Source organism: Geodermatophilus sp. SYSU D00766 (assembly GCF_054049915.1).
On record NZ_JBJGYI010000036.1, the window covers coordinates 1 to 49080 of the forward strand.

At 75.5% G+C, this 49080-nt stretch carries 43 protein-coding genes and 1 tRNA gene; 8 read left to right on the forward strand and 36 right to left on the reverse strand.

What is annotated here, in order from left to right; genetic code table 11:
- Positions 1-284 precede the first annotated feature (284 nt).
- The gene (locus ACI8AD_RS20250; protein ID WP_456872326.1) at positions 285-1628 is read right to left on the reverse strand and encodes an ABC transporter substrate-binding protein; all 1344 of its coding nucleotides are present in this window, start codon (positions 1626-1628) and stop codon (positions 285-287) included.
- A gap of 165 nt (positions 1629-1793) precedes the next feature.
- Positions 1794-2396, reverse strand: coding sequence for an ANTAR domain-containing response regulator (locus ACI8AD_RS20255; RefSeq protein ID WP_456872327.1), 603 nt, complete (start codon positions 2394-2396; stop codon positions 1794-1796).
- An 80-nt stretch (positions 2397-2476) separates the two neighbouring features.
- Between ACI8AD_RS20255 and ACI8AD_RS20260 the strand changes: the two genes are divergently transcribed.
- Together ACI8AD_RS20260 and ACI8AD_RS20265 are read left to right on the forward strand one after the other, a co-directional pair.
- Positions 2477-2550, forward strand: a tRNA-Leu gene (locus ACI8AD_RS20260).
- Positions 2551-2765: 215 nt separating this feature from the next.
- Positions 2766-4409 (forward strand): aminotransferase class V-fold PLP-dependent enzyme, encoded by a 1644-nt coding sequence (locus ACI8AD_RS20265; protein WP_456872328.1) that lies wholly within the window; start codon positions 2766-2768, stop codon positions 4407-4409.
- Here ACI8AD_RS20265 and ACI8AD_RS20270 read toward each other — a convergent pair.
- The 17 genes from ACI8AD_RS20270 to ACI8AD_RS20350 all read right to left on the reverse strand — a co-directional run bounded on the left by ACI8AD_RS20270 (position 4387) and on the right by ACI8AD_RS20350 (position 26777).
- Positions 4387-5262 (reverse strand): acyl-CoA thioesterase, encoded by an 876-nt coding sequence (locus tag ACI8AD_RS20270; RefSeq protein ID WP_456872329.1) that lies wholly within the window; start codon positions 5260-5262, stop codon positions 4387-4389. The two genes, ACI8AD_RS20265 and ACI8AD_RS20270, sit on opposite strands and share 23 nt — an antisense overlap.
- On the reverse strand, positions 5259-6674 hold the full coding sequence (pyk, locus tag ACI8AD_RS20275) for a pyruvate kinase (protein ID WP_456872330.1): 1416 nt from the start codon (positions 6672-6674) through the stop codon (positions 5259-5261). Before pyk ends, ACI8AD_RS20270 begins: the two co-directional genes overlap by 4 nt.
- An 86-nt stretch (positions 6675-6760) precedes the next feature.
- Complete coding sequence (locus ACI8AD_RS20280; RefSeq protein ID WP_456872331.1) at positions 6761-8248, reverse strand: glutamate synthase subunit beta; 1488 nt, start codon at positions 8246-8248, stop codon at positions 6761-6763.
- On the reverse strand, positions 8241-12905 hold the full coding sequence (gltB, locus tag ACI8AD_RS20285) for a glutamate synthase large subunit (RefSeq protein WP_456872332.1): 4665 nt from the start codon (positions 12903-12905) through the stop codon (positions 8241-8243). The genes ACI8AD_RS20280 and gltB overlap by 8 nt, the downstream gene beginning before the upstream one ends.
- Before the next feature lie 319 nt (positions 12906-13224).
- Positions 13225-14166, reverse strand: a complete 942-nt coding sequence (gene lgt / locus ACI8AD_RS20290; protein WP_456872333.1) for a prolipoprotein diacylglyceryl transferase — start codon at positions 14164-14166, stop codon at positions 13225-13227.
- Positions 14163-14966 (reverse strand): tryptophan synthase subunit alpha, encoded by an 804-nt coding sequence (gene trpA / locus ACI8AD_RS20295; protein WP_456872334.1) that lies wholly within the window; start codon positions 14964-14966, stop codon positions 14163-14165. Before trpA ends, lgt begins: the two co-directional genes overlap by 4 nt.
- Positions 14963-16339, reverse strand: a complete 1377-nt coding sequence (gene trpB / locus ACI8AD_RS20300; protein WP_456872335.1) for a tryptophan synthase subunit beta — start codon at positions 16337-16339, stop codon at positions 14963-14965. The genes trpA and trpB overlap by 4 nt, the downstream gene beginning before the upstream one ends.
- Before the next feature lie 55 nt (positions 16340-16394).
- Positions 16395-17204 carry an indole-3-glycerol phosphate synthase TrpC gene (trpC, locus tag ACI8AD_RS20305; protein WP_456872336.1) on the reverse strand — a complete coding sequence of 270 codons (810 nt, stop codon included), beginning with the start codon at positions 17202-17204 and terminating at the stop codon, positions 16395-16397.
- Positions 17205-17260: 56 nt separating this feature from the next.
- Entirely contained in the window at positions 17261-17899 is a 639-nt protein-coding gene (locus ACI8AD_RS20310) for a Trp biosynthesis-associated membrane protein (protein WP_456872337.1), read from the reverse strand.
- The gene (locus ACI8AD_RS20315; RefSeq protein WP_456872338.1) at positions 17896-19407 is read right to left on the reverse strand and encodes an anthranilate synthase component I; all 1512 of its coding nucleotides are present in this window, start codon (positions 19405-19407) and stop codon (positions 17896-17898) included. Before ACI8AD_RS20315 ends, ACI8AD_RS20310 begins: the two co-directional genes overlap by 4 nt.
- Positions 19394-19759 carry a phosphoribosyl-AMP cyclohydrolase gene (hisI, locus tag ACI8AD_RS20320; protein ID WP_456872339.1) on the reverse strand — a complete coding sequence of 122 codons (366 nt, stop codon included), beginning with the start codon at positions 19757-19759 and terminating at the stop codon, positions 19394-19396. Before hisI ends, ACI8AD_RS20315 begins: the two co-directional genes overlap by 14 nt.
- 36 nt (positions 19760-19795) lie before the next feature.
- Complete coding sequence (locus ACI8AD_RS20325; RefSeq protein WP_456872340.1) at positions 19796-20224, reverse strand: hypothetical protein; 429 nt, start codon at positions 20222-20224, stop codon at positions 19796-19798.
- Positions 20225-20307: 83 nt separating this feature from the next.
- Complete coding sequence (locus tag ACI8AD_RS20330; protein ID WP_456872341.1) at positions 20308-20979, reverse strand: DUF6264 family protein; 672 nt, start codon at positions 20977-20979, stop codon at positions 20308-20310.
- Complete coding sequence (locus tag ACI8AD_RS20335; protein ID WP_456872342.1) at positions 20976-22628, reverse strand: FAD-binding dehydrogenase; 1653 nt, start codon at positions 22626-22628, stop codon at positions 20976-20978. The genes ACI8AD_RS20330 and ACI8AD_RS20335 overlap by 4 nt, the downstream gene beginning before the upstream one ends.
- A gap of 76 nt (positions 22629-22704) precedes the next feature.
- Positions 22705-23124, reverse strand: a complete 420-nt coding sequence (locus ACI8AD_RS20340; RefSeq protein WP_456872343.1) for a hypothetical protein — start codon at positions 23122-23124, stop codon at positions 22705-22707.
- Positions 23125-23193: 69 nt separating this feature from the next.
- Positions 23194-25005 carry an ABC transporter ATP-binding protein gene (locus tag ACI8AD_RS20345; protein ID WP_456872344.1) on the reverse strand — a complete coding sequence of 604 codons (1812 nt, stop codon included), beginning with the start codon at positions 25003-25005 and terminating at the stop codon, positions 23194-23196.
- Positions 25002-26777, reverse strand: a complete 1776-nt coding sequence (locus tag ACI8AD_RS20350; protein ID WP_456872345.1) for an ABC transporter ATP-binding protein — start codon at positions 26775-26777, stop codon at positions 25002-25004. Before ACI8AD_RS20350 ends, ACI8AD_RS20345 begins: the two co-directional genes overlap by 4 nt.
- A 116-nt stretch (positions 26778-26893) precedes the next feature.
- Here ACI8AD_RS20350 and ACI8AD_RS20355 point away from each other — a divergent pair, with 116 nt between their 5' ends.
- A complete protein-coding gene (locus tag ACI8AD_RS20355) occupies positions 26894-27535 on the forward strand; it encodes a TIGR03085 family metal-binding protein (RefSeq protein WP_456872346.1) in 642 nt (213 codons plus the stop codon).
- Between the two features lie 75 nt (positions 27536-27610).
- On the opposite strand, the gene hisF is transcribed toward ACI8AD_RS20355, so the two are convergent.
- The 3 genes from hisF to priA are packed head-to-tail and all read right to left on the reverse strand — an operon-like array spanning position 27611 to position 29525.
- On the reverse strand, positions 27611-28405 hold the full coding sequence (gene hisF / locus ACI8AD_RS20360; protein ID WP_456872347.1) for an imidazole glycerol phosphate synthase subunit HisF: 795 nt from the start codon (positions 28403-28405) through the stop codon (positions 27611-27613).
- Positions 28402-28794: a RidA family protein gene (locus ACI8AD_RS20365; RefSeq protein ID WP_456872348.1), complete on the reverse strand. Its 393-nt coding sequence runs from the start codon at positions 28792-28794 to the stop codon at positions 28402-28404. Before ACI8AD_RS20365 ends, hisF begins: the two co-directional genes overlap by 4 nt.
- Positions 28791-29525: a bifunctional 1-(5-phosphoribosyl)-5-((5-phosphoribosylamino)methylideneamino)imidazole-4-carboxamide isomerase/phosphoribosylanthranilate isomerase PriA gene (gene priA / locus ACI8AD_RS20370; RefSeq protein ID WP_456872349.1), complete on the reverse strand. Its 735-nt coding sequence runs from the start codon at positions 29523-29525 to the stop codon at positions 28791-28793. The genes ACI8AD_RS20365 and priA overlap by 4 nt, the downstream gene beginning before the upstream one ends.
- A 60-nt stretch (positions 29526-29585) precedes the next feature.
- Here priA and ACI8AD_RS20375 point away from each other — a divergent pair, with 60 nt between their 5' ends.
- Complete coding sequence (locus ACI8AD_RS20375; RefSeq protein ID WP_456872350.1) at positions 29586-30200, forward strand: nitroreductase family protein; 615 nt, start codon at positions 29586-29588, stop codon at positions 30198-30200.
- Positions 30197-30952, forward strand: coding sequence for an SDR family NAD(P)-dependent oxidoreductase (locus ACI8AD_RS20380; protein WP_456872351.1), 756 nt, complete (start codon positions 30197-30199; stop codon positions 30950-30952). The genes ACI8AD_RS20375 and ACI8AD_RS20380 overlap by 4 nt, the downstream gene beginning before the upstream one ends.
- 82 nt (positions 30953-31034) lie before the next feature.
- Here the strand turns inward: ACI8AD_RS20380 and ACI8AD_RS20385 are convergent, their stop codons facing one another.
- Positions 31035-32534: a DUF222 domain-containing protein gene (locus ACI8AD_RS20385; RefSeq protein WP_456872366.1), complete on the reverse strand. Its 1500-nt coding sequence runs from the start codon at positions 32532-32534 to the stop codon at positions 31035-31037.
- 173 nt (positions 32535-32707) lie between these two features.
- Between ACI8AD_RS20385 and ACI8AD_RS20390 the strand changes: the two genes are divergently transcribed.
- Complete coding sequence (locus tag ACI8AD_RS20390; protein WP_456872352.1) at positions 32708-33742, forward strand: molybdopterin-dependent oxidoreductase; 1035 nt, start codon at positions 32708-32710, stop codon at positions 33740-33742.
- A gap of 1 nt (position 33743) precedes the next feature.
- On the opposite strand, the gene hisH is transcribed toward ACI8AD_RS20390, so the two are convergent.
- The 6 genes from hisH to hisD all read right to left on the reverse strand — a co-directional run bounded on the left by hisH (position 33744) and on the right by hisD (position 37938).
- The gene (hisH, locus tag ACI8AD_RS20395; RefSeq protein ID WP_456872353.1) at positions 33744-34379 is read right to left on the reverse strand and encodes an imidazole glycerol phosphate synthase subunit HisH; all 636 of its coding nucleotides are present in this window, start codon (positions 34377-34379) and stop codon (positions 33744-33746) included.
- Positions 34376-34654 carry a nucleotidyltransferase family protein gene (locus ACI8AD_RS20400; protein WP_456872367.1) on the reverse strand — a complete coding sequence of 93 codons (279 nt, stop codon included), beginning with the start codon at positions 34652-34654 and terminating at the stop codon, positions 34376-34378. Before ACI8AD_RS20400 ends, hisH begins: the two co-directional genes overlap by 4 nt.
- 85 nt (positions 34655-34739) lie before the next feature.
- Positions 34740-34916, reverse strand: a complete 177-nt coding sequence (locus ACI8AD_RS20405; protein ID WP_176450038.1) for a hypothetical protein — start codon at positions 34914-34916, stop codon at positions 34740-34742.
- A complete protein-coding gene (gene hisB / locus ACI8AD_RS20410) occupies positions 34917-35513 on the reverse strand; it encodes an imidazoleglycerol-phosphate dehydratase HisB (RefSeq protein WP_456872354.1) in 597 nt (198 codons plus the stop codon).
- A 5-nt stretch (positions 35514-35518) separates the two neighbouring features.
- The gene (locus ACI8AD_RS20415) at positions 35519-36637 is read right to left on the reverse strand and encodes a histidinol-phosphate transaminase (RefSeq protein WP_456872355.1); all 1119 of its coding nucleotides are present in this window, start codon (positions 36635-36637) and stop codon (positions 35519-35521) included.
- The gene (gene hisD / locus ACI8AD_RS20420; RefSeq protein WP_456872356.1) at positions 36634-37938 is read right to left on the reverse strand and encodes a histidinol dehydrogenase; all 1305 of its coding nucleotides are present in this window, start codon (positions 37936-37938) and stop codon (positions 36634-36636) included. Before hisD ends, ACI8AD_RS20415 begins: the two co-directional genes overlap by 4 nt.
- 108 nt (positions 37939-38046) lie before the next feature.
- On the opposite strand from hisD, the gene ACI8AD_RS20425 reads away from it, so the two are divergent.
- A complete protein-coding gene (locus ACI8AD_RS20425) occupies positions 38047-38913 on the forward strand; it encodes an LON peptidase substrate-binding domain-containing protein (protein WP_456872357.1) in 867 nt (288 codons plus the stop codon).
- Here ACI8AD_RS20425 and ACI8AD_RS20430 read toward each other — a convergent pair.
- The 6 genes from ACI8AD_RS20430 to lspA form a co-directional block, all read right to left on the reverse strand.
- Complete coding sequence (locus tag ACI8AD_RS20430) at positions 38906-39538, reverse strand: hypothetical protein (RefSeq protein ID WP_456872358.1); 633 nt, start codon at positions 39536-39538, stop codon at positions 38906-38908. The genes ACI8AD_RS20425 and ACI8AD_RS20430 overlap by 8 nt on opposite strands.
- Before the next feature lie 59 nt (positions 39539-39597).
- Positions 39598-43173: a DNA polymerase III subunit alpha gene (gene dnaE, locus ACI8AD_RS20435; RefSeq protein WP_456872359.1), complete on the reverse strand. Its 3576-nt coding sequence runs from the start codon at positions 43171-43173 to the stop codon at positions 39598-39600.
- Positions 43174-43385: 212 nt separating this feature from the next.
- On the reverse strand, positions 43386-43847 hold the full coding sequence (locus tag ACI8AD_RS20440; RefSeq protein WP_456872360.1) for a GNAT family N-acetyltransferase: 462 nt from the start codon (positions 43845-43847) through the stop codon (positions 43386-43388).
- Positions 43844-44671 carry a CPBP family intramembrane glutamic endopeptidase gene (locus ACI8AD_RS20445; RefSeq protein ID WP_456872361.1) on the reverse strand — a complete coding sequence of 276 codons (828 nt, stop codon included), beginning with the start codon at positions 44669-44671 and terminating at the stop codon, positions 43844-43846. Before ACI8AD_RS20445 ends, ACI8AD_RS20440 begins: the two co-directional genes overlap by 4 nt.
- Positions 44672-44690: 19 nt before the next feature.
- On the reverse strand, positions 44691-45626 hold the full coding sequence (locus tag ACI8AD_RS20450; protein WP_456872362.1) for an RluA family pseudouridine synthase: 936 nt from the start codon (positions 45624-45626) through the stop codon (positions 44691-44693).
- A 26-nt stretch (positions 45627-45652) separates the two neighbouring features.
- On the reverse strand, positions 45653-46363 hold the full coding sequence (gene lspA / locus ACI8AD_RS20455; RefSeq protein ID WP_456872363.1) for a signal peptidase II: 711 nt from the start codon (positions 46361-46363) through the stop codon (positions 45653-45655).
- A 77-nt stretch (positions 46364-46440) separates the two neighbouring features.
- Between lspA and mqo the strand changes: the two genes are divergently transcribed.
- Positions 46441-47934 (forward strand): malate dehydrogenase (quinone), encoded by a 1494-nt coding sequence (mqo, locus tag ACI8AD_RS20460; protein ID WP_456872364.1) that lies wholly within the window; start codon positions 46441-46443, stop codon positions 47932-47934.
- 97 nt (positions 47935-48031) lie between these two features.
- Here the strand turns inward: mqo and ACI8AD_RS20465 are convergent, their stop codons facing one another.
- Positions 48032-48916, reverse strand: a complete 885-nt coding sequence (locus ACI8AD_RS20465; RefSeq protein ID WP_456872365.1) for a DUF559 domain-containing protein — start codon at positions 48914-48916, stop codon at positions 48032-48034.
- Positions 48917-49080 lie beyond the last annotated feature (164 nt).

Below are 49080 nucleotides of genomic sequence, written 5' to 3' on the forward strand. Positions count from 1 at the left end.
CCCCCCCCCCCCCCCCCCCCCCCCCCCCCCCCCCCCCCCCCCCCCCCCACCCCCCCCCCCCCCCCCCCCCCCCCCCCCCCCCCCCCCCCCCCCCCCCCCCCCCCCCCCCCCCCCCCCCCCGCCGCACGATCAGCTGACCTGATCGTGCGGCGGACGACGCGGGCTGCCCGACCGACCGTGGCGCACTCCGACAGCACAGCGGCCCGGCACCCCCTGAGGGGTACCGGGCCGCTGCCGGGTGGTGCGAGGTCAGCGCTGCGCGTTCACAGCGCTCCCGGGGTCGCTCAGCGCTGCGGGCCGATGCCCTGGTCGTTGAGGCCCTGCAGGATCCGGGAGGACTCCTCGAAGCCGATCACGATGATGGCGTCGGGGTTGAAGTCGACCATCTGCTGGACCTCGGCGTCGAAGTTCGCCGCCTGCGGGTCGTAGGTGATGGAGACGATGTCGTCCTCGGACAGACCGGCGCTGACCAGGTTGTTCTTGGTGTTGTCCGCGAGCCCGGTGCCGTAGGGGTCGTTGAGGGCCAGGATCCCCACGGTGTTGTTGCCGTCGGCGATGATCAGGTCGGCGAGGGCGCGGGCCTGCAGCGTGTCCGGCGGGGCGGTGCGGAAGTACAGCCCGTTGTCGTTGTACGTCGTGAACTGGTCGGACGTGTTCGCCGGCGAGAACTGCAGGACACCGGCGCCGGTGATGGCGTCGATGACCGTGAGGCTCACGCCGGAGGACGCCGCACCGATGATCGCGTTCACGCCCGACTGCAGCAGCCGGTCGACGGTCTGGGTGGCGGTGTCGGTCGAGGCGTCACCGGAGTCACCCTCGACGAGCTGAGCCGGCTGGCCCAGGACGCCGCCGGCGGCGTTGATGTCGTTGAGCGCGAGCTTGGCGCCGGCGACCTCCGGCGGGCCGAGGAAGGCCAGGTTGCCGGTGAGCGGCAGCAGCGTGCCGATGACCAGCGGGCCGCCGGTCGTGCCGGCCGGGGCGTAGGCCGGGCCCTCGTTGGTGCTGGCGTTGGCCTCGTCGCCGGCGATGACGAACTCGGTGGCGTCGTTGTCGAGCTGGTTGTCCTCGCCGAACTGCAGCAGGCCGAAGCTCGCCGCGGCGGGCTCACCGGCGTCGGTGAAGGCCAGCGGGCCGGAGATGCCGTCGTAGTCGACGTTGCCACCGGCGTTGATGATGTCCAGGCAGGCCTGGTAGTCCTCGCACTTGTCGCCGCCGGCGGTGATGCCGTTGACGTACTCCTTGAAGACGTTGGCGTCGTTGGTGCCCGCCGCCTGCGCGGCCAGCGCGGTGACGATCACCGCGTCGTAGGTCTCACCCGCGTAGTTGTAGTCCTGCAGGTTCGGGTCGACCTCGAGCAGCCGGTCGGTGAAGTCCGAGCCCAGCTCGGTGAGGGGCGTGGTGCCCTTCATGCCGGCGAGCGCGCCGTCCTCGGTGAAGTCCTCACCGAGGGCGTTGCCCATGTTGCCGTCGGTGCCGTAGATGTTGACCTGCTTCTCGCCGCTCGCGGCGTCGCCGCCACCGCCGGAGCCGCCGCCGGAGTCCCCGTCGTCCCCGCCACCGCAGGCGGTGAGGGCGATCAGGGCGGCGGACGTGACGGCGATGCTGCGGGCGTAGGTACGCGTGCGCATCCAGCAACTCCCAGTTGTCGTTCGTCGGGTGCGATGGGCCGGGCGCGGACGCGCCGGCCCCGTCAGTCCGCAGAACGTAACCGCTGCCACAGGGAGCGGAAGTGGGTGGGCGGAGACCGTGACGAGGTCGTGACCTGCACCTATCACCCGGGCCACCGCTGTCACTCAGGAGGGTGCACCCTCCGCCGGGGTCGCGTCGCCGGCCAGGATGCGCTCGGCCAGCGCCTTCATCGACGTGCGCTCGTTCATGGCCGTGCGCTGGATGAACCGGAACGCCTCGGCCTCGGTGATCCCCTGCTCGGCCATCAGCCGGCCCTTGGCCTTCTCGACGACCTTGCGGGCCTCCAGCCGCTCCTCGAGCGTGCGCACCTCGCCGTCGAGGGCGGCGATCTCGGTGAACCGGGCGCGCGCCACCTCGATCGCCGGCACCAGGTCGTTCTTCGAGAACGGCTTGACCAGGTAGGCCATGGCGCCGGCGTCGCGGGCCCGCTCGACCAGCTCGCGCTGGCTGAAGGCGGTCAGCACGATGACCGGCGCGATCCGGTCCGAGGCGATCTGCTCGGCGGCGGCGAGGCCGTCGAGCACGGGCATCTGGATGTCGAGGATGACCAGGTCGGGGGCCAGCTCGCGGGCCCGGTCGACGGCGGTCTGCCCGTCGCCGGCCTCGGCGACGACGACGTAGCCCTCCTCCTCGAGCATCTCCTTGAGGTCGAGGCGGATGAGGGCCTCGTCCTCGGCGATGAGGACCCGGGTCGGCTCGCTGCTCACGGGCGCAGAGCCTAGCGACGGCGGCTGGCAGTGGCCGCCCGGCTACGCTGGCCGCGCCGTGACCCCGGTCGCGGCGGCGAGCCCCCGTACCCCAATCGGCAGAGGGAGCGGATTCAAAACCCGCGCAGTGTGCGTTCGAGTCGCACCGGGGGCACCGTGTCGGGACTGTCGTCCTCCGGACGACGACCGCGGCCACGTGCCGTCCCCGGCCCCTGCGCAGCCCTCTCCGGCACTCGTCGGGCACCCTCCGGGCCCCGCTCCTCGCACCGCCTCGCAGGGCGGCTCGCGTCCCGGAGTCCTCGTCCTGCGCCGCCTCGCTCCTCGTGGACCCCTCCGGGGCCCACTCGCCGCGGGCAATACTGTGGCCGGGTGAGCGAGCCCGTCCCCCACATGACCCCCGAGCAGTTCCGGCAGCACGGTCACGAGGTGGTCGACTGGATCGCCGACTACTGGACGCGGGTGCAGTCCTTCCCCGTCCGCTCGCGGGTGGCGCCGGGCGACGTCCGCGCCGCGCTGCCGCCGTCGGCCCCCGAGCAGGGCGAGCCGTTCTCCGCGCTGCTGGCCGACCTCGACTCCGTCGTCCTCCCCGGGGTCACCCACTGGCAGCACCCAGGCTTCTTCGCCTACTTCCCGGCCAACACCTCCGGCCCCTCGGTGCTCGGCGACCTGCTGTCGGCCGGCCTCGGGGTGCAGGGCATGTCGTGGGTGACCAGCCCGGCGGCCACCGAGCTCGAGCAGCACGTCCTGGACTGGCTGGTCGACCTCCTCGGCCTGCCCGCGTCCTTCCGCTCGACCGGCAGCGGCGGCGGCGTGGTCCAGGACTCCAGCTCCGGGGCCAACCTGGTCGCGCTGCTGGCCGCGCTGCACCGCGCGAGCGGCGGGGGCACGGTCCGCCACGGCGTCGACCCCGACCGGGCGACGGTGTACGTGAGCGCCGAGACGCACTCCTCGATGGAGAAGGCGGTGCGCATCGCCGGGCTGGGCACCGACGCGATCCGCGTCGTGGAGGTCGACGGCGACCTCGCCATGCGCCCCGCGGCGCTCAGGGCCCGGCTGGTGCGGGACGCCGCCCGCGGCCACACGCCGGTGCTGGTCTGCGCGACGGTCGGGACGACGTCGACCACCGCGGTCGACCCGCTGGCCGAGCTCGGGCCGATCTGCCGCGACGCCGGCGTCTGGCTGCACGTGGACGCCGCCTACGCCGGGGTCAGCGCCGTGGCACCCGAGCTGCGGCCGCTGCAGGCCGGGGTGGAGTGGGCCGACAGCTACACCACCGACGCGCACAAGTGGCTGCTCACCGGCTTCGACGCCACCCTCTTCTGGGTCGCCGACCGCGTCGCGCTCACCGGCGCGCTGGCGATCCTCCCCGAGTACCTGCGCAACGCCGCCACCGAGGCCGGCGCGGTGGTCGACTACCGCGACTGGCAGATCGAGCTCGGCCGCCGGTTCCGGGCGCTGAAGCTGTGGGCGGTGCTGCGCTGGTACGGCGCGGAGGGGTTGCGCGCGCACGTGCGCTCCGGCGTCGCCCTGGCCCGGGAGCTGGCCGGCTGGGCGGAGGCCGACGACCGCTTCGACGTCGTCGTCCCGCACCCGCTGTCGCTGGTGTGCCTGCGGCCGCGCTGGCCCGACGATGTCGACGCCGACGTCGCCACCATGACCCTGCTCGAGCGGCTCAACGACGGCGGCGAGGTGTTCCTGACCCACACCACCGTGCGCGGGCAGGTGGTGCTGCGGGTGGCGATCGGCGCGCCGGCGACGACGCGGGCGCACGTCGAGCGGGCGTGGGCGCTGCTGTGCGAGGGCCACGACTGGCTGGCCGCCGACTTCGCCGAGGCCGCCGCCGAGCGCGCCCGCGCCGAGGCCGAGCGCAGGGCGGAGGCCGAGCGCGCCGCCGAGGCCGAGCGCGCCGCCGAGGCCGAGCGCGCCGCCGAGGCGCCTCAGCCCGAGACGGAGGACGCCGGGGAGGACGCGCAGCCGGTCGAGGCCGCCGTCACTCCCCCAGTGACCGGATGAGCCCCTCCTGGGCGACGGTGGCCACGTGCGTGCCGTCGGCGGCCCAGATGCTGCCGAAGCACAGCGCGCGGCCGGCCGTGGCCGCGGGGCTGTCGGTCTCGTAGAGGAACCAGTCGTCGGCCTGCACCGGCGCGTGGAACCAGACGGCGTGGTCGAGGCTGGCCCCGACGTAGCGGCCGCCCCACCCGCCGCCCACCCGCGCCAGCCCGGCCGACAGCAGCGTCAGGTCGGTGACGAAGGTGAGGGCCGCCGCGTGCACCCCGGCGTCGTCGGGCAGGCGGCCGGCCACCCGGAACCAGGCGTGCGACTGCGTGTGCGGCGGCGTCTTCGGGTCGGGGGCGAAGGGGTCGGCCAGCGGCCGCTGCTCCACGGCCCGGCTGATCTCCAGCGCCGGTGCGGCCAGCGCGCCGTGGCCGGCGGCGTGCTCGGCCAGGGAGCGCAGCTCCTCGGGGCCGGGCACCTCGGGCATCGGCCGGGCGTGGGTGACGACGGCGGGCTCGCCGGCGTGGAAGTCGGCGGTCAGCGCGAAGACGGCGACGTCCTCCCCGCGGCGCCGCTGGCAGGCGATCACGCGGCGGGTGGCGAACGACCGGCCGTCGCGGATGCGCTCGACGGAGTAGCGCAGCTCCTCGTGGGGGTCCCCGGGCCGCAGGAAGTAGGAGTGCAGCGAGTGCACCCCGCGCTCTGCCGGCACGGTGCGCACCGCGGCCATGAGCGCCTGCGCGGCGACCTGGCCGCCGAAGATCCGCTGCAGCCGGGTCGTGGGCGTCTGCCCGACGAAGACGTCGGGCGACCGCTCCTCGAGGTCGAGGACGCTCATGAGGGCGGCGGCCTGGGACCCGCCGCCGGTCACGAGTCGGTGCCGACTTCGTGGACGCGGATGAGGTTGGTCGAGCCGACGGTGTTCGGCGGGCTGCCCGCGACGACGACCACCCGGTCGCGCTCGCGCAGCCGCCCGATCGACAGCAGCGAGAAGTCGACCTGGCGGACCATGTCGTCGGTGTGCTGCACCGACTGCACGATGAAGGTCTCCACCCCCCAGGACAGCGCCAGCTGGCTGCGCACGCGGGCGTCGACGGTGAAGGCCAGCAGCGGCTGGCGGGGGTGCAGCGCGGCCAGCCGGCGGGCGGTCTCCCCGGTCTGGGTGAAGGTGGCCAGCGCCTTGACGTCGAGCGCCTCGCCGATGTCGCGGGCGGCCCGGACGATCGCCCCGGACCGCGACCGGGAGCGCCGGGTCAGCTCGGGCACCCACCGGTCGTCGCTCTCGACGGCGGCGATGATCCGCTCCATCGTGCGGACCGCGCCGACCGGGTAGCGCCCCACCGAGGTCTCCCCCGACAGCATCACCGCGTCGGCGCCGTCGAGGACGGCGTTGGCGACGTCGGAGGCCTCCGCGCGGGTGGGCCGGGAGTTGCCGATCATCGACTCGAGCATCTGGGTGGCCACGATGACCGGCTTGTTGCGCTCGCGGGCGGCCTGCACGGCGCGCTTCTGCACCAGCGGGACCTGCTCGAGCGCCAGCTCCACGCCGAGGTCGCCGCGGGCCACCATGACCCCGTCGAACGCCTCGACGATCGCGTCGAGGTTCTCCACCGCCTCCGGCTTCTCCAGCTTGGCGATGACGGGGAGGGTGATGTCCTCCTGGCGCATGATGTCGCGGACCAGCTCGACGTCGTCGGGCGAGCGGACGAACGACAGCGCCACGAAGTCCACCGACAGGTGCAGGGCGAAGCGGAGGTCCTCCTCGTCCTTCTCCGACAGCGCCGGGACGCTCACCGCGACGCCGGGCAGCGACAGGCCCTTGTTGTTGGAGACCTCGCCGCCCTCGACGACCAGGCACCACACGTCCGGGCCGTCGACGGAGACCACCGACAGGGCGAGCTTGCCGTCGTCCACGAGCAGCCGGTCACCGACGCGGGCGTCGTTGGCCAGGCCCTTGTAGGTGGTCGACACCCGCTCGGCGGTGCCCTCGACGTCCTCGACGGTGATGCACACCCGGCTGCCGGTGGCCCAGTGCACCGGGCCGTCGGCGAACGTGCCGAGCCGGATCTTGGGGCCCTGCAGGTCGGCGAGGACGGCGACGGCGTGGCCGGTGGAGTCCGAGGCCTTCCGCACGTTGAGGTAGGCCTGCTCGTGGTCGGCGTGCGACCCGTGGCTGAAGTTGAGCCGGGCCACGTCCATCCCCGCCTCGACGAGGGCGGTGATCTGCTCGAGGGAGCTGGTGGCCGGGCCCAGGGTGCAGACGATCTTCGCGCGGCGGGACATGCCCGAGACGCTAGTCGGCGGTTCCCAAGCGCCGCCGGACGGGCGGGGACCGGGCCCCGCGGTGTCGCCGGACCCGGCCCCCTCGCTCACCGGAGCGCGACCGCGGTGGGGGTGACCGGCCGGGGCAGCATGCTGCTGCCGGTCAGCCACTGGTCGACGGCGCCCGCGGCGGCGCGGCCCTCGGCGATGGCCCACACGATCAGCGACTGGCCGCGGCCGGCGTCCCCGGCGACGAACACGCCGGGCACGGAGGAGGCGAACTCGTCGTCGCGGACGACGTTGCCGCGCCCGTCGACGTCGAGGCCCAGCGCCTCCACCAGGCCCTCGCGCTGCACGCCGGTGAAGCCCATGGCCAGCAGCACCAGCTGGGCGGGCAGCTCGCGCTCGGTGCCCTCGACCTTGCGGAACCGGCCGTCGACCTGCTCGACCTCGTGCAGCACCAGCGCGCGCACGCGGCCCTCGTCGTCGCCCAGGAAGCGCTCGGTGCTCACCGAGTACAGCCGCTCGCCGCCCTCCTCGTGCGCGGAGGACACCCGCATGACCATCGGGTAGGTCGGCCACGGGTTGCCCGGCGCCCGCGACTCCGGCGGCGCCGGCATGATCTCCAGCTGGGTCACCGAGCGGGCGCCCTGCCGGTGGGAGGTGCCCAGGCAGTCCGCGCCGGTGTCACCGCCACCGATGATGACGACGTCCTTGCCCTCCGCGGTGATCGGCGGGTCGTCGAGCTCGCCGAGCGCCTGGCGGTTGCCGAAGGGCAGGAACTCCATCGCCAGGTGGATGCCCTCGAGCTCGCGGCCCGGCACGGGCAGGTCGCGGCCGACGGTGGCCCCGGCGGCGAGGACGACCGCGTCGTGCTCCCCGCGCAGCTGCTCGGCGGAGAGGTCACCCTCCCCCGACCCACCGACCTCCACGCCGGTGACGAAGCGGGTGCCCTCGGCGCGCATCTGGTCCAGCCGCCGGTCCAGGACGGACTTCTCCATCTTGAACTCGGGGATGCCGTAGCGGAGCAGCCCGCCGACCCGGTCGGCCCGCTCGTAGACGGTGACGTCGTGGCCGGCGCGGGTGAGCTGCTGGGCGGCGGCCAGGCCCGCCGGCCCGGACCCGACGACGGCGACCCGCTTGCCGGTGCGCTCGGCCGGGGCCTGCGGCTCGACGTACCCCCGCTCGAAGGCCTGGTCGATGATCTCCCACTCGATCTGCTTGATCGTGACCGGGGACTCCTGCAGGTTCAGCACGCAGGCGCCCTCGCAGGGCGCCGGGCACAGCTTCCCGGTGAACTCCGGGAAGTTGTTGGTCGCGTGCAGTCGCTCGATCGCGTCGCGCCAGTCGTCGCGGCGGGCGAGGTCGTTCCACTCCGGGATGAGGTTGCCCAGCGGGCAGCCGTGGTGGCAGAACGGGATGCCGCAGTCCATGCACCGGGCGGCCTGCTGGCGCAGCGCCGCGACCGGGTAGACGCCGTCCTCGCCGTTCTGGCGGGAGAGGTAGACGTCCTTCCAGTCCAGGATGCGGACGTCGACCGGCCGCCGGGGCGGCAGCGCCCGCTCGTACTTCAGGAAACCCGTCGAGTCAGCCACGTGCGGCCTCCATCACTGCTCGGTCCACGTCGGTGCCGGCGGCCTCGGCGGCCCGCCGGGCCTCGAGTGCGCGCCGGTAGTCGCGCGGCATGATCACGCTGAACTGCCCCGACCAGCGGCCCCAGTCGGCCAGCAGCGCGGCGGCCACCGGCGACTCGGTCTCGGCCTGGTAGCGCACCAGGACCTCGCGCAGCCACTGGGCGGACTCGACGTCGAGCGGCTCGACGTCGACCATCTCGGTGTTGACCCGGTGCCGGGCCAGGTCCAGCACGTACCCGACGCCGCCGGACATGCCGGCGGCGACGTTGCGGCCGGTGGGCCCCAGGACCACCGCGCGGCCGCCGGTCATGTACTCCAGCGCGTGGTCGCCGACGCCCTCGACGACGGCCAGCGCCCCGGAGTTGCGCACGCAGAACCGCTCGCCGACCCGGCCGCGCAGGAACACCTCCCCGCCGGTGGCGCCGTAGCCGATGACGTTGCCGGCGATGACGTTGTCCTCGGCGGCGAAGGTCGCCTCGCGGGCCGGCCGGACGACGACCCGGCCGCCCGAGAGCCCCTTGCCGACGTAGTCGTTGGCGTCGCCGAACAGCCGCATGGTGATCCCGCGGGGCAGGAACGCGCCGAAGGACTGGCCGGCCGACCCGGTGAAGGTCAGGTCGATGGTGTCGTCGGGCAGCCCCTGCCCGCCGAAGCGGCGGGTGACCATCGAGCCGAGCATCGTGCCCACGGTGCGGTTGACGTTGCGCACCGGCAGCTCCAGGCGCACCGGCCGGGCGTCGAGCAGCGCGCCCTCGCACAGCTGGATCAGCGTCTGGTCCAGCGCCAGGTCGAGGCCGTGGTCCTGGGTGCGGACCGCGCGCCGCGGCGCGCCGTCGGGCAGCTCGGGCAGCGCCAGCGCCGGCGAGAGGTCCAGGCCGCGGGCCTTCCAGTGGTCGACCGCCTGGCGGGTGTCGAGCAGCTCGACGTGGCCGACGGCCTCGTCGACCGAGCGGAAGCCCAGCGCGGCCAGGTACTGCCGCACCTGCTCGGCGAGGAACTCGAAGAAGGTGACCACGAACTCCGGCCGCCCGGTGAACCGCTTGCGCAGCTCGGGGTTCTGGGTGGCGACGCCGACCGGGCAGGTGTCGAGGTGGCAGACCCGCATCATGATGCAGCCGGAGACCACCAGCGGCGCGGTGGCGAAGCCGTACTCCTCGGCGCCGAGCAGCATCGCGACGACGACGTCGCGGCCGGTCTTCATCTGCCCGTCGACCTGCACCACGATGCGGTCGCGCAGGCCGTTGGCCAGCAGCGTCTGCTGCGTCTCGGCCAGGCCCAGCTCCCACGGCGAGCCGGCGTGCTTGAGGCTGGTCAGCGGCGCCGCGCCGGTGCCGCCGTCGTGGCCGGAGATCAGGACGACGTCGGCGTGGGCCTTGCTGACCCCGGCCGCGACCGTCCCGACGCCGACCTCGGCGACCAGCTTGACGTTGACCCGCGCCTGGTCGTTGGCGTTCTTCAGGTCGTGGATGAGCTGCTTGAGGTCCTCGATCGAGTAGATGTCGTGGTGCGGCGGCGGGCTGATCAGGCCGACACCCGGGGTGGAGTGCCGGGTGCGGGCCACCCACGGGTAGACCTTGCCGCCGGGCAGCTGGCCGCCCTCGCCGGGCTTGGCGCCCTGCGCCATCTTGATCTGCACGTCGTCGGCGTTGACCAGGTACTCGCTGGTGACGCCGAAGCGCCCGCTGGCCACCTGCTTGATCGCCGAGCGGCGCAGGTCGCCGTTGGGGTCGGGCACGTACCGGTCGGGGTCCTCGCCGCCCTCCCCGGTGTTGGACCGCCCGCCGAGCCGGTTCATGGCGATGGCGAGGGTCTCGTGCGCCTCCTGCGAGATGGAGCCGTAGCTCATCGCGCCGGTCTGGAACCGCTTGACGATCTCGCTCGCCGGCTCGACCTCCTCGATCGGCACCGGCGGCCGCGCGCCCTCCTTGATCGCGAACAGCCCGCGCAGGGTGGCGGCCTCCTCCGACAGCCGGTCGACGGTGTCGGTGTAGCGCTGGAAGACCTCGTACTGCCGCGAGCGGGTGGCGTGCTGGAGCAGGAACACCGTCTCGGGGTTGAACAGGTGCACCTCGCCCTCGCGGCGCCACTGGTACTCGCCCCCGGTCTCCAGCCGGCGGTGCGCCCGCTCGGTCGGGTTCTCCGGGTAGGCGCGCCGGTGCCGCATGGCGACCTCCTCGGCGAGCACGTCCATGCCGACGCCGCCGAGGGGACAGGAGGTGCCGGTGAAGTACTCGTCGACGACGTCCTGCGACAGGCCGACCGCCTCGAAGATCTGCGCCATCGTGTACGAGCCGACGGTGCTGATGCCCATCTTGCTCATGACCTTCAGGACGCCCTTGCCCAGCGCCTTGACGACGTTGCGCACCGCCTGGGCCGGCTGCACGCCGGTGAGGACGCCGTCGCGGATGAGGTCCTCGATGGACTCGAACGCGAGGTAGGGGTTGACCGCGGCCGCGCCGTAGCCGAGCAGCAGCGCGACGTGGTGCACCTCGCGGCAGTCGCCGGACTCGACGACCAGGCCGACCTGCATGCGGGTGCGCTCGCGCACCAGGTGGTGGTGGACGGCGGCGGTCATGAGCAGCGACGGGATCGGGGCGCGCTTCTCGTCGCAGTCGCGGTCGGACAGCACGATGATCCGCGCGCCGGCCGAGATCGCCCGGCTGACCTTGGCCCGCAGCTGCTCGACGGCCTCGACCAGCGCCGGGCCGCCGCCGGTGACGTCGAAGTGGCCGGTGATCCGGACGGCGGCGAAGCCGGGCAGGTCGCCGTCGTCGTCGATGTGCAGGATCTTGGCCAGCTCGTCGTTGTCGATGACCGGGAAGGGCAGGTACACCTGCCGGCAGGAGGCCGCGCCGGCCGAGAGCAGGTTCTGCTCGGGGCCGAAGGTGCGGCCCAGGCTGGTCACCAGCTCCTCGCGGATGGCGTCCAGCGGCGGGTTGGTCACCTGGGCGAACAGCTGCCCGAAGTAGTCGTAGAGCTGCCGGGAGCGGTCCGACAGCGCCGCGATCGGGGTGTCGGTGCCCATCGAGCCGATCGGCTCGGCCCCGGTGGAGGCCATCGGGGTGAGCAGGACCCGCAGCTCCTCCTCGGTGTAGCCGAACAGCTGCTGGCGGCGCACGACCGACTCGTGGCTGGGCCGCGCGCGCCGCCGCTCGGGCAGCGAGGGCAGGTGCACCAGGCCGGCGTGCAGCCAGTCCTCGTAGGGGTGCTCGGCGGCCAGCGCACCCTTGACCTCCTCGTCGGAGACGATCCGCCCCGAGGAGGTGTCGACCAGGAACATCCGGCCCGGCTGCAGCCGGCCCTTGGCGACGACGTCGCCGGCGGGGATGTCGAGCACGCCGGTCTCGCTCGCCAGGACGACGAGGTCGTCCTTCGTGCGCAGCCAGCGGCCCGGGCGCAGGCCGTTGCGGTCGAGGACGGCGCCGATGAGCGTGCCGTCGGTGAAGGCCACGCAGGCCGGCCCGTCCCAGGGCTCCATGATCGAGGAGTGGAACCGGTAGAAGGCCCGCCGGGCCGGGTCCATCTCGTCGTGGTTCTCCCACGCCTCCGGGATCATCATCAGCACCGCGTGCGGCAGCGAGCGGCCCGACAGGTGCAGCAGCTCGAGCACCTCGTCGAAGGTGGCCGAGTCGCTGAAGTCGCTGGCGGTGACCGGGAAGACCCGCTCCAGGCCGAGCTCGCTCGCGGGGCCGGCCGGGCCGTCGAACAGGTCGGTCTCGAGCTGCGCCTCGCGGGCGCGCATCCGGTTGCGGTTGCCCTTGATGGTGTTGATCTCGCCGTTGTGGGCGATGAACCGGAACGGGTGGGCCAGCGGCCAGCTCGGGAAGGTGTTGGTGGAGAACCGGCTGTGCACCAGCGCGATCGCCGACTCGTAGCGCTCGTCGCGCAGGTCGGGGAAGAACGCGGGCAGCTGGTCGGTGGTGAGCATGCCCTTGTAGGTCAGCGTCCGCGACGACAGCGAGACCACGTACAGCGAGCTGCCGGCCTCGCGGGCCTCCCGCTCGGCGCGCTTGCGCAGCACGAAGGAGCGCCGCTCGAGCCGGGTGACGCCGTTGACCGCGCGGGGTCCGCCGAACGCGGCGGCGTCGGCGCGGGCGCCCATGGTCTCGGCGACGAACAGCTGGGCGAAGTGCGGCATGACCGCGCGGGCGGTGGGCCCGAGGTCGGCGCCGTCGGGGTCGACCGGGACGTCGCGCCAGCCGAGGACGGTCAGCCCCTCCTCGGCGGCGATCCGCGCGACGTCGGCCTGGCGGGCGGCGCGCTCCTCGTCGTCGAGGGGCAGGAAGGCGATGCCGACGGAGTACTCGCCCAGCGGCGGCAGGTCGAAGTCGACGACGGCACGCAGCAGCGCGTCGGGCACCTGGGTCAGGATGCCGGCGCCGTCACCGGAGTTGGGCTCGGCGCCGGCCGCGCCGCGGTGGTCGAGGTTGTGCAGCGCGGTGAGGCCGGCGGCCACGATCGCACGCGAGCGGCGGCCCCGGGCGTCGGCCACGAAGGCGACCCCGCAGGCGTCGGAGTCGTTCGCCGGGTCGTAGAGGCCGGCGGCCGGCGGCGTGGCCGAGAAGGGCACGGCCGGGCCGGTGGTGGTGCGGGTGGCGGGGGTGCGGGACCCGGACATGGTCACTCCCGTCGTCGGCTGCCGCGCCGTCCTCGGGGAGGGCGGCGCGGGAGCACGGCCGGTGGTCAGGGGGGCGGTGCGACGGAGCCGCGGGGAGCGGCTCGGGTCTGCGGTGAGCCGGCGTCCGGCGGACACGGTGTGCCCGGACCGGCTGAGCTCGCGGCCCCGCGGGTGGTGCCACGGGGTCGTCGTCCGCGGGGCAGCACTGGCCCGGTTCCGACACGTGCGACGACCCAGGATCGCTGGGGAGTCTGCCCAGGAGGGTACACAGCCGCAACGCGCCGTTCACGCGTCCCGACGGTGTCCGCGGCGCGTCCGCTCAGGGCGTCCCGGGCGTGTCGGAGGAGCGGTCCGCCGACCGCCGGGCGTCCGGCGCGGCGGGGTCGCCGGCCGGGTCGTCGGCCGTCTCACCGTCGGGGTCCCCGGCGGTGTCGCCGGTGGCGTGCCCCCGGTCGATGACCTCCCGCGGGCGGCCGCGCTGCCACACCAGGTAGGCGACGGCGAGCAGGCCGACGACGACGCAGGTGAACACGTTGAGCCGGACGCCGAGGATGCGGTTGGCGTCGTCGATGCGCAGCAGCTCGATCCACAGCCGGCCGGCGCAGTACAGCGCGACGTAGAGGGCGAACGCCCGGCCGTGGGAGAGGCGGAACCGGCGGTCGGCCCACACGACGACGGCGGCCGCGGCGAGGTTCCACAGCAGCTCGTAGAGGAACGTCGGGTGGAACGTGGCGAACGCCTCGTAGCCGGCGGGGCGGTGGGCGGCGTCGATCTCCAGCGCCCACGGCAGCGTCGTCGGCCCGCCGAAGAGCTCCTGGTTGAACCAGTTGCCGAGGCGGCCGACGGCCTGGGCGACCAGCAGGGCGGGGGCGACGGCGTCGGCGAAGGCCGGCAGCGGGATGCCGCGGCGGCGGCAGGCGATCCAGGCGCCGACGCCGCCGAGGGCGATGGCACCCCAGATGCCGAGGCCGCCCTCCCAGATCGCGAACGCCCGCAGCGGGTCGCCGCCCTCGCCGAAGTAGGGCTGCGGCGTGGTGACCACGTGGTAGAGCCGGCCGCCGAGGATGCCGAAGGGCACCGCCCAGACGGCGATGTCGAGGACGTCGCCGGGCCGCCCGCCGCGGGCCACCCAGCGCCGCTCGGCGATCCAGCAGGCCGCCACGATGCCGGCGATGATGCACAGCGCGTAGGCCCGCAGCGGGAACGGCCCGAGGTACCAGGTGCCCTGCGCGGGGCTGGGGATCGCCGCGAGCGCGCTCACGAGGGCACGCCCGCGCCCCGGCGCACGCCTTCGGCCAGCTCGGCCGACAGCGCGCGCACGCCCTCGGGGCCGCGGCCGTCGAGCACCCGCCGCACGTAGGCCGACCCGACGATGACGCCGTCGGCGAAGCCGGCCACCTCGGCGGCCTGGTCGCCGTTCGACACGCCCAGGCCCACGCAGACGGGCAGCTCGCCGGCCACGGCGCGGGTGCGGGTGACCAGCCGCTCGGCCGTGTCGCTCACCGTGGCCCGGGTGCCGGTGACGCCCATCGTGGAGGCGGCGTAGACGAAGCCGCGGCAGGCGGCGACGGTGGCGGCCAGCCGGGCGTCGGTGGACGACGGCGCGACGAGGAAGACCCGGTCGAGGCCGGTGCGCTCGGTGGCGGCCAGCCACGGCGCGGCCTCGTCGGGGATCAGGTCGGGGGTGATCGCGCCCGCGCCGCCGGCGGCGGCCAGGTCGTCGGCGAAGCGGTCGACGCCGTAGTGCTCGATCGGGTTCCAGTAGCTCATGACCACCGGGACCGCCCCGGCGTCGGCGACCGCGCGGACCGCGCCGAAGACGTCGCGCAGGCCCACGCCGGCCCGGACGGCGACGTCCATCGCCTCCTGGATGACCGGGCCCTCCATGCCGGGGTCGGAGTACGGGACGCCGATCTCCACCGCGTCGGCCCCGCCCTCGACCAGCGCGACCATGGCCTCGATCGAGCGGGGCACGTCGGGGTAGCCGACGGGCAGGTAGCCGAGCAGCGCGGCCCGCCCCTCGGCCCGCGCCTGCCCGATCCGGTCCTGCAGCGCGCTCACGCCGACTCCCCCGCGTCCCGGCCGGCGACGGCCGCGTCGTTGACGACCGCGCCCTCGGTGGGCCGCTGGTCGGTGTCCATGCCGGCGCCGGGCTCGACGTGCTCGCGGTCGCCGAGGCCGAACCAGCGCGACGCGGTCTCCACGTCCTTGTCGCCGCGGCCGGAGAGGTTCACCAGCAGCAGCGGCGGTTCCCCTCCCCGCCCACCGTCCCCCCGGGTCACCAGCTCCCGGCCGAGGACGAGCGCCCCGGCGAGGGCGTGCGCGGACTCGATCGCCGGGATGATGCCCTCGGTGCGGCACAGCAGCGCGAAGGCCTCCATGGCCTCGGCGTCGGTGACCGGCCGGTACTCGGCGCGGCCGACGTCGTGCAGGAAGCTGTGCTCCGGGCCGACGCCCGGGTAGTCCAGGCCGGCGCTGATCGAGTAGGACTCGATCGTCTGCCCGTTGTCGTCCTGCAGCAGGTAGGAGCGGGCGCCGTGCAGCACACCCGGCGCTCCCCCGGTGATGGTCGCGGCGTGCCGGCCGGTGTCGACGCCGTCGCCGCCGGCCTCCAGGCCGACCAGCCGCACGCCCTCGTCGGGCACGAACGCGGTGAAGATCCCGATCGCGTTGGAGCCGCCGCCGACGCAGGCCAGCACCGCGTCGGGGAGCCGGCCCTCCCGCTCGAGCACCTGGGCGCGGGCCTCGTCGCCGATCACCCGCTGGAAGTCGCGGACCATCGCCGGGAACGGGTGCGGGCCGGCGACGGTGCCGAAGACGTAGTTGGTGGTCTCGACGTTGGTGACCCAGTCGCGGAAGGCCTCGTTGATGGCGTCCTTGAGGGTGCGCGAGCCGGTGGCGACCGGGATCACCTCGGCGCCGAGCAGCCGCATGCGGGCGACGTTGAGCGCCTGCCGGCGGGTGTCCTCCTCGCCCATGTAGATCGTGCAGGACAGCCCCATGAGCGCCGCGGCGGTGGCGGTGGCGACGCCGTGCTGGCCGGCGCCGGTCTCGGCGATGACCCGCTGCTTGCCGATCCGCCGGGTCAGCAGGGCCTGGCCCAGCACGTTGTTGATCTTGTGGGAGCCGGTGTGGTTGAGGTCCTCGCGCTTGAGCAGCACCCGCGCGCCGCCGGCGTGCTCGGCGAACCGGGGCACCTCGGTGACCGGGCTCGGCCGGCCGGTGTAGTCGCGCTGCAGGGCGGCGAACTCCGCCAGGAAGGCGGGGTCGACGCGCATCGCCTCGTAGGCCTCGGTGAGCTCGTCGAGCGCGGCGATCAGCGCCTCGGGCACGAAGCGGCCGCCGAAGACGCCGAAGTGGCCCGTGGCGTCCGGCCAGGACGGACGCGCCGGAGCGGGTCGGTCCTGGGGCGGGTGCACGGCGCTGCTGGTCATGCAGCCAGTGTCCCGCGCCGCGGCGCCCGTGCGGGGGAGGGGGTCCGCGGGGTCGTCAGCGGGTCGTGCGGGGCACCGCGGGGTGCGACCCGGCGGTGACCAGGTCGGCGACCGCCTGGCGGGCGTCGCCGGCGGTGACCAGGCCCTCGCCGACCAGGACCGCGTCGGCGCCGGCGGCGGCGTAGGCGATGAGCTCGCGTGGGCCGCGGACGCCGGACTCGGCGACCTTGACCACCCCCGAGGGGAGGCCCGGCGCGATCCGCTCGAAGGTGCCGAGGTCGATCTCGAGGGTGGTGAGGTCGCGGGCGTTGACGCCGATCACCGAGGCACCCGCGTCCAGCGCGCGGTCGGCCTCGGCCTCGGTGTGCACCTCCACCAGCGCCGTCATGCCCAGCGACTCGACCCGCTCGAGCAGGCCCAGCAGGGCGTTCTGCTCGAGCGCCGCGACGATGAGCAGGACGACGTCGGCGCCGTGCGCGCGGGCCTCGTGCACCTGGTAGCTGCTGACGACGAAGTCCTTGCACAGCACCGGCACGTCGACGGCGGCGCGGACGGCGGCGAGGTCGGCCTGCGAGCCGCCGAAGCGCCGCCGCTCGGTGAGCACGCTGATGACGCGGGCGCCCCCGGCGGCGTACTGCCGGGCGAGGACGGTGGGGTCGGGGATGTCGGCGAGGGCGCCCTTGCTGGGGCTGCGGCGCTTGACCTCGGCGATGACGCCGACGCCGGGCTCGCGCAGGGCGGCGAGCGCGTCCCGCGCGGGGCGGGCGTCGCGGGCGGCGGCCTTCACCTCGGCCAGCGGGGTGGCCGCCTCGCGCGCCGCGACGTCCTCACGGACGCCGGCGACGATGTCGTCGAGGACGGTCACACCGCCTCCTCGCTGCTGGGGTCGGCTTCCGGGGTCGGCCGGACGGTCTCCCCACCCTAACGGCGGCGGTCCGGGGGGCCGGGCGCCGGGTCGCCGGCGGGCTCCCCGTCGTCGGTGGGCTCGTCGGTGGGGTCGTCGCCGCGGTCGAGCGCGCGCCAGGCGTCGAGCGCCCGCTCCTCGTCGGTGCGCGCCCGCGCCGGGGCGGGCGTGGCGGCCGGGGTGCGCTCGTAGCGGCCGCCCATGCCGGGCCAGCGCCGTCCCCGGGCGAGGACCAGCCCGCCCGCGGCGAGCGCGACGACGGCCGCGACCAGGCAGAGCACCGGCCACGCGGCGGCGAGGTCGGCGGTGCGCCGCTCCCCCGGCGCCGCCGTCCCGGGATCGGCGGCGCCGGTGAGCACCCGCAGCCCCGACCAGGCCAGCGCCGCGCCGGCGAGCACCACCAGCGCGCCGACGGCGGCGCGCCCGGCGCCGCGGACGGCCAGCACCGCCACCGCGGCGGCGAGCAGCAGCAGGCCGGCGGCGGGGACCAGCGGGGCGAGCGCCGACCCGGTCAGCGCCTCGGTGACCGGGGGCAGCGGCGGGCGGCGGGCGACGGTGACCGTGGACCAGGTCTGCCCGGCGGCCGTCAGCGCGAGCGCACCGGCCAGCGCGCAGCCGGCCAGCGCCGCCCCGAGCTCGCGCCGCCGGCGGCTCACCGCACCTCCCGCATGCCCTCCGCCGTCGCGATCGCCGAGAGCACCGCCCGCGCCTTGTGCCGGGTCTCGGCCTCCTCGGTGGCCGGGTCGCTGTCGGCGACGATGCCGGCGCCGGCCTGCACGTAGGCGCGGCCCTGGTGCAGCACGGCGGTGCGGATGGCGATGGCCATGTCCATGTCGCCGCCGGCGTCGACGTACCCGACGGTGCCGGCGTAGAGCGCCCGCCGGGTGGGCTCGAGCGACTCGATGATCTCCATGGCCCGCGGCTTGGGGGCGCCGGAGACGGTGCCGGCCGGGAAGGTGGCGTCGAACACGTCGAGGGCGTCGCGGTCGGGGCTGACCTCGCCGGAGACGGTCGAGACCAGGTGCATGACGTGGCTGTAGTACTCGACGCGCATAAAGTCGGGCACCTCGACCGTGCCCGGCAGGCAGACCCGGCCGAGGTCGTTGCGGGCGAGGTCGACGAGCATCACGTGCTCGGCGCGCTCCTTGGGGTCGGCCAGCAGGCCCTCGGCCAGCCGCAGGTCCTCCTCCTCGGTGGCCCCGCGCGGGCGGGTGCCGGCCGGCGGGTGGACGACGGCCTGGCTGCCGGTGACGGTGACCAGTGCCTCCGGGGAGGAGCCGACGACGTCGAAGGGCGTCTCCCGCCCGGCGAAGCGCAGCAGGTACATGTACGGCGAGGGGTTGGTCGCCCGCAGCACCCGGTAGAGGTCGAGCGCGTCGACGTCGGTGTCGGTCTGGAACCGCTGCGCGAGCACCACCTGGAAGGCGTCCCCGGCGCGGATGTGCTCGCGGACGGTCTCCACCCCGGCCTCGTACTCCCCCGGCGCCATCGTGCTGCGCACCGGCGGCGGCTCGGCCGGGGTGAAGGTGGCCACGCCCGGCGGCACGGCCTTGGTGAGGTCGGCGGCCATGGCGTCGAGGCGGGCGACGGCGTCGTCCCAGGCAGCGCCGGGGTCCTCGGCGGTCCGCCGGAACGCGTTGGCGATGAGCAGCACGGTGCCGTCGGTGTGGTCGAGGACGGCGAGGTCGGTGACCAGCGCCAGCGACAGCTCGGGCATGCCGAGGTCGTCGGCGGCGGTGGTGGGCAGCCGCTCCAGGCGGCGGACGACGTCGTAGCCGAGGTAGCCGACCAGCCCGCCGGTGAGCCGCGGCAGGCCGGGGGTGCGCGGCGAGCGCAGCCGCCGGGACAGCGTGCGGACGGCGGCCAGCGGGTCGTCGGGCAGGTCGTCGGTGACGCCGGGCAGCCGGTCGCCGAGCCAGAGGGTGCGCCCGTCGCGCTCGGTGAGGACGCCGGCGCTGCGCACGCCGACGAAGCTGTAGCGCGACCACCGCTTGCCCTGCTCGGCCGACTCCAGCAGCACGGTGCCCGGCCGGTTGCCGGCGAGCTTGCGGTAGACGCCGACCGCGGTCTCGCCGTCGGCCAGCAGCCGCCGGGTGACCGGCACGACCGGCTGGTCGGCGGCGAGGAAGTCCTCGCGGGTCGGGGTGGTCTCACCGAGCCGCACGGGTGACCTCCAGCTCGCGGGAGAAGCAGGAGCGCGCGCCGGTGTGGCAGGCCGGGCCCTCCTGGTCGACCAGCACCAGCAGCGCGTCGCCGTCGCAGTCCAGGCGCACGTCGCGGACCCACTGCCGGTGCCCGGAGGTCTCGCCCTTGACCCAGTACTCCCGCCGGCTGCGCGACCAGTAGGTGGCGCAGCCGGTGGTCAGCGTGCGGCGCAGGGCCTCGTCGTCCATCCAGGCGAGCATGAGCACCTCACCGGTGTCGTGCTGCTGGACGACGGCGGCGACCAGCCCGGCGGGGTCGCGGCGCAGCAGCGCGGCGACGGCGGGGTCGAGAGCGGTGTCGACGGCGGGCATGCCGGCGATTCTCCCCCGCCGGCGGGCCGGCCCGGCTCAGCGGCCCCGCAGGGCCCGGCGGGCGGCGAGCCAGCGCCCGGTCGGCGGCGACAGGGTCAGCGCGGCGGTGGCCCCGGCGACCGCGCCGAAGACCAGCGCGGTGCCGCCGAAGACCAGCCGGTCGGTGTCGTACAGGCCGAACGGCCCGGCTCCGACCTGGTACAGCCACCAGCCGACCGCGCCGAGCTCCACGGCGCAGGTGGCCAGCAGCGTCCAGCGGTCGACGCCGGTGGCCAGCAGCACGACGCCGGTGACCAGGGCCGCGGCGGCGGCGAGCTCCAGGAGCGCCAGCACCAGGCCCTGGCGCGGCACGGTGGAGCCCAGCTCGCCGTAGAGGTCGCTGGCGCCGGCGAACCACCAGGTGGCCACCGCCCCGGGCACCGACGCGGCGGCGAGCAGGCAGGCGAGCACGCACGCGGTGACCACGGTGCCCGGCCGGCGCGGCGCGGCGGGCGGCGGCAGCGGGACCGCCGCGGGCGGGAACGGGCCGGCGTGCCCGGGCAGGCCGGTCAGCGCGCGGTCCCGGCGGCCTGCTCGGGCTCGGCGGCCCAGCGGCGCACGCTGCCGGACAGCAGCAGGCCCAGCCCCACGCCCGGCGCGGCGGCGAAGAACAGGACCAGGCCGATGAGCACCGCGCCGGGCCCGACCTCGTCGGTGAAGCCGTCGAGGGTGCTCAGCCGGACGACCCAGTACAGGGCGAGGGCGAGCTGGACGGCACAGCCGACCAGGAGCGTCAGCCAGGTCGCGCGGCTGCGCCGGTTGAGCACCAGGACGCCGCCGACGACGAGTGCCACCGCGGACAGCAGCTGCACGACGGTGACGACGACGGCCTCGGTGACCAGCGGGTCGGCCTCCGCGTCGCCGCCGAACTCCGTCGACAGCAGGCCGAAGGTGCTGGCCAGCAGGAGCAGGTAGGCCGAGGACAGGGCGACGACCCCGGCCTGCACGAAGGCGAGGACCGCGGCGGCCACGACCTGCCCGGGGCGGCGCGGGCGCGGCGGTGCGGGCGGGCCGTAGGCGGCCCAGTGGGGCACCGGCGGGGGCGCCCAGCCGTGGCCGGCCGGCGGGGAGGGCGGCGCCGGTGGGGTCGCGTACGACGGCGGCCCGGCGTAGACGACCTCCTCGGTCTGGGTGTCCGGGTCGGCCCAGGGGCTGCCGGAGGTGGTCCCGGGGGTGGTCACAGCGCCGCCGCCAGCGCCCGGCCGGCCACCCGGCCGGAGAACAGGCAGCCGCCGAGGAAGGTGCCCTCCAGCGACCGGTACCCGTGCACACCCCCACCGCCGAAGCCGGCGACCTCCCCGGCGGCGTACAGGCCGGGGAAGACCTCGCCGCCGGGCCGCAGCACCCGGGCGGAGAGGTCGGTCTCCAGCCCGCCGAGGGTCTTGCGGGTCAGCAGGTTGAGCCGGACGGCGATCAGCGGGCCGGCCTCGGGGTCGAGCAGCCGGTGCGGCGGGGCGACCCGGATGAGCTTGTCGCCGAGGTAGCTGCGGGCGCCGCGGACGGCGGTCAGCTGCAGGTCCTTGGTGAAGGCGTTGTCGACCGCGCGGTCGCGGGCGAGCACCTCGCGCTCGACGGTGGCGAGGTCGAGCTCGGGGGTGCCGCCGGTGACGCGGTTCATGCCGGCGACCAGCTCGGGCAGCGTGGTGGCGGTGACGAAGTCCTCGCCGCGGTCGAGGAAGGCCTGCACCGGGGCGGAGACGCCGGCCCGGACCCGGTTGAGCAGCAGCCGGAGGTCCTTGCCGGTCAGGTCGGGGTTCTGCTCGGAGCCGGAGAGGGCGAACTCCTTCTCGACGATCTTCTTGGTGGCGACGAACCAGGTGTGCTCGTACCCGGTCGCGCCGATGTGGGCGAGGGTGCCGAGGGTGTCGAAGCCGGGGAACAGCGGGACCGGCAGCCGGGTGCCGGTGGCGTCGAGCCACAGCGACGAGGGCCCGGGGAGGATGCGGATGCCGTGCCGGTCCCAGACCGGCGAGTGGTTGGCGATGCCCTCGGTGTAGTGCCACATGCGGTCGCCGTTGATGACGTGGGCGCCGGCGGCCTCGGTGGCCTGCAGCATCAGCCCGTCGACGTGGGCGGGCACCCCCGACAGCAGCCGCTGCGGCGCGGGGCCCAGCCGGGCCGGCCAGTTCCTGCGCACCAGCTCGTGGTTGCCGCCGATGCCGCCGGAGGTGACGACGACGGCCTGCGCGGCGATCTCGAACTCCCCGACCGGCGTGCGCGAGCTGGCCTCGCCGCGGGCGGCGCCGCTGGGCTCGAGGACCTCGCCGCGGACCCCGGTGACCGCGCCGCCGGTGACGACCAGCCCGGTGACCCGGTGGCGGAAGCGCAGCTCGACCAGCCCGCGGTCGACCGCGGCGCGCACCCGGCGGGCGAACGGCTCGACGATGCCCGGGCCGGTGCCCCAGACGATGTGGAACCGCGGCACCGAGTTGCCGTGGCCGGTGGCGGTGTAGCCGCCGCGCTCGGCCCAGCCGACGACCGGGAAGAAGCCGACGCCCTGCTCGCGCAGCCAGGCCCGCTTCTCCCCCGCGGCGAACTGCAGGTAGGCCTCGGCCCACTGCCGCGGCCAGTGGTCCTCCTCGCGGTCGAAGCCGGCGGTGCCGAACCAGTCCTGGCGGGCCAGCTCGAGGGAGTCGCGGACCCGGAGGCGGCGCTGCTCGGGGGAGTCGACGAGGAACAGGCCGCCGAAGGACCACCAGGCCTGGCCGCCGAAGGAGGCCTCCGGCTCCTGCTCGACGAGCACCACCCGCTTGCCGGCGTCGGCCAGCTCGGCGGTCGCCACCAGCCCGGCCAGCCCGGACCCCACCACGACGACGTCTGTGTCCACCACGGCGGGCACGCTAGCGGCCGCGCGGCCGCCCGCGGTCCGGACGGGCCGTCGCCGCCGGCGGGATCCCCCGGCGGGGTCAGGTCTCCCGGGCGCGTCGCTGGGCGCGCGCGTCGGCCAGCCACCGGCCCACCGGCGGGGACAGCGCCAGCCCCGCGGCGAGCACCGGGCACAGCGCCAGGACGAACGGCCCCGGGCCCACCGGGTCCCCGACCGACCGGGCCGTGGCGACCACCAGTCCGGCGACGGCGCAGGCGACCAGCGCGGAGACGACCAGCGGCACCCGGCCGCGCCGGAGCAGGAACCAGGTGAGGGCGAACAGCTGCAGGAAGGGCGGGACCACCAGCAGGATCACGGTGAACCACTCGCGTCCGGCGTCGGCCTGCAGCCCGCCGAGCGCGTAGACCAGGAAGGCCACGATCGCCAGCGGCAGGACGCCCAGCCCCGCCAGGAGGGCGGCGGCGACGGCGGGCACGGGGGTCCGCGGGGCGGGGCTCATGCGGCGGAGCCTAGGACCAAGCAGCCCAGGACCCGGCAGCCCAGGACCCGGCAGCCTGGACCTGACAGCTCAGGACCCGACGCGCTGAGGCTCGCCGGCCGAGGACCGCCGCCACGAGGCGTGCAGCCGGGCGTAGGGCCCGACGGCGTCGACGAGGTCGGCGTGCGTCCCCCGCTGCACGACCCGTCCGGCGTCGACGACGAGCACCTCGTCGGCGCGCTCGGCGGTGGACAGCCGGTGGGCGATCGTCAGCGTGGTGCGGCCCTCGGTGAGCCGGTCGAGGGCGAGGGTCAGCCGCCGCTCGGTGGCCGGGTCGACGGCGCTGGTGGCCTCGTCGAGGACGAGCAGGTCGGGGGCGGCGACGTGCGCGCGGGCGATGGCGACCAGCTGCCGCTCCCCCGCCGACATCGAGTCACCGCGCTGCCCCACCGGCGTCGCCACGCCGTCGGCCAGGCCGCGCACCCAGTCGCCGAGGCCGAGCTCCTCGAAGGCCGCCGTCACCTGCGCGTCGGTGAGGCCGGGCCGGCCGTAGCGGACGTTGTCGGCGACGGTCGCGTCGAAGAGGAACCCGTCCTGCGGCACCATCCCGACCCGCCGGCGCAGGGAGGCGAAGGCGACGTCGGTCAGCGGCACCCAGCCGGCGGCGTCGGAGCCGAGCAGCACCCGGCCCTCGGTGGGGTCCATGAGCCGGGTGACCAGCTTGGCCAGCGTCGTCTTCCCGGAGCCGGTCTCGCCGACGACGGCGTAGCTGCGGCGCGGCGCCAGGGTGAGGTCGACGTCCTGCAGCGCGGGCCGCGCGCCCTCCGCGTAGCGGAAGCCGACGTGCTCGAGGCGGACGCCCAGCGGCCCGGCGGGCAGGTCGCGGGCGGCGCCGGTGGCGGCCGGGTCGCGGACGTCGGGCTCGGTGTCGAGGACGTCGAGCACGCGGCGGAACCCGGCGAGGGCGTTCTGCGCCTCGTTGAGCACCTCGCTGGCGGTCTGCACCGGCGCGACGAAGAGCGTGACGAGGAACAGGAAGGCGATCAGCGTGCCGGCGCTGATGTGGCCGGCCAGGCCCAGCAGCACGCCGACGACGACCACCGCGGCGTTGGCGATCGCGGCGACGAACTCGCCGCTGACGAACACCGCCGCGGTGACCTTCTGCGCGTCGACCTGGGCGCGGTAGTGGCGGCCGATGGAGCGGTCGAGCCGGGCGGCGGTGCGCTCGCGGATGCCGTAGGCGCGCACGGTCGGGGCGCCGACGACGGACTCCGAGACCGCGGCCAGCACGTCGCCGACCCGCTCGCGGACCACGCCGTAGGCGACGGCCAGCCGCTTGGCGAACCAGCGGACGGCGAAGCCCAGCGGCACGAAGCAGACCAGCACCAGCAGGGTCAGCTGCCAGGAGTAGACGGCCATGACCGCCGTCGCCACGACCAGCTGGCCGAGGCTGACCACGCCGAGCACGCCGCCCCACTGCATGAACGTGGACAACTGGTCGACGTCGCTGGTGACGCGGGAGACCAGGGAGCCGCGGCGCTGCCCCTGCTGGTGCAGCACCGACAGGTCGTGGACGTGCCGGAAGGCGCGCGAGCGCAGCCCGGCGAGCGCGGTCTCGGTGGTGCGGAACAACCGGACGTTCATCCGGTAGACGGCCACGCCGGTGAGCAGCACGACGGCGGCGCAGACGAGCACCAGCGTGCGGACCAGGCCGAGGTCGGGCCCGCCGGGGGCGAGCAGCCCGCGGTCGACCACCTGCTGGACGGCGATCGGCACGACCACCCGCCCGGCGGTGGCGACCAGCGCGAGGGCGAAGGTGGCCGGCAGCCCGCGGCGGAACTCCGGCATCGCCCGCAGCCCGCGGCGCAGGGTCGCGAACGCACCCTCCCGGGGGCCGGTCACGCCGCCGCCTCCGCCTGCGAGTAGGCGCGCACCAGGGCCGCGTAGCCGGGGACGGCGGCCAGCAGCTCCTCGTGGCTGCCGCGCGCGGTGACGCGACCGTTCTCGAGCCAGACCACCTCGTCGGCGAGGGCGATGGTGGCCTGCCGGTAGGCGACCACGACGACGGTGGAGGGCCGGTCCGCCGACCGCAGCGCGTCGAGGATGCGGGCCTCGACGGCGGGGTCGACGGCGCTGGTGGCGTCGTCGAGGACGAGCAGCCGGGGCCGGCGGACGACGGCACGGGCCAGCGCGATCCGCTGCCGCTGCCCGCCCGACAGCGTGGCGCCGCGCTCGCCGACGCGGGTGTCGAGGCCCTCGGGCAGCCGGTCGACGAAGTCCTCGGCGGCGGCCACCCGCAGCGCGGCGCGGACGTCGTCGTCGGTGTAGGGGCCGCCGAGGGTGACGTTGCCGCGCACGGTGTCGTCGAAGAGGAACGTGCCCTGCGGGACGAAGGCGGCCTGCGCGCTGACCTCGCCCTCGCGCAGGCTGCGCACGTCGACGCCGTCGAGCAGCACCTCCCCGCTCGCGGGGTCGACCAGCCGCACGAGCAGCCCGGCGAGGGTGGACTTCCCCGACCCGGTCGGCCCGACGACGGCGACGGTGGTGCCGGCGGCGACGTCGAAGGTGACGCCGGAGAGCACCGGCCGCGCGGCGCCGTCGAAGGCGTGGTCGACCGCGCGCAGGGCCAGGCCCGCCCCGCCGTCGTCTCGCACGGCCGTGCGCGCCCCGTGCGGCGTCTCCCCGGTGGCGTCGAGGACGGGGGTGACCCGGTCGAAGCCGGCCAGGGCGCGCGGCAGGTCGGCGAGCACCCAGCCGATCGCGCGGATGGGCAGCGCGAGCAAGGTGAACAGGTAGGCGACGCTGACCAGGTCGCCGGCGTCGGTGCCGCCGGAGGCGACCCGGCCGGCGCCGACGAGCAGCACGGCGAGCGTGCCGAGGCTGGGCAGCGCCTCCATCATCGGGTCGAACAGCCCCCGCACCCGGCCGACGGCGACCAGCCCGTCGCGCAGCTCGTACGCGCGCCGGCCGAACCGGTCGGCCTCGACGTCCTCGCGGCCGAGGGTCTTGACCACCAGGCCCGCGTCGAAGCTCTCGTGGGCGATCTCGCTGACCTCGGCGCGCAGCTGCTGGGCCCGCCGCATGCGCGGGCTCATCACCTGCGAGTAGACGACGTTGACGGCGAAGACCAGCGGGAAGACGACCAGGCCGACCAGCGCGAGCACCGGGTCGGTGGCCACCAGCGCGCCCACGGTGATCCCGATCATGATCAGCGCGCCGCACGCGAAGGGCAGCGGCGAGACGAAGAACCAGGCGGCCTCGACGTCGGAGTTGGCGTTGGACAGCAGCTGGCCGGTGGGGTGGCGCTGGTGCCACGACAGCGGCAGCCGCAGGTACTGGGCGGTGACCCGGCGGCGGTAGTCGGCCTGCAGCCGGTAGGCCATGATCCCGGCGAACAGCCGCCGGCCGAGGATGCCGAGGATCTTCAGCAGCGCCACGCCGAGCACGACCGCGACGGCGAGGGTCAGGGCCCCGGCGGTGGTGTCGCCCTGGTCGAAGGCCGGCAGCACCACCCGGTCGGTGAGCTCGCCGATCACGAAGGCCGACAGCACCGTCATCGCGCCGTAGAGGCCGCTGGCCAGGACGGCGAGGGTGAACATCCCCGGCTGCTCGGCGATCGCGCGGCCGACGTGGCGCAGTCCCCGCCGGACGACGGCGTCTCGAGCGGGGGGCACGGGTCTCCTCGGGATCGGGTCGCGGCAGCGTGCCGCGCGTACTTAGTCACGCTAACCGATCGGTGCCACGGGGGCCGCCGCGTTTCCGGGGAGCGCACCGTCGGTAACCCGCCGCCGTGACCGATGCTTCCCGCCCGTTCGCCGCGCGCGAGCGCGCGGCCCTCGCCGACCTGCTCGCCGACCTGGGGCCCGACGCCCCGACCTGCTGCGAGGGGTGGACGACGGCGCACCTGGCGGCGCACCTGGTCACCCGCGACCGGCGACCCGACGCGCTGCCGGGCTACGCGCTGGAGCGCACCCCGGTGGGCGGGCGGGCGCACGCGTACTCCGCGCGGCTGGAGGAGCGGCTGCGCACCTCGACGCCCTACGAGCAGGTGGTGGCCCGCGTCCGGCAGGGCCCGCCGCCGTGGCTGCCGGCGGGCTGGGCGCCGGTGGCGGCGCTGACCGACACCGCCGAGTTCGCGATCCACCACGAGGACGTGCGGCGCGCCCAGCCGGACTGGGAGCCGCGGGCGCTGCCGCTGGCCGACGCCGACCGGCTGTGGGGCGCCGCGCAGCTGTTCGCCCGCACGGTCGCGCCGCGGTACCCCGGCGGGCTCGTGCTGCAGCGCAGCGACGTCCCCGGCCCGGGCAGGCGGATCCGCGGGGGCGGCGACGTCGCCACCGTCGAGGGCGAGCCGCTGGAGGTGCTGCTGTGGGCCACCGGCCGGCGCGGCGTCGCCCGGGTCGCCGTCCGGGGCGGCGCCCCCGCCGCCTGAGGGCGCGCACTTTCGCGGACGTGCACGGATCGTCCGTGCACTTCCGCGGAAGTGCACGCAGATCCAGCCCGGCCGTCAGCGCAGGGGCGTGTCCGCGGCCGTCCGCACCGGCACGCCCGCACCGGCCAGCGCCTGCTTGACGTCGCCGATCCGCAGCGTGCCGAAGTGGAAGACGCTCGCGGCGAGCACCGCGTCGGCGCCGGCCTCGACGGCGGGCGGGAAGTGCTCGACCGCGCCGGCGCCGCCGCTGGCGATGACCGGCACCGACACCTCGCGGCGGACCGCGCGGATCAGCTCGGTGTCGAAGCCGGCGCGGGTGCCGTCGGCGTCCATCGAGTTGAGCAGCACCTCGCCGACGCCCAGCTCCGCGGCCTGCACCACCCACTCGACGGCGTCGCGGCCGGTGCCGCGCCGCCCGCCGTGCGTGGTGATCTCGAAGCCCGAGTCGGTGACGGCGCCGTCGCGGACCCGGCGGGCGTCGAGGGAGAGCACCAGCACCTGGTTGCCGAAGCGGTCGGCGATCTCGCCGATGAGCTCCGGCCGGGCGACGGCGGCGGTGTTGACGGCGACCTTGTCCGCGCCGGCCCGCAGCAGCCGGTCGACGTCGTCGGGGCTGCGCACCCCGCCGCCGACGGTCAGCGGGATGAACACGCTCTCGGCGGTGCGGCGGACGACGTCGTAGGTGGTCTCGCGGTCCCCGGAGCTGGCGGTGATGTCGAGGAAGGTGAGCTCGTCGGCGCCCTCGGCGTCGTAGACGCGGGCCATCTCGACCGGGTCGCCGGCATCGCGCAGGTCGACGAAGTTGACGCCCTTGACCACCCGGCCGGCGTCGACGTCCAGGCACGGGATGACCCGCACGGCGAGGCTCACGACCCCGCTCCCCGCACCGCGTCGGCCTCGAACTCGACCAGCATGTCCGGGTGCAGCAGCGAGGCCACGCCGATCATCGCGCTGGCCGGCCGGACGGCGCGGAAGACCTCGCCGTGCTCGCGTGCGACCTCCTCCCAGCGGGAGGTGTCGGTGACGTACACGCGGGTGCGGACGACGTCGGCGGGGGTCAGCCCGGCGCTGGCCAGCGCGTCGACGAGCACCCCGAGCGCGACCCGCGCCTGGGCGCCGACGTCGCCGGGGTGCACGACGACGCCGTCGACGGTGGCGGTGCAGCCGCTGACCCAGGCCTGGTCCCCCACGACGACGACCCGGCTGTAGCCGACGAGCTCCTCCCACGGCCCGCCGGAGCCGATGCGCTGCGCGGTCACGCCGCGGCCTCCCGGGTGACCGCGAGCGCCTCGGGGAGCGTGAAGGCGCCGGCGTAGAGGGCCTTGCCGACGATGGCGCCCTCGACGCCCACCGCGGTCAGCCCGGCCAGTGCCCGGACGTCGTCGAGCGAGCTGACCCCCCCGGAGGCGACCACCGGCTTCGGGGTGGCGGCGCAGACGTCGCGCAGCAGGTCGAGGTTGGGGCCGCGCAGCGTGCCGTCCTTGGTGATGTCGGTGACGACGTAGCGGGCGCAGCCCTCGGCGTCGAGGCGGGCGAGGGTCTCGAACAGCTCGCCGCCCTCGCGGGTCCAGCCGCGGGCGGCCAGCCGGGTGCCCCGCACGTCGAGGCCGACGGCGATGCGGTCGCCGTGCTCGGCGATGGCGCGGGCGCACCACTCGGGCGACTCCAGCGCGGCGGTGCCGAGGTTGACCCGGCGGCAGCCGGTGGCCAGGGCGGCGGCCAGCGACTCGTCGTCGCGGATGCCGCCGGAGAGCTCGACGTCGACGTCGAGGGCGCCGACGACGCGGGCGAGCAGCTCGCGGTTGCTGCCGCGGCCGAAGGCGGCGTCGAGGTCGACCAGGTGCACCCACTCGGCGCCGTCGCGCTGCCACTGCAGTGCGGCGTCGAGCGGGTCGCCGTAGGAGGTCTCGCTGCCGGCCTCCCCCTGCACGAGCCGGACGGCCTGGCCGTCGGCGACGTCGACGGCGGGGAGCAACTGGAGGGTCGGCACGGCGTCCAGCGTAGGGACCGGCCCACCGTGAGCTGCCTCGCCCACGGCAGGCTGGCGGGCGTGGAGTTCGCCGACGTCGTCCGCAGGCGCCGCATGGTGCGCGACTACGACCCCGACCGGCCGGTGCCGCCGGAGGTGCGAGAGCGGCTGCTCGAGCACGCGACCCGGGCGCCGTCGGCGGGGTTCACGCAGGGCTGGGCGTTCCTGGTGCTCGAGTCGGCGGCCGACCGGGAGCTGTTCTGGTCGGTGACCGCCTCCGAGGGCGCGCCCGACGGGTGGCTGACGCGGATGCGGCGGGCGCCGCTGCTGATCGTGCCGCTGTCGTCCAAGCAGGCCTACCTCGACCGCTACGCCGAGCCGGACAAGGGCTGGACCGACCGCGACGAGACCCGCTGGCCGGTGCCGTACTGGGACGTCGACGCCGGGATGGCCGCGCTGATGGTCCTGCTGACCGCCGTCGACGAGAGCCTCGGCGCCTGCCTGTTCGGCGTCCCGGCCGAGCGGGTCGGGGCCTTCCGGGCGGCGTTCGGCGTCCCGGCCACCCACCGGCCGGTCGCGGTGGTGTCGGTCGGGTACCCGGGGAGCGACGACCGGCGCTCGCCGTCGCTGCGGCGCGGCCGGCGGGGCCTCGACGAGGTCGTGCACCGCGGGCGCTGGTTGACTCCCGGCCCGTGACCTCCTCGCGTGCGGTGCTGGTGACCGGTGGCTCCCGCGGCATCGGGCGGGCGATCGCCCGGGCCTTCGCCGCCCGCGGCTACCGGGTGGCCGTGCACTGGGGCGCCTCCCGCGAGCGAGCCGAGGCCGTGCTGGCCGAGCTGCCCGGGTCCGGGCACGTGCTGGTGCAGGCCGACATGGCCGACGCCGGGTCGGTGGGCGCGATGGTCGACGCCGCCGCCGACGCCCTCGGCGGGCTCGACGTGCTGGTCAACAACGCCGGGGTGTTCGTGGCCTCCCCGCCGCTGCGCTCCTCCTACGACGAGTGGCAGCGGGTGTGGGAGCAGACGCTGGCGGTGAACCTGGTGGGCGCGGCCCACGCCACCTTCCGCGCGGTGCCGCACCTGCGGGCCGCCGGCGGTGGCGCGGTGGTCAACGTGTCGAGCCGCGGCGCGTTCCGCGGGGAGCCGGACAACCCGGCCTACGGCGCCTCGAAAGCCGGCCTCAACGCCTTCGCGCAGTCGATGGCGCTGGCGCTGGCGCCGCTGGGCATCTCGGTGACCGCCGTGGCGCCGGGCTTCGTGCAGACGGAGATGGCGCGGGAGGTGCTCGACGGCCCCGGCGGGGACGCCGTGCGCGCGCAGTCGCCGTTCGGGCGGGTGGCGCGGCCGGAGGAGGTGGCCGCGGCGGTCCTGTGGCTGGCCTCGCCCGAGGCACGGTTCAGCACCGGCACGATCGTCGACGTCAACGGGGCGTCCTACCTGCGCAGCTGACCCCGGTCACCCCCCGCGGGGGCTGCCACCCGGTGGGCCGGTGGCGAGGCCGGGACCGAGCCCCGGTGCGGCCGGTCGCCGCTCAGAACGGGCAGCCCGCGGTCGGCGGATCGGCACCCGCGGTCCCACCGGGAGGGGCGCCGGCCCGGACCGGTGGCGCGTCGACGACCCGCGGCGGATCGGTGACCCGGGTGACGCCCGAGGGCGTGGTCACCTCGAGCCGGCCGCCGGGCAGCAGCCGGAAGCGCCAGCCGGGGGCGTGGGTCTTCAGCCGGTGGTGCCGGCGGCAGAGGCAGCACAGGTTGTCGCAGCCCGTGGCGCCGGCCGGCCAGGGGGTGCAGTGGTCGAGGTCGGTGCGGCCGACCCGCCGGTTGCAGTGCGGATGGCGGCACCGGCGGTCGCGGACCGCCACGAACCGGCGGTGGCCGGCGCGGGGACGGTAGTGCGGGGTGTCCGGCGGCCGGCGCAACCCGTGACCGCGGGCGCCCCGCTCCACCGCCCGACGGGTGCCCACGGCGACCAGGTCACCGGCCCGGTCGTGGACGGCGAACTCCAGCGTGCCGCCGTCCGGGCGTTCCAGTCCCAGCGCACCGACCTCGGCGAGCAGCGCCCGGCACTGCGCGGCGCTGACCGGGTGCCCGTCGACCTCGGCCGGCTCGTCCCCGCCGCCCAGCGCGGACAGGGTCGCGTGCACGACGAGCGTCACGCCGATCGCCGGACGCCGGGCCCAGGGCCGCAGCACGAGGTCGCGGAACACCTCGCTGCGCAACTGCCCGATCGGCCGGTCGTCGCCACCGTCGCGGACCTGGCGCGCCCAGGCGTCGATCGCCGTCCCGCACGCCGCGGCCTCGGCCAGCGGCAGGTCGGCCACCAGCCGCGCCATGCCGTCCTCGGTCGGCCACCAGCGGACGTCGGCGGCCGCCCGGGCCCGCCGGTGCCGCCGCTCGCGGGCGTGAGCGTCCAGCCGGTCGATCCGCCGGCGCAGGGCGGCGCGGAGCCGGGCGGGCGTCTGTCCGGCCGCGCCCGGCAGCACGTCGGACTCCACCCGGGCGGCCAGCGCCTGGTCCAGCGGCTCGAGCAGGTCGACGACCGCCTCGGCGCGCTCCTCGTCGATCTCGCCGCGGCGAAGCGCCTCGAGGGTGGCCGGGAACCGCCGGGTGAGCGCCAGCGACGTCCGGACCAGGCGGGCGACCCGGCGCTCGCCGTAGGGGTGCACCAGGCCGAGCTCGCAGGGCAGCCACTCGCTGACGTCCATCACCTCGGGCACGGCGTCCTCGGGCACGGAGCCCTCGGGCACGGCGCCCTCGGCCGGGCGCTGCGTGGCCAGGACACCGACCAGCTCGGCCCGTTCCGCGGCCAGCGCGGCCGCGCGGCGCTCGGCGAGCTGGATCAGCCGCACGACCCAGCGATCGGGCAGCGCCGCCCGCTCGGGACTGCCCAGCGGGCACGCGGCGGCCATGAACTCGTCGGTGGAGGGCAGCGGGCCGATCGCGGCGAACAACTCCTCGCGGGACACCGGCGAGCCGTCGTCGGCAAAGCAGCCGCGGGACCGGAACGTCCCGTCGGCCACCTGTCCCACCATTTCGTACACGTGTTCGATCGTAGCCGACCGGCAGCCACCGCGCGAGACGTATCCGCAGGTCAGGGCGTTGTCCACAGATCCTGCGCGGGGCTGGCGAGGTCGGTCGTCGCTCCGCAACCGCAGCGTCGGCTGCGACCGGGTCACCGCAGGGGCGAGGGGAGGACACTCCGGGCATGCCGGCCGGTGCGCTCCCCCGCCGCGCCGGGCGCCGCACCAACCTCGGCCTGCTGGCGCTGCTGACCGTCGCGGGGGTCACCGGGCTGCTGGCCTTCGGGATCGGCACGCCGCTGCCGGCCCGCCTGGTCGCCGCCGCGCACGGGGCCGCGGGCCTGGGCCTGCTGCTGCTCGTGCCGTGGAAGACCGTCGTCGTCCAGCGCGCGAGGCGCCGGACCCGCGGCCGCCGCGACCCCGCCGTCGCCTGGGCACTGGCCGTGCTCCTGGCACTGACCGTGGGCACCGGCGTCCTGCACAGCGTGGCGGGCACCTCGGTGGCCGGGGTGGGCGTCCTGCAGGTGCACGTGGCCGCGGGCGTCGGCACCGGACTGCTGGTGGTGCTGCACGCCGTCGGCAGCCGGCAGCGGCCGCGGCGCGGCGACGCCTCCCGGCGGGCGCTGCTGCAGGCCGGCGGCCTGGCGGCCGGCGCGCTGGCCCTGTGGGCCGTGGTGGAGGGCGGCCTGCGGCTGACCGGGGCGCCCGGCGGCCGGCGGGCGGCCACCGGCTCGCACGAGCGCGGCAGCGGCGACCCGGCGGCGATGCCGGTCACCCAGTGGTTCACCGACACCGTGCCGGACGACGACGGCGGCGCGCTCGCGCTGGTCGCCAGCGGCCGCACGGTGCGGCTGCGGGCCGGCGATCTCGACCGCGGCGACACCCTCACCGCCGTCCTCGACTGCACCGGCGGCTGGTACGCCGAGCAGGAGTGGCGCGGGGTGCGGCTGGACCGGCTGCTGACCGGCCTGGACCTGCCCGACGGCGGCAGCGTCGACGTCGTCAGCGTGACCGGCTACCGGCGGCGGCTGCCGCTGGCCGACGCCGGCTCGCTGCTGCTGGCCACGCACTGCGCCGGCCGGCCGCTCTCGGCCGGGCACGGCGCGCCCGTGCGGCTGGTCGCCCCGGGCCGGCGTGGCTACTGGTGGGTCAAGTGGGTGGCGCGGGTGGAGGTCGTCGACGCGCCGTGGTGGGCGCAGCCGCCGGTCCCCCTGCAGTGACTCAGAGGGTCGCCAGCCAGTTGGTGAGCAGCTGGGCGCCGGCGTCGCCGCTCTTCTCGGGGTGGAACTGGGTGGCCGACAGCGCGCCGTTCTCCACGCCGGCGACGAAGCGGTCGCCGTGCTCGGCCCAGGTCACCTTCGGCGGGGCGAGCGGCCCCGGGCGGCCGTCCTGGCCGAGGGTGAACTCGCGGACGCCGTAGGAGTGCACGAAGTAGAAGCGCTCGTCGGCGAGCCCGTCGAACAGCACGGTGTCGCCGGGCACCTCGACGGTGTTCCAGCCCATGTGCGGCAGCACCGGCGCCTTCAGCTGCTCCACGGTGCCGGGCCACTCGCCGCAGCCCTCGGCGTCGTGGCCGTGCTCGACGCCGTGCTCGAAGAGGACCTGCATGCCCACGCAGATGCCCAGCACCGGGCGCCCGCCGGCCAGCCGGCGGCCGATGGTCCGCGGCCCGTCGACGGCGCGCAGCTCCTGCATGCAGTGCGCGAAGGCGCCGACCCCGGGGACGACGAGGCCGTCGGCGTCGAGCGCGGCCCGCTGGTCGGCGGTCACCGTGACGTCGGCGCCGACGCGGGACAGCGCCCGCTCGGCCGACCGCAGGTTGCCCGAGCCGTAGTCGAGGACGACCACCTTCTTCACGTCTGCCACGGTACCGAGCAGCGCGGGGAGGGCCGGCCGTGTTCCCACGACAGCACGGTGAGCTCGGGCCACACCGCCTGCCACCGGGCGGCCTTCGCCTCGTGGACGTCCCGGGCTGCGGGGCCGGCCGGGTCGGGCCGCACGACCAGGTCGAGCAGGTCCTCGAGGCCGTGGGGTGCGCACACCCGGGTCGGCGTCGCGGATGCCGGCGCGGCCCCCGTGCAGGGGCCCGCCCGAGCCTGCGAGGGCTGGGGGGTACGGGGGTCCTTCGTCAGTCCCCCACCCCGAGGGACGGCGCCCGCTCGAGCACCACCGCCACGATCGGGTCGGCGAGCACCAGCCCGAGCAGCCGGTCCTCGGTCAGATCAGCCGCAGGACGCCCGCGGCCGTCGCCAGCACCGCCGCCAGCAGCAGGATGACGGCGAAGACCACCTGCGGGCCGGTGCGGCCCTTGGTGTCGTGGTCGGCCTTCCAGATGCTCCACGCCCCGCCCAGCAGGAACCCGCCGAAGACGACGAGGACGACGCCCGAGGTCACCTACAGCGCGCCCTTGGTCGAGGGCACGTCGGACACCCGCGGGTCGATCGCGATCGCGGTGCGCAGCGCGCGGGCCAGCGCCTTGAACTGGCCCTCGACGATGTGGTGGGCGTCGCGGCCGCCGTAGAGGACCCGCACGTGCAGCGTGATCCGCGCGTTGAAGGCGAACGACTCAAGCACGTGCTTCGTCAGCGACGTCGGGTAGTCCGGCCCGATCAGCGGCGTCATGGTCTCGGGCTCGTCGTGCACGAAGTACGGGCGGCCGGAGAGGTCGACGGCGGCCTGCACGAGCACCTCGTCCATCGGGACCGTGGCGTCGCCGTAGCGGGTGATGCCCCGCTTGTCGCCGAGCGCCTCGCCGAAGGCCTGCCCGAGCGCGATGGCGACGTCCTCGACGGTGTGGTGGGCGTCGATGTGCAGGTCGCCGTCGGCCTGCACCGTCAGGTCGATGCCGCTGTGCTTGGACAGCGCGGTGAGCATGTGGTCGTAGAAGCCGACGCCGGTGCTGACCGAGCTCTTCCCGGTGCCGTCGAGGTCGAGCTCGACGACGAGCTTGGTCTCGCTGGTCGCGCGCTCGACGCGTGCGGTGCGGGTCATGGCGCTCAGTCTCCCAGGCGGTGGTCGGCGGCTCGGTGGTCGGCGGCGATCCCACCGAGGGCGGTGAGGAAGGCGTCGGTCTCGGCGGGCGTGCCGGCGGTGACCCGCAGCCAGCCGGGGATGCCGACGTCGCGGACGAGGACGTCGTGCTCGAGCAGCGCCTTCCAGGCGGCCGGCGCGTCGGCGAAGCGGCCGAACAGCACGAAGTTGGCGTCGCTGGGCACGCTGGTCAGGCCGAGTGACGGCAGCGCCGCGACGATCCGGTCCCGCTGCGCCTTGACGGCGTCGACGGTGGCCAGCAGCGCGTCGGTGTGCGCCAGCGCCGCCCGCGCGGCGGCCTGTGTCAGGGACGACAGGTGGTAGGGCAGCCGGACCAGCTGGACGGCGTCGACGACGGCGGGGTCGGCGGCCAGGTAGCCCAGCCGCAGGCCGGCCATGCCGAACGCCTTGCTCATCGTGCGGCTGACCACCAGCCGCGGCCGGTCGGGCAGCAGGCGCAGCGCCGAGGGCGTGCCGGTGCGGGCGAACTCGGCGTAGGCCTCGTCGACGACGACCACGCCGTCGGTGGCGTCGTAGAGCTCGGCGATGGTCTCCAGCGCCACCGCGGTGCCGGTGGGGTTGTTCGGGCTGGTGACGAACACGACGTCGGGGCGGACCTCGCGCACCTGCGCGGCGGCGGCCGCGGCGTCGATGGTGAAGTCCTCGCGGCGGTGCCCGTCGACCCACGCCGTCCCGGTGCCCGCGGAGATGATCGGGTGCATCGAGTACGACGGCGTGAAGCCCAGCGCGGTCCGGCCGGCACCGCCGAAGGCCTGCAGCAGCTGCTGGAGCACCTCGTTGGACCCGTTGGCCGCCCACACCTGCGCGGGGTCGACGTGCTCGCCGCCGCGGCTGAGGTAGGCGGCGAGGTCTGCGCGCAGCGCGACGGCGTCGCGGTCGGGGTAGCGGTTGAGCTGCAGCGCCGCGGAGCCGAGGGCCGCGCCGAGGTCGGCCAGCAGCTCGGCCGGCAGCGGGTGTGGGTTCTCGTTGGTGTTGAGCCGGTGGGCGACCTGCAGCTGCGGGGCGCCGTAGGGCGTGCGGCCGCGCAGCTCCGGCCGCAGCGGGAGCTCCTCCAGCGACGTCACGAGCGCTGCCGCACCCGGACCGCGGCCGCGTGTGCGGGCAGGTCCTCGGCGTGGGCGAGCGCGTCGACGTGCCCGGCCACCTCGGCGAGGGCCTGCTCGTCGTACTCGACGACGTGCACGCCGCGCAGGAACGACTGCACCGACAGGCCGCTGCTGTGCCGGGCGCAGCCGCCGGTGGGCAGCACGTGGTTGGAGCCGGCGATGTAGTCGCCGAGCGACACCGGCGACCAGGCACCGACGAACACCGCGCCGGCGTTGCGCACCCGCATCGCCACCGACCGCGCGTCCCGGGTCTGGATCTCCAGGTGCTCGGCCGCATAGGCGTCGACCACGGCGAGGCCGGCGTCGACGTCGTCGACCAGGACGACGCCGGACTGGCTGCCGTCGAGCGCGGTCAGGATCCGGTCGGAGTGCTTGGTGGCCGCGACCTGGCCGGGCACCAGGTCCAGGACGGCGTCGGCGAGCGCCTCGCTGGTGGTGACCAGCACCGCGCCGGCCAGCGGGTCGTGCTCGGCCTGGCTGATCAGGTCGGCGGCGACGTGCACCGGGTCGGCGGTGTCGTCGGCGAGGATCGCGACCTCGGTGGGGCCGGCCTCGGAGTCGATGCCGATCAGCCCGCGCAGCAGCCGCTTGGCCGCGGTGACGTAGACGTTGCCCGGGCCGGTGACCAGGTCGACCGGCTCGCAGGAGCCCGCGCCGTAGCCGAAGACGGCGATGGCCTGCGCGCCGCCGACGGCGTGCACCTCGGTGACGCCGAGCAGCGCGCACGCGGCGAGGACGCCGGGGTCGGGCAGGCCGCCGTGGTCGCGCTGCGGCGGGGAGGCGACGGCGATCGACTCGACGCCGGCGATCTGCGCCGGGACGACGTTCATCACCACGCTCGACAGCAGCGGCGCGAGGCCGCCGGGGACGTAGAGGCCGACGCGGCGCACCGGCAGCCACCGCTCGGTGACCGTGCCGCCGCGGACGACCTGGGTGGTGACGTCGGTGCGGGCCTGGTCGGCGTGCACCCGCCGCACCCGCGCGATCGACTCCTCCAGCGCCGCTCGCACGTCGGGGGCCAGGCCGTCGAGCGCCGCCCGGATCGCCTCCGGCGGCACGGTGAAGTCCTCGGCGTCGACGCCGTCGAGGCGGGCGGTGATCTCGCGGACCGCCTGGGCGCCGCGGAGGCGGACGTCCTCGCACAGCGGGCGGACGGTGGCCATGACCGAGTCGATGTCGGTGGCCGCGCGGGGCAGCAGGCCGGCCAGGTCGCGGACCCCGGGGAGCGCGGATCCGCGGAGGTCGATGCGGGAGAGCACGGGAGGGCCTCCGGGTGTGCGGCGCGGGGAGGGACGACCCCCCAGGGTAGTGACCGCGGTGGACCGCGCCGGGAGCGCCCGGGGTCACCGCCGCCGTAGGCTCGCCGCGTGGGTGATCTCATCCCGCTCTTCCCGCTCGGGACGCCGCTGTTCCCGGGCATCGTGCTCCCCCTGCAGGTGTTCGAGCCGCGGTACCGGACGCTCGTGCGCGACCTGCTGGCCCTGCCCGAGGGTCGCCAGCGGCGCTTCGGGGTGGTGGCGATCCGCCAGGGCTGGGAGGTCGAGAAGGTGGCGCCGGCCGAGGCGCTGTTCGACGTCGGCTGCACGGCGCTGGTGCAGGCGGTGCGGCCCCGGCCCGACGGCACCTTCGCGGTCGTCGCCGTCGGCGGCGAGCGGTTCCGGCTGCTCGACGTCGTCGTGGGCGCCCGTCCCGGCGAGGACGACCGCGAGGCCCCGCCCTACCTGCGGGCGGAGGTGGAGTGGCTCGCCGAGGAGGAGGCCGCCGAGGAGGCCGCCGGGGACCGGCAGGAGGTCCTCGACGCGCCGGACACCGGTGGGCGGGTGCCGGACGAGGGCCTCGTCGCGGAGGTGGCGCGCGGGTCGCTGGGCGTGCTCGAGCGCGGCGTCGGCGGGCTGTTCACCCGCTACGTCACCGCGGTCGCCGGGCTGCAGGCCGGGCTGGACGCCGACGAGGTGGAGCAGGCCGGCGGCATGACCGGTGCCGGGGACGACCCGACCGGCGCGGCGGCGCTGCTGGAGGCGGTGGCCGGCGACCCGCGGGCGCTGTCCTACCTGGTGGCCTCGGCGGCGCTGCTGACCACCGAGGACCGGCAGGCGCTGCTGGCGGAGTCGGCCACCCGGCGGCGGCTGGCCACCGAGAGCCGGATGCTGCGCCGGGAGCTCACCCTGCTCGAGACCGTGGGGGCGGTGCCGGCGCCGCTGACCCGGTTCAGCGGCCCGGTCAGCCTCAACTGACCGAGGGGGCCGGGGTGTCCCCGGTGGGACCGCGGCCGAGGTCGTCGTGGGCGGAGAACAGCGCGGCGACGACGTAGACGGCCAGTGCGGCGAACGGGCCGACCGCCAGCGCCGGCGGGGAGGACAGGTGCAGGCCCGAGGTGACCCGGGCGCCGACGTCGGACAGCTCGGCGGCCGTGGGGCCGGGCGCGAGCAGCTCCCCCAGCTGCCAGGCCAGCAGCCCCGCGACGCCGGTGCCGAGGCCGGTGGCCGCCAGGACCGCCACGCCGCGCCGCCGGCGCATCGCCCACGCGACCCCGCCGGCCAGCAGGCCGAGCCCGGCGAGCACCAGGACCAGCACGGAGTCGACGGCCACCAGCAGCTCCGGCGAGGGCCGCCCGAGCGGGACGGCGCCGCCCTCCACCACCTCGAACCGCGCGCGCGGGGCCAGCCACACCCACAGCAACCCCGCGGGCAGGCCGCAGAGCGCCAGCAGGCACCCCCAGGCGGTGGCCGCGCGCAGGTCGCCGCGCACCTCGGCCAGGACCTGCCCCGCCAGCGACCGCGCCGAGCGGCCGGCCACCGTCGCCGGCATCGTCGCCGGGCCGGGGACCGGGCCGTCGGGGACCGGGGCGGGGGTGCTCACGGCTCCCAGTGAACCCCGGGCGCCGGGCTGCCCGCCGCCGGGGGCGCCGCCCGCGGGGCTCACAGCAGGGCGACGCTGGTGGGTCCAAGCAGTGCCTTGATGTCACCCATCAGCGCGGTGCTGGGCCGCACCCGCAGGCCCTGGTCGAGGCGCAGCACGGTCTCCCGGCCGCCGTTGACGAGCTTGAGGTGGACCTCGGTGGTGCCCGGGTGGCTGCCCAGCACCTCGCGCAGCCGCTCGACCACCGGCGGGGTGCAGCGGGCCGCCGCCATGGACACCAGCACCGGCCCGCGCGGGCCCTCGGTGAGCTCCGGGATGGTCACCTCGGAGCCGAACAGCGAGGGCTGGTCGTCGCGCCGGCTGATGCGGCCCTTGACCACGACGATCTGGTCGCGGACGACCTTCTCCGAGACCTCCGCCCACGTCTTCGGGAAGAACAGCACCTCGATGCCGGACTCGAGGTCCTCCAGCGTGGCGATGGCCCAGGGCGCACCCTGCTTGTTCGTCCGCGGGGCCACCGCGGTGAGGATGCCGGCGATGGTGACGTTCGCGCCGTCCTCCACGCCGCCGGAGTTGATCTCCGCGATCGGGGTGTCGGCGTTGGCCGCCAGGACGTGCTCGACGCCGTGCAGCGGGTGGTCGGAGACGTAGAGGCCGAGCATGTCGCGCTCGAACACCAGCCGCTCGGACTTCGACCAGTCCGCCGTCGGGACGGCGATGTCCAGCGCCCCGCCGAACGGGTCGTCGGCGCCGCCGTCGTCACCGCCGAAACTGCCGAAGAGGTCGAACTGGCCCTCGGCCTCTTTGCGCTTGAGCGACATGGCGGCGTCGACGGCCTGCGCGTGGATCGCGGCGATGCCCTGGCGCGAGTGGCCCAGGGAGTCGAAGGCACCGGCCTTGGCCAGCGACTCGATGACCTTCTTGTTGCAGGCGACCGTGTCGATCTTGCGCATGAAGTCGGCGAAGTCCTTGAACGCGCCCTTCTCCTCGCGCGCCCGGACGATCGAGTCGACGACGTTGGTGCCGACGTTGCGCACCGAGGCCAGGCCGAAGCGGATGTCGGTGCCGACGGCGGTGAAGTCCCAGGAGGACTCGTTGACGTCGGGCGGGAGCACCTTGATGCCCATCCGCCGGCACTCGGCGAGGTAGACCGGCCGGCGGTCCTTGTCGTCGCCGACGCTGGTGAGCAGGCCGGCCATGTACTCGGCCGGGTAGTTGGCCTTGAGGAACGCCGTCCAGTACGAGACCAGGCCGTAGGCGGCCGAGTGGGCCTTGTTGAACGCGTAGTCGGCGAACGGGACGAGGATGTCCCACAGCGTCTTGATCGCCGCGTCGGAGTAGCCGCGCTCCTTCATGCCGGCCTCGAACCCGACGAACTCCGCGTCGAGGACGGACTTCTTCTTCTTGCCCATCGCGCGGCGCAGCAGGTCGGCCTTGCCGAGGGAGTACCCGGCGACCTTCTGCGCGATCGCCATGACCTGCTCCTGGTAGACGATCAGGCCGTAGGTCGTGCCGAGGATGTCCTCCAGCGGCTCGGCCAGCTCCGGGTGGATCGGCGTGATCTCCTGCTGGCCGTTCTTGCGCAGCGCGTAGTTGGTGTGCGAGTTGGCGCCCATCGGGCCGGGCCGGTACAGCGCGCCGACGGCGGAGATGTCCTCGAAGTTGTCCGGCCGCATGAGGCGCAGCAGCGAGCGCATCGGGCCGCCGTCGAACTGGAAGACGCCGAGGGTGTCACCGCGGGCCAGCAGGTCGTAGGTGGCCTTGTCGGTGAGGTCCTTGCTGATCTCGTCGAGGTCGATCGGCTCCTTGCCGTTCGCGACGATGTTGCGCAGCGCGTCGTCGATGACCGTGAGGTTGCGCAGGCCCAGGAAGTCCATCTTGAGCAGGCCGAGCGTCTCGCAGGTCGGGTAGTCGAACTGCGTGATGATCGCGCCGTCGTTCTCCCGGCGCATGATCGGGATCGAGTCGATCAGCGGGTAGCGGCCGATGATGACGCCGGCGGCGTGCACGCCCCACTGGCGCTTCAGTCCCTCGAGCTTGCGCGCCTGGTCGACCACCTCGGCCGCGCCCGGGTCGGACTCGTAGCGGGCGCGGAACTCCGCGGCCTCCTTGTAGCGCGGGTGGGCCGGGTCGAAGACGCCCGACAGCGGGATGCCCTTGCCCATGACGTCCGGCGGCATCAGCTTGGTCAGCTCGTCGCCCACCGAGTAGGGGCGGTCGAGCACGCGGGCGGCGTCCTTGATCGCGGCCTTGGCCTTGATGGTGCCGTAGGTGACGATCTGGCTGACCCGCTCCTCGCCGTACTTCTGCGAGACGTACTGGATGACCTCGCCGCGGCGGCGGTCGTCGAAGTCGATGTCGACGTCGGGCATGGAGACGCGCTCGGGGTTGAGGAACCGCTCGAAGATCAGCCCGTGCGCCAGCGGGTCGAGGTCGGTGATGCCCATGGCGTAGGCGGCCAGCGAGCCGGCCGCCGAGCCGCGGCCGGGGCCGACGCGGATGCCGTTGTCCTTGGCCCAGTTGATGAAGTCGGCGACCACGAGGAAGTACCCCGGGAAGCCCATCTGGGTGATGATCCCGACCTCGTAGTCGGCCTGCTTGCGCACGTGGTCGGGGATGCCGCCCGGCCAGCGCTTGTGCAGCCCGCGCTCGACCTCCTTGACGAACCACGAGGTCTCGTCCTCCCCCGGCGGCAGGGGGAAGCGCGGCATGAGGTCGGCGCCCTCGGTGAAGGTGACCTCGCACTGTTCGGCGACGAGCAGCGTGTTGTCGCAGGCCTCGCGCAGGTCACCGGTGAACAGCGCCCGCATCTCCGCGGCGCTCTTGAGGTAGTAGCCGTCGCCGTTGAACTTGAAGCGGTTGGGCTCGTTGAGCCGGGACCCGGTCTGGATGCACAGCAGCGCGTCGTGGGCCTCGGCGTCCTCCTTGTGCGTGTAGTGGAGGTCGTTGGTGGCCAGCAGCGGGATGCCGAGGTCCTTGGCGATCTCCAGCAGCGCCGGGCGGGTCTTCTGCTCGATGGACAGGCCGTGGTCCATCAGCTCGGCGTAGAAGTTCTCCTTACCGAAGATGTCCTGGAAGTCGGCGGCGGCCTGGCGGGCGCGGTCGTGCTTGCCCGCGCGCAGCCACATGTTGACCTCGCCGGAGGGGCAGCCGGTGGTGGCGATGAGGCCCGCGCCGTAGCGCTCGAGCAGGTCCCGGTCGAAGCGCGGCTTGCGGTACTGGCCCTCGAGGCTGGCCAGCGAGGAGATGCGGAAGAGGTTGTGCATCCCCTCGGTGGTGCGGGCCAGCAGCGTCATGTGCGTGTACGCCGCCTTGCCGCGGTTGGACCCGCCGTCGCCCTCCTCGTCGATCAGCTTGTCGCCGAAGTCGAACGGCGCGCGGTCGAAGCGCGAGCCGGGCGTGTAGTAGCCCTCCATGCCGATGATCGGCTTCACGCCGGCCGCGTTGGCCTGCTTGTAGAAGTCGTAGGCGCCGAAGACGTTGCCGTGGTCGGTCATCGCCAGCGCCGGCATGCCCTGCTCGGCGGCGGCCCTCGTCACCTCGGGCAGCTTGGCCGCCCCGTCGAGCATCGAGTACTCGGTGTGGACGTGCAGGTGCACGAACGAGTCGGTGCTCTCGGCGGCTGTGCTGCTCACGGTGCTGCGGCGCTCCTCACGGGTCGTGCTGGCCCGGCCGTCGGGTGCTCCGGCGGGCGACCGGCGGGGAAGACCGGCGGTGCGGTGCGGGCTCGGGACTGCTCCGGCCGGGCACCGACGCGGGCCCGGGCCGGTGCCTGCGATCCTCGCACCGGGGACGTTCTACGCCGAGGGTCTGACAGGACGTGTCTCGGCCCGGCGGGAGGCGCCGGTCACGTTCCCGGCGCGTCGTGCCCCAGTGGCCGACGCATCGTCACGTGCACGATCCCCGCCTCCACGTACTCCTCGCCGACGGCGGTGTAGCCGGCCCGCTCGTAGAAGCCGCGGGCGCCCACCTGCGCGTGCAGCTCCACCTCGGTCAGGCCGCGGGCGAGCGCCTGGCGGTGCAGCTCGGCGAGCACCGCGGCGCCGTAGCCGCCGCCGCGGGCCGAGGCCTCGACCGCCATCCGCCCGATCGCGGCGCGCCCGCCGCGCTCCAGCAGCCGCCCGGTGGCGACCACCCGGCCGGCGGGGTCGCGGGCGACGGCGTGCACGGCGACGGCGTCGGCGTCGTCCTGCTCGACCTCCGGCGGCACGCCCTGCTCCTCGACGAACACCCGGGTGCGCAGCGCGACCACCTCGGGCCAGTCGGCCGCCGTCGCCACCGTCGCCGTGGGGCCGTCCACGCCGCTCACGCGGGCGCTCCCCCGGCCGGCCGGCGCCCCGGCAGCGGGCCCGGCACCGGGTCGGGCAGTGCGGAGGCGGGGACCAGCAGGAAGCGCAGGTCGACGGCGGCGTGCAGCAGCACCGGCAGCAGCAGCGAGCCGGTCTGCAGGTACAGCGCGGCGAACACCGCCCCCAGGGCGCCGGTGAGCACGATCCCCGGCAGCCCCTGGTAGGCGTGTGCCAGGCCGAAGGCGACCCCGGCGACGGCGATCAGCGCGAGCTGCGGCAGCCCCCCGGCGATCGCGGCGACGACGGCGAGGAAGAACCCGCGGTAGAGCCACTCCTCGCACACGCCGGCGGTCACCCCGACCACCGAGAACAGCCGCCGCTCCGCCGGGGACCGCGGCAGCAGCGCCAGCGTCGCGTGCACCGGAGGCTCGGCGTGCCGCCCCTGCGCGGGCGCGGCGGGCGGCCGCGGCGGCACGGCCCGGGCCAGCGCGCCCGAGCGCAGCGCCCGCACGGAGGCCAGCGCCATCACCAGCACGAGCACCGTCACCGCGCCGGTCACGGGGCCGGGCAGCCCGGTGGGCCAGGCCAGCCCGACGGCCGCGGCGTCGACCCCGGGCGCGGCCAGCCAGACGACCAGGGCGAGCACCGCCAGGCCCCACTCGAGGACCAGCAGCCGCAGGTAGAACGACCGCCGCGCCGCGGGGTCGGTGCGCAGCCGGCCCTCGAAGCGGCGGTGCAGCACCTGCCCGACGACCGGCTCGCCGACCACCAGGTACACCGCGACGACGACGGCCGAGAGCGCGGCGGGGCCGAACGCGGCGAGGGAGTCGGGCAGGTCGGTCACGGTGCGGGCGCCCCCGGCGTCAGGACTCGGCGCGCAGGATCGCCAGGGCGCCGGCGAGGTCGTCGGGGTAGCCGCTGGTGAACTCCACCCAGTGGCCGTCGGCGGGGTGGGCGAAGCCGAGCCGGACCGCGTGCAGCCACTGCCGTGACACCCCCAGCCGCGCGGCCAGGGTCGGATCGGCGCCGTAGGTCGTGTCGCCGACGCAGGGGTGGCGCAGCGCGGAGAAGTGCACCCGGATCTGGTGGGTGCGCCCGGTCTCGAGGTGCACGTCGACCAGGCTCGCGGCCGCGAACGCCTCGACGACCTCGTAGTGGGTGACCGAGGGCCGCCCGCCGCTGACGACGGCGAACTTCCAGTCGTGCCGGGGGTGGCGGTCGATCGGCGCGTCGATGGTGCCGCGCGAGGGGTCGGGGTGGCCCTGCACCAGCGCGTGGTAGCCCTTGTCGACGGTGCGCTCCTTGAACGCCGCCTTGAGCACGGTGTAGGCCCGCTCGCTCTTGGCCACCACCATCAGCCCCGTCGTCGCGGCGTCGAGCCGGTGGACGACGCCCTGCCGCTCCGGCGCCCCGGAGGTGGAGACGCGGTAGCCGGCCGCGGCCAGCCCGCCGACGACGGTCGGGCCCTCCCAGCCGGGGCTCGGGTGCGCCGCGACGCCGACCGGCTTGTCGACCACCACGACGTCGTCGTCGTCGTGGACGACCGTGAGGCCGGGCACGGGCTCGGGCGCGGGCGGCTCCCCGGGCGGCGGGGGCAGCTCGACCTCCAGCCAGCTGCCGCCGGTGAGCCGGTCGCCCTTGCCGCGGACGCGGCCGTCGACCCACACCCGCTCGGCGTCGGCGAGGTCGGCGGCGACGGCGCGGGAGAGGCCGAACAGCCGGGCCAGGCCCTGGTCGACGCGCTGGCCCTCCAGCCCGTCGGGCACCGGCAGCGCGCGGTGCAGGCCGGGGGAACTCACCGGTCCATGGTGCCAGGTGGCGGGGGTCAGCCGCGGGAGACGGCGTCGGTGCCGGAGTCGTCCCGGCCGCGCGTGCCGTCGAACTCCACGCCGCGCAGCGCGAGGTAGGCGCCCAGCACGCCGCCGCAGACGATCGCCGAGTCGGCGACGTTGAAGATCGGGTAGACCTCCCCGTTCGGCGCGAACACCGACACGAAGTCGACGACGCCGCCGCGCAGGAAGCCGGGGTCGCGGAACACCCGGTCGACCAGGTTGCCGAGCGCGCCGCCGAGCACCAGGCCCAGCGCCACCGCCCAGCCGGTGGAGAACAGCCGCCGCGCCGTCCGCACGATCACCACCGCCACCGCGACGGCGATGAGGGTGAACACCACGGTGAAGCCCTCGGCGAAGGAGAACGCGGCGCCGGTGTTGCGCGCGTGGGTCAGGTAGACCAGTCCCCCGAGCAGGCGGAGGTTCTCCCCCCGCTCGACCGTGGCGACGACGAGCAGCTTGCTGGCCAGGTCGACGAGGAACACCGTCGCCGCGAGGAGGAGCAGCAGCCGCGTGCGCGGCCGGCGGGCCGGCGTCGCGGGGGCGGCGTCCTCGGGGTGGTCGTTCAGCGGGTGCTCCTGGGGTGGGGGGCCGACCCCGCGAGGGTAGCCGCGGCGGCTGGGTGCGCCGGGCCCGCCGCGCGGCCGTCGTCCGGCCCGGAGCGGTGCCCGCGGGTCGCCACCGGACGCCGGAGTAGCGGATCTCACACCCCGCCGAGTACGTGTCCGGGCGGTTCTCGGCCGATGGTCGGAGGTGGCGCACGTCCCCCGGCAGGAAGGCAGTCGTGTCCACCGACCTCGGTTCAGCCACCGACCCCGACGTGGTCCTCGTCGGCGGGGGCATCATGAGCGCGACGCTGGCGTCGCTGCTCGGTGTCGTCGCGCCGGACCGGACGATCACCGTCTTCGAGTCCGCGCCCGAGGTCGCCGGGGAGAGCTCGGACGCGTGGAACAACGCCGGCACCGGTCACGCGGCGCTCTGCGAGCTCAACTACACCCCGGCCGGGCCCGACGGCCGGGTCGGCACGGCCAAGGCCCGCGCCATCAACGAGCAGTTCCAGGTCTCGCGCCAGTTCTGGTCCCACCTGGTGCGCACCGGGCTGACCGGCTCGCCCAAGGAGTTCATCTCCCCGGTCCCGCACGTGAGCTTCGTGACCGGCGAGGAGGGGCGCGCCTACATGCGCGCCCGCCACGCGGCGCTGTCGGCCGAGCCGCTGTTCACCGGGCTCGAGTACACCGACTCGCCGTCGGAGCTGGCCGGCTGGGTGCCGCTGGTGATGGACGGCCGCGACCCCTCGCAGGTCGTCGCCGCGACCCGCTCGGTCGCCGGCACCGACGTCAACTTCGGCTCGCTCACCCGGCTGCTGTTCACCCAGGCCGAGGACCGCGGCGTGCAGGTGCACACCGGCCAGCGGGTCACCGGCCTCGACCGGCTCGGTGACGGCCGGTGGAAGGTGACCGTCACCGACCGGCGGACCGGCGAGGAGCGCTCGGTGCGCACCCGGTTCGTGTTCGTCGGCGCCGGCGGTGGCGCGCTGCCGCTGCTGCAGGAGGCCGGCATCCCCGAGATCCGCGGCTTCGGCGGCTTCCCGGTCAGCGGCATGTTCCTGCGCACCCGCTCCCCGGAGCTGGTGACCGAGCACCAGGCCAAGGTCTACGGCCAGGCCGCCGTCGGCGCGCCGCCCATGTCGGTCCCGCACCTGGACCTGCGCCTGGTCGACGGCGAGTACTCGCTGCTCTTCGGCCCCTACGCCGGCTGGTCGCCGAAGTTCCTCAAGTCCGGCTCGGTGTTCGACCTGCCGCTGTCGGTCAAGCCGAACAACCTCGGCTCGATGCTGGGCGTGGCCCGCACCGAGCTGGCGCTGACGAAGTACCTCGTCAGCGAGCTGCTGCAGTCGCGCGGCGCCCGGCACCGCACGCTGACGGAGTTCGTCCCGCTGGCCGAGCAGGCCGACTGGGACATGATCACCGCCGGTCAGCGGGTGCAGGTCATCAAGCGCGACCCGGCCAGCGGCCGGGGCGTGCTGCAGTTCGGCACCGAGCTCGTCGTGGGCGCCGACGGCTCGATCGCCGGCCTGCTCGGTGCCTCCCCCGGCGCGTCGACGGCGGTCTCGGCCATGCTCACCCTGCTCGAGCGGGCCTTCCCCGAGCAGGTCGCGGCCAACCGGGCGGCGCTGGAGGCGGCGATCCCGTCCTACGGGCGCGACCTGTCCTCCGACCCCGCCCTGCTGGCCCGCGTCCGCGCGGAGACCATGCAGACCCTCGAGCTCACCGGCTGACCCGAGGCCGGGCACGTCCGCGGAAGTGCACGGCCAATGTGCGGGCACTTCCGCGGAAATGCACGGCCCTCCCAGGCACTTCCGCGGAAGTGCACGGTCAGGACCGGACGGCTCGCCGGGTGAGGGCCGTCCGGACCCGGTCGACGACGTCGTCGAGCGCGCGCAGGTCGTGCGCCGCCACGCGGATGACCAGCCAGCCGGCCGCGACCAGGCGCGCCAGCCGGGCGTCGTCCCGCTCGATCTGGACGCCGTCGAAGTGGTACTCCCCCTCGTACTCGACGACGACCCGGTGCTCGGGCCACGCCAGGTCCACCCGCGCCAGCCGGCGGCCGTCCTCGACCACCTCGTACTGCGGGACCGGCGCGGGGAGCCCGGCCAGCACGCAGGCGACCCGCACCACGGACTCCGGCGGTGACTCGCTGCGCGGGTCGGTCAGCTCGAGCGCCCGGCGGACCCGTCGCGACCCCCGTCGTCCGGGGCGCCGGCGGAGCAGCTCGGCCAGCTCGTCCGCGGTGACGAGGCCGTCGCGCAGCATCGCGTCGAGGACGGACACCGCGCCCGCCGTCGGTTCCAGTGCCGCGACGTCCCAGGCGGTCCGCAGCGGGGCCGTGCACCGCAGCCCCGAGCCGTCGTCCCGGACGTCGCCCGGGACGACGTCGGTGCGGTGCACGCGCACCCCCTCCGGACCCCGCCACTTCAGCGGCGCGGGGAGGACCACGGTCACGGGGTCACGCCAGCCCGGCGCCGGCGCGCCGAGGACGGCGGCGGCCGACCGACCGCCCAGCGCCGCACCCGGCGGCATGAGCAGCGCGGCGGCGCGGCAGCGGAGCAGGTGGTCGCGCGGGACGGACACGTCGGCGTAGACCCCGTGCAGGACGCGGGCGTAGGGACCCTCGGCCAGTCCCCGCCGGCTGATCCGGCCCTCGGAGATCGCGTGGGACCCGATGAAGACACCCTCGGGCAGCGTGGGTCGCAGCAGCACCCGGTGATCATGGGTCGCCCCCGGCCGGGAGGGCCGTCGTCCACAGGCGGGATCCGCTCCAGCCGTGGTCGTCCGCGGCCGTGCACCACCCGCGCGCCCCGCCGGTGGGGCACTCGGCGCCGGTGGCCGCTCCCTTCTCGGCGCGCCACGACACCAGCACCCCC

Bases quoted from the DNA above. Each gene is read 5' to 3' on its own strand.
- ACI8AD_RS20250 (WP_456872326.1), bottom strand. From the start codon at position 1,628: ATGCGCACGCGTACCTACGCCCGCAGCATCGCCGTCACGTCCGCCGCC.
- pyk (WP_456872330.1), bottom strand. From the start codon at position 6,674: ATGTCCCGCCGCGCGAAGATCGTCTGCACCCTGGGCCCGGCCACCAGC.
- gltB (WP_456872332.1), bottom strand. From the start codon at position 12,905: ATGTCCGGGTCCCGCACCCCCGCCACCCGCACCACCACCGGCCCGGCC.
- trpB (WP_456872335.1), bottom strand. From the start codon at position 16,339: ATGACCAGCAGCGCCGTGCACCCGCCCCAGGACCGACCCGCTCCGGCG.
- hisI (WP_456872339.1), bottom strand. From the start codon at position 19,759: ATGCCCGCCGTCGACACCGCTCTCGACCCCGCCGTCGCCGCGCTGCTG.
- ACI8AD_RS20340 (WP_456872343.1), bottom strand. From the start codon at position 23,124: ATGAGCCCCGCCCCGCGGACCCCCGTGCCCGCCGTCGCCGCCGCCCTC.
- ACI8AD_RS20385 (WP_456872366.1), bottom strand. From the start codon at position 32,534: ATGGTGGGACAGGTGGCCGACGGGACGTTCCGGTCCCGCGGCTGCTTT.
- ACI8AD_RS20390 (WP_456872352.1), top strand. From the start codon at position 32,708: ATGCCGGCCGGTGCGCTCCCCCGCCGCGCCGGGCGCCGCACCAACCTC.
- hisB (WP_456872354.1), bottom strand. From the start codon at position 35,513: ATGACCCGCACCGCACGCGTCGAGCGCGCGACCAGCGAGACCAAGCTC.